This is a genomic window from Sphingobium sp., assembly GCF_049304695.1.
Classification (GTDB): domain Bacteria; phylum Pseudomonadota; class Alphaproteobacteria; order Sphingomonadales; family Sphingomonadaceae; genus Sphingobium.
Map to the genome: position 1 here is coordinate 115,344 of NZ_JBAQOK010000081.1, position 56,899 is coordinate 172,242.

General features: G+C 60.5%; 57 protein-coding genes and 1 tRNA gene (1 of these 58 running past the window's edge). 39 read left to right on the plus strand and 19 right to left on the minus strand.

The window, feature by feature from the left end; genetic code table 11:
- From WA070_RS15360 to WA070_RS15375, 4 genes are all read left to right on the plus strand, one after another.
- On the plus strand, nt 1-759 hold the 3' portion of the coding sequence (locus WA070_RS15360) for an ornithine cyclodeaminase family protein (RefSeq protein WP_422634790.1). 216 nt of this gene lie to the left of the window's left edge; 759 of the gene's 975 nt are visible here — the last part of the coding sequence; its start codon lies beyond the left edge, outside the window; the stop codon is at nt 757-759.
- A 24-nt stretch (nt 760-783) separates the two neighbouring features.
- Nucleotides 784-1,794, plus strand: a complete 1,011-nt coding sequence (locus WA070_RS15365) for a dihydrodipicolinate synthase family protein (RefSeq protein WP_422634791.1) — start codon at nt 784-786, stop codon at nt 1,792-1,794.
- A gap of 13 nt (nt 1,795-1,807) precedes the next feature.
- Nucleotides 1,808-3,277 carry an NAD-dependent succinate-semialdehyde dehydrogenase gene (locus WA070_RS15370; RefSeq protein ID WP_422634792.1) on the plus strand — a complete coding sequence of 490 codons (1,470 nt, stop codon included), beginning with the start codon at nt 1,808-1,810 and terminating at the stop codon, nt 3,275-3,277.
- A 151-nt stretch (nt 3,278-3,428) separates the two neighbouring features.
- On the plus strand, nt 3,429-4,637 hold the full coding sequence (locus WA070_RS15375) for an MFS transporter (protein ID WP_422634793.1): 1,209 nt from the start codon (nt 3,429-3,431) through the stop codon (nt 4,635-4,637).
- Between the two features lie 168 nt (nt 4,638-4,805).
- On the opposite strand, the gene WA070_RS15380 is transcribed toward WA070_RS15375, so the two are convergent.
- Entirely contained in the window at nt 4,806-5,945 is a 1,140-nt protein-coding gene (locus WA070_RS15380) for an FAD-dependent monooxygenase (protein WP_422634794.1), read from the minus strand.
- Between the two features lie 149 nt (nt 5,946-6,094).
- On the opposite strand from WA070_RS15380, the gene WA070_RS15385 reads away from it, so the two are divergent.
- The 3 genes from WA070_RS15385 to WA070_RS15395 are packed head-to-tail and all read left to right on the plus strand — an operon-like array spanning nt 6,095 to nt 10,509.
- Nucleotides 6,095-8,542, plus strand: coding sequence for a TonB-dependent receptor (locus WA070_RS15385; protein ID WP_422634795.1), 2,448 nt, complete (start codon nt 6,095-6,097; stop codon nt 8,540-8,542).
- Between the two features lie 13 nt (nt 8,543-8,555).
- Nucleotides 8,556-9,488 carry an NAD-dependent epimerase/dehydratase family protein gene (locus tag WA070_RS15390; protein WP_422634796.1) on the plus strand — a complete coding sequence of 311 codons (933 nt, stop codon included), beginning with the start codon at nt 8,556-8,558 and terminating at the stop codon, nt 9,486-9,488.
- Nucleotides 9,489-9,501: 13 nt separating this feature from the next.
- On the plus strand, nt 9,502-10,509 hold the full coding sequence (locus WA070_RS15395; RefSeq protein WP_422634797.1) for a LysR family transcriptional regulator: 1,008 nt from the start codon (nt 9,502-9,504) through the stop codon (nt 10,507-10,509).
- 5 nt (nt 10,510-10,514) lie between these two features.
- Here WA070_RS15395 and WA070_RS15400 read toward each other — a convergent pair whose 3' ends face one another.
- On the minus strand, nt 10,515-11,078 hold the full coding sequence (locus tag WA070_RS15400) for a winged helix-turn-helix transcriptional regulator (RefSeq protein ID WP_422634798.1): 564 nt from the start codon (nt 11,076-11,078) through the stop codon (nt 10,515-10,517).
- Nucleotides 11,079-11,110: 32 nt separating this feature from the next.
- Between WA070_RS15400 and WA070_RS15405 the strand changes: the two genes are divergently transcribed.
- From WA070_RS15405 to WA070_RS15425, 5 genes are all read left to right on the plus strand, one after another.
- Nucleotides 11,111-12,133 (plus strand): Rieske 2Fe-2S domain-containing protein, encoded by a 1,023-nt coding sequence (locus tag WA070_RS15405; RefSeq protein WP_422634799.1) that lies wholly within the window; start codon nt 11,111-11,113, stop codon nt 12,131-12,133.
- Complete coding sequence (locus WA070_RS15410; protein ID WP_422634800.1) at nt 12,130-12,942, plus strand: SDR family NAD(P)-dependent oxidoreductase; 813 nt, start codon at nt 12,130-12,132, stop codon at nt 12,940-12,942. Before WA070_RS15405 ends, WA070_RS15410 begins: the two co-directional genes overlap by 4 nt.
- A complete protein-coding gene (locus WA070_RS15415) occupies nt 12,939-14,525 on the plus strand; it encodes a phytoene desaturase family protein (RefSeq protein ID WP_422634801.1) in 1,587 nt (528 codons plus the stop codon). The genes WA070_RS15410 and WA070_RS15415 overlap by 4 nt, the downstream gene beginning before the upstream one ends.
- Complete coding sequence (locus tag WA070_RS15420; protein WP_422634802.1) at nt 14,525-14,758, plus strand: hypothetical protein; 234 nt, start codon at nt 14,525-14,527, stop codon at nt 14,756-14,758. The genes WA070_RS15415 and WA070_RS15420 overlap by 1 nt, the downstream gene beginning before the upstream one ends.
- A 136-nt stretch (nt 14,759-14,894) precedes the next feature.
- Nucleotides 14,895-15,983 (plus strand): VOC family protein, encoded by a 1,089-nt coding sequence (locus tag WA070_RS15425; protein WP_422634803.1) that lies wholly within the window; start codon nt 14,895-14,897, stop codon nt 15,981-15,983.
- Nucleotide 15,984: 1 nt separating this feature from the next.
- On the opposite strand, the gene WA070_RS15430 is transcribed toward WA070_RS15425, so the two are convergent.
- Nucleotides 15,985-16,989: a helix-turn-helix domain-containing protein gene (locus WA070_RS15430; protein WP_422634804.1), complete on the minus strand. Its 1,005-nt coding sequence runs from the start codon at nt 16,987-16,989 to the stop codon at nt 15,985-15,987.
- 92 nt (nt 16,990-17,081) lie between these two features.
- Here WA070_RS15430 and WA070_RS15435 point away from each other — a divergent pair, with 92 nt between their 5' ends.
- The gene (locus WA070_RS15435; protein WP_422634805.1) at nt 17,082-18,101 is read left to right on the plus strand and encodes a Rieske 2Fe-2S domain-containing protein; all 1,020 of its coding nucleotides are present in this window, start codon (nt 17,082-17,084) and stop codon (nt 18,099-18,101) included.
- 13 nt (nt 18,102-18,114) lie between these two features.
- Here WA070_RS15435 and WA070_RS15440 read toward each other — a convergent pair whose 3' ends face one another.
- Genes WA070_RS15440 through hisD form a run of 5 tightly spaced genes read right to left on the minus strand, consistent with a single transcriptional unit; the run spans nt 18,115 to nt 22,984 of the window.
- The gene (locus WA070_RS15440; protein ID WP_422634806.1) at nt 18,115-18,516 is read right to left on the minus strand and encodes a VOC family protein; all 402 of its coding nucleotides are present in this window, start codon (nt 18,514-18,516) and stop codon (nt 18,115-18,117) included.
- Nucleotides 18,516-19,667, minus strand: a complete 1,152-nt coding sequence (locus WA070_RS15445; protein ID WP_422634807.1) for an alpha/beta hydrolase — start codon at nt 19,665-19,667, stop codon at nt 18,516-18,518. The genes WA070_RS15440 and WA070_RS15445 overlap by 1 nt, the downstream gene beginning before the upstream one ends.
- A gap of 14 nt (nt 19,668-19,681) precedes the next feature.
- Nucleotides 19,682-20,578: a cytochrome P450 gene (locus tag WA070_RS15450; protein ID WP_422634919.1), complete on the minus strand. Its 897-nt coding sequence runs from the start codon at nt 20,576-20,578 to the stop codon at nt 19,682-19,684.
- 37 nt (nt 20,579-20,615) lie between these two features.
- The gene (locus WA070_RS15455) at nt 20,616-21,656 is read right to left on the minus strand and encodes an SDR family NAD(P)-dependent oxidoreductase (protein ID WP_422634808.1); all 1,041 of its coding nucleotides are present in this window, start codon (nt 21,654-21,656) and stop codon (nt 20,616-20,618) included.
- Nucleotides 21,653-22,984 carry a histidinol dehydrogenase gene (gene hisD, locus WA070_RS15460; protein ID WP_422634809.1) on the minus strand — a complete coding sequence of 444 codons (1,332 nt, stop codon included), beginning with the start codon at nt 22,982-22,984 and terminating at the stop codon, nt 21,653-21,655. The genes WA070_RS15455 and hisD overlap by 4 nt, the downstream gene beginning before the upstream one ends.
- A gap of 165 nt (nt 22,985-23,149) precedes the next feature.
- On the opposite strand from hisD, the gene WA070_RS15465 reads away from it, so the two are divergent.
- From WA070_RS15465 to WA070_RS15515, 11 genes are all read left to right on the plus strand, one after another.
- A complete protein-coding gene (locus tag WA070_RS15465; RefSeq protein WP_422634810.1) occupies nt 23,150-24,094 on the plus strand; it encodes a fumarylacetoacetate hydrolase family protein in 945 nt (314 codons plus the stop codon).
- Entirely contained in the window at nt 24,091-24,594 is a 504-nt protein-coding gene (locus WA070_RS15470) for a cupin domain-containing protein (RefSeq protein ID WP_422634811.1), read from the plus strand. Before WA070_RS15465 ends, WA070_RS15470 begins: the two co-directional genes overlap by 4 nt.
- A 54-nt stretch (nt 24,595-24,648) precedes the next feature.
- Complete coding sequence (gene purU, locus WA070_RS15475) at nt 24,649-25,518, plus strand: formyltetrahydrofolate deformylase (protein WP_422634812.1); 870 nt, start codon at nt 24,649-24,651, stop codon at nt 25,516-25,518.
- A gap of 21 nt (nt 25,519-25,539) precedes the next feature.
- On the plus strand, nt 25,540-26,814 hold the full coding sequence (locus WA070_RS15480; RefSeq protein ID WP_422634813.1) for a hypothetical protein: 1,275 nt from the start codon (nt 25,540-25,542) through the stop codon (nt 26,812-26,814).
- A gap of 56 nt (nt 26,815-26,870) precedes the next feature.
- The gene (locus WA070_RS15485) at nt 26,871-28,259 is read left to right on the plus strand and encodes a sulfatase (RefSeq protein ID WP_422634920.1); all 1,389 of its coding nucleotides are present in this window, start codon (nt 26,871-26,873) and stop codon (nt 28,257-28,259) included.
- Nucleotides 28,260-28,346: 87 nt separating this feature from the next.
- Entirely contained in the window at nt 28,347-28,646 is a 300-nt protein-coding gene (locus WA070_RS15490; protein ID WP_422634814.1) for an antibiotic biosynthesis monooxygenase family protein, read from the plus strand.
- Between the two features lie 136 nt (nt 28,647-28,782).
- Nucleotides 28,783-29,643 carry a bifunctional methylenetetrahydrofolate dehydrogenase/methenyltetrahydrofolate cyclohydrolase FolD gene (folD, locus tag WA070_RS15495; protein ID WP_422634815.1) on the plus strand — a complete coding sequence of 287 codons (861 nt, stop codon included), beginning with the start codon at nt 28,783-28,785 and terminating at the stop codon, nt 29,641-29,643.
- 337 nt (nt 29,644-29,980) lie between these two features.
- Entirely contained in the window at nt 29,981-31,408 is a 1,428-nt protein-coding gene (locus tag WA070_RS15500; RefSeq protein ID WP_422634816.1) for an AAA family ATPase, read from the plus strand.
- Entirely contained in the window at nt 31,408-31,566 is a 159-nt protein-coding gene (locus tag WA070_RS15505) for a hypothetical protein (protein ID WP_422634817.1), read from the plus strand. The genes WA070_RS15500 and WA070_RS15505 overlap by 1 nt, the downstream gene beginning before the upstream one ends.
- Nucleotides 31,559-31,957 carry an HNH endonuclease gene (locus WA070_RS15510; protein WP_422634818.1) on the plus strand — a complete coding sequence of 133 codons (399 nt, stop codon included), beginning with the start codon at nt 31,559-31,561 and terminating at the stop codon, nt 31,955-31,957. Before WA070_RS15505 ends, WA070_RS15510 begins: the two co-directional genes overlap by 8 nt.
- Nucleotides 31,957-33,618, plus strand: a complete 1,662-nt coding sequence (locus WA070_RS15515) for a terminase large subunit (protein ID WP_422634819.1) — start codon at nt 31,957-31,959, stop codon at nt 33,616-33,618. The genes WA070_RS15510 and WA070_RS15515 overlap by 1 nt, the downstream gene beginning before the upstream one ends.
- Here WA070_RS15515 and WA070_RS15520 read toward each other — a convergent pair.
- Both WA070_RS15520 and WA070_RS15525 read right to left on the minus strand, forming a co-directional pair.
- The gene (locus WA070_RS15520) at nt 33,615-33,821 is read right to left on the minus strand and encodes a hypothetical protein (RefSeq protein ID WP_422634820.1); all 207 of its coding nucleotides are present in this window, start codon (nt 33,819-33,821) and stop codon (nt 33,615-33,617) included. The two genes, WA070_RS15515 and WA070_RS15520, sit on opposite strands and share 4 nt — an antisense overlap.
- 4 nt (nt 33,822-33,825) lie before the next feature.
- Nucleotides 33,826-34,032, minus strand: coding sequence for a hypothetical protein (locus WA070_RS15525; RefSeq protein ID WP_422634821.1), 207 nt, complete (start codon nt 34,030-34,032; stop codon nt 33,826-33,828).
- 124 nt (nt 34,033-34,156) lie between these two features.
- Between WA070_RS15525 and WA070_RS15530 the strand changes: the two genes are divergently transcribed.
- The 9 genes from WA070_RS15530 to WA070_RS15570 all read left to right on the plus strand — a co-directional run bounded on the left by WA070_RS15530 (nt 34,157) and on the right by WA070_RS15570 (nt 40,183).
- Nucleotides 34,157-34,501 carry a hypothetical protein gene (locus WA070_RS15530; protein WP_422634822.1) on the plus strand — a complete coding sequence of 115 codons (345 nt, stop codon included), beginning with the start codon at nt 34,157-34,159 and terminating at the stop codon, nt 34,499-34,501.
- Nucleotides 34,498-34,824 carry a hypothetical protein gene (locus WA070_RS15535; protein ID WP_422634823.1) on the plus strand — a complete coding sequence of 109 codons (327 nt, stop codon included), beginning with the start codon at nt 34,498-34,500 and terminating at the stop codon, nt 34,822-34,824. Before WA070_RS15530 ends, WA070_RS15535 begins: the two co-directional genes overlap by 4 nt.
- A gap of 70 nt (nt 34,825-34,894) precedes the next feature.
- On the plus strand, nt 34,895-35,344 hold the full coding sequence (locus WA070_RS15540) for a hypothetical protein (RefSeq protein WP_422634824.1): 450 nt from the start codon (nt 34,895-34,897) through the stop codon (nt 35,342-35,344).
- 199 nt (nt 35,345-35,543) lie between these two features.
- Nucleotides 35,544-36,761 (plus strand): phage major capsid protein, encoded by a 1,218-nt coding sequence (locus WA070_RS15545; protein ID WP_422634825.1) that lies wholly within the window; start codon nt 35,544-35,546, stop codon nt 36,759-36,761.
- Nucleotides 36,761-37,297 (plus strand): HK97 family phage prohead protease, encoded by a 537-nt coding sequence (locus WA070_RS15550; protein WP_422634826.1) that lies wholly within the window; start codon nt 36,761-36,763, stop codon nt 37,295-37,297. The genes WA070_RS15545 and WA070_RS15550 overlap by 1 nt, the downstream gene beginning before the upstream one ends.
- Nucleotides 37,294-38,502 (plus strand): phage portal protein, encoded by a 1,209-nt coding sequence (locus WA070_RS15555; RefSeq protein ID WP_422634827.1) that lies wholly within the window; start codon nt 37,294-37,296, stop codon nt 38,500-38,502. The genes WA070_RS15550 and WA070_RS15555 overlap by 4 nt, the downstream gene beginning before the upstream one ends.
- Nucleotides 38,495-38,764, plus strand: a complete 270-nt coding sequence (locus WA070_RS15560) for a head-tail connector protein (protein ID WP_422634828.1) — start codon at nt 38,495-38,497, stop codon at nt 38,762-38,764. Before WA070_RS15555 ends, WA070_RS15560 begins: the two co-directional genes overlap by 8 nt.
- 88 nt (nt 38,765-38,852) lie before the next feature.
- Complete coding sequence (locus WA070_RS15565; RefSeq protein ID WP_422634829.1) at nt 38,853-39,041, plus strand: hypothetical protein; 189 nt, start codon at nt 38,853-38,855, stop codon at nt 39,039-39,041.
- Nucleotides 39,038-40,183, plus strand: a complete 1,146-nt coding sequence (locus WA070_RS15570; RefSeq protein WP_422634830.1) for a tyrosine-type recombinase/integrase — start codon at nt 39,038-39,040, stop codon at nt 40,181-40,183. The genes WA070_RS15565 and WA070_RS15570 overlap by 4 nt, the downstream gene beginning before the upstream one ends.
- 32 nt (nt 40,184-40,215) lie before the next feature.
- Here the strand turns inward: WA070_RS15570 and WA070_RS15575 are convergent.
- Nucleotides 40,216-40,289, minus strand: a tRNA-Cys gene (locus tag WA070_RS15575).
- A gap of 204 nt (nt 40,290-40,493) precedes the next feature.
- On the opposite strand from WA070_RS15575, the gene WA070_RS15580 reads away from it, so the two are divergent.
- The 5 genes from WA070_RS15580 to WA070_RS15600 all read left to right on the plus strand — a co-directional run bounded on the left by WA070_RS15580 (nt 40,494) and on the right by WA070_RS15600 (nt 47,528).
- A complete protein-coding gene (locus WA070_RS15580) occupies nt 40,494-41,120 on the plus strand; it encodes a protein-L-isoaspartate O-methyltransferase family protein (protein ID WP_422634831.1) in 627 nt (208 codons plus the stop codon).
- A 10-nt stretch (nt 41,121-41,130) separates the two neighbouring features.
- A complete protein-coding gene (locus tag WA070_RS15585) occupies nt 41,131-42,636 on the plus strand; it encodes a TolC family outer membrane protein (protein ID WP_422634832.1) in 1,506 nt (501 codons plus the stop codon).
- A 45-nt stretch (nt 42,637-42,681) separates the two neighbouring features.
- Complete coding sequence (locus WA070_RS15590) at nt 42,682-43,206, plus strand: DUF2497 domain-containing protein (protein ID WP_422634833.1); 525 nt, start codon at nt 42,682-42,684, stop codon at nt 43,204-43,206.
- A gap of 69 nt (nt 43,207-43,275) precedes the next feature.
- Nucleotides 43,276-45,999, plus strand: a complete 2,724-nt coding sequence (locus WA070_RS15595) for a valine--tRNA ligase (protein WP_422634834.1) — start codon at nt 43,276-43,278, stop codon at nt 45,997-45,999.
- Between the two features lie 77 nt (nt 46,000-46,076).
- Nucleotides 46,077-47,528: an MATE family efflux transporter gene (locus tag WA070_RS15600; protein ID WP_422634835.1), complete on the plus strand. Its 1,452-nt coding sequence runs from the start codon at nt 46,077-46,079 to the stop codon at nt 47,526-47,528.
- 62 nt (nt 47,529-47,590) lie between these two features.
- On the opposite strand, the gene WA070_RS15605 is transcribed toward WA070_RS15600, so the two are convergent.
- Nucleotides 47,591-49,246, minus strand: a complete 1,656-nt coding sequence (locus tag WA070_RS15605) for an ATP-binding protein (RefSeq protein ID WP_422634836.1) — start codon at nt 49,244-49,246, stop codon at nt 47,591-47,593.
- A 278-nt stretch (nt 49,247-49,524) separates the two neighbouring features.
- Between WA070_RS15605 and WA070_RS15610 the strand changes: the two genes are divergently transcribed.
- Entirely contained in the window at nt 49,525-50,598 is a 1,074-nt protein-coding gene (locus WA070_RS15610) for an acyltransferase family protein (RefSeq protein WP_422634837.1), read from the plus strand.
- On the opposite strand, the gene WA070_RS15615 is transcribed toward WA070_RS15610, so the two are convergent.
- From WA070_RS15615 to panB, 7 genes are all read right to left on the minus strand, one after another.
- Entirely contained in the window at nt 50,593-51,600 is a 1,008-nt protein-coding gene (locus tag WA070_RS15615) for an LLM class flavin-dependent oxidoreductase (protein ID WP_422634838.1), read from the minus strand. The two genes, WA070_RS15610 and WA070_RS15615, sit on opposite strands and share 6 nt — an antisense overlap.
- Before the next feature lie 49 nt (nt 51,601-51,649).
- On the minus strand, nt 51,650-52,090 hold the full coding sequence (locus WA070_RS15620) for an Hpt domain-containing protein (RefSeq protein WP_422634839.1): 441 nt from the start codon (nt 52,088-52,090) through the stop codon (nt 51,650-51,652).
- Between the two features lie 71 nt (nt 52,091-52,161).
- Nucleotides 52,162-52,377, minus strand: coding sequence for a sulfurtransferase TusA family protein (locus WA070_RS15625; protein ID WP_422634840.1), 216 nt, complete (start codon nt 52,375-52,377; stop codon nt 52,162-52,164).
- Nucleotides 52,378-52,379: 2 nt separating this feature from the next.
- Nucleotides 52,380-53,744 (minus strand): ribosome biogenesis GTPase Der, encoded by a 1,365-nt coding sequence (gene der / locus WA070_RS15630; RefSeq protein WP_422634841.1) that lies wholly within the window; start codon nt 53,742-53,744, stop codon nt 52,380-52,382.
- 144 nt (nt 53,745-53,888) lie between these two features.
- A complete protein-coding gene (locus WA070_RS15635; RefSeq protein WP_422634921.1) occupies nt 53,889-55,238 on the minus strand; it encodes a PQQ-binding-like beta-propeller repeat protein in 1,350 nt (449 codons plus the stop codon).
- Between the two features lie 13 nt (nt 55,239-55,251).
- Complete coding sequence (locus WA070_RS15640) at nt 55,252-55,950, minus strand: tetratricopeptide repeat protein (RefSeq protein ID WP_422634842.1); 699 nt, start codon at nt 55,948-55,950, stop codon at nt 55,252-55,254.
- Between the two features lie 75 nt (nt 55,951-56,025).
- Nucleotides 56,026-56,898: a 3-methyl-2-oxobutanoate hydroxymethyltransferase gene (gene panB, locus WA070_RS15645; RefSeq protein WP_422634843.1), complete on the minus strand. Its 873-nt coding sequence runs from the start codon at nt 56,896-56,898 to the stop codon at nt 56,026-56,028.
- Between the last annotated feature and the right edge of the window lies 1 nt (nt 56,899).

Sequence of the window (56,899 nt, forward strand, 5' to 3'; positions counted from 1 at the left end):
TCCTACCTCATCCCCATATTCGATGGTGAAACCATGGCGCTGACCGCGCTGATTGATGGGGCATCGGTCACGGGGTTGCGGACGGCGGCGACATCTGCGTTGGCCGCTCGCAAGCTGTGCGTGGAAAAAGCGCCGCGCGTTGCCGTCATCGGCTCGGGCTTTGAAGCCCGCACGCATCTGGAGGCATTGGCCCGGTCGGGCGGGCTGGGCGATGTGCATGTTTTCAGCCCCCGCGAAGCAAGCAGGGCAGCATTTTGCGCCGCCATGGCGGGCAAAAATATTGCCGTAGGCATGGCGGACAGCGCCGAAGCGGCGGTTGCCAACGCCGATCTGGTGATCTGCGCGGCGCGGTCACGCGACGAAACGCCGACGATGCTGGGCAGCTGGCTGCGGCCGGGCATGACGGTGGTGTCGATTGGTTCGACCTTGCCCGAACAGCGCGAACTTGATCCTGAAGCGATTGCACGGGCCGACCTGATCGTGGCGGACATGGTGGAAGAGGTCGCGCACGACACCGGGGATATGATCGCCGCCACTCAGGCGGGCGTGCAGTTTGCCGACAAGATCGTCAGCCTGACCGAAGTCGTTTCGGGCACCCATCCGGGACGCACAGGGGCTGAACAGGTCATGCTCTACAAATCGGTCGGTGGTGCGATCCAGGATCTCGCCGTGGCCGCGATGTGCGTGGAGCGCGCCACCGCGCTGGGGCTTGGCACTACCATTCCCGCGCCGATCCGGCCCGTCGACAAAAGCAAATAAGCGTTTTTCGCGAAAGGACTATAAATGCCCAGCTATATCCGTACTGAAGCCCGCGCCTGGGCACGGGAAAAGATGTTGGGGGTCGCCAATGTCGTGATCCCGACGATGACAGGCGATTTCAAGGCGTTGAATGAGGCCGCGGCCCGCCACGACGTCGAAAAGACCATCGAGCATGGTTTTGTCGGTACGCTGTCCTGTTCGGAAGTGGCGATGACGTTCGACGAATATCGTCGGTTCGTGGAAGTCATGGTGGAGCAGGCCGCCGGTCGCATCTTCGTGGTTCATCATGCGGTGTTCAACACGCTGGAGGATAATATCGAGGCTGCACTGCTGGCGCAAAAGGCGGGCGCCGAACTCGTGTTGCTCGGCTATCCGCCCTATTTCCATCCCAAGTCGCTGGATGAGGTTTACGCCTACACCAAGGCGTTTTGCGACGCGGTCGATATGGCGGTGATGCTGTTCCCGATTCCGACCTGGGGCTTTGGGCGGTTCAGCCCGATCGACATGCCTGTGGACCTGCTGCGTCGCCTGGTCGATGATTGCCCGAACGTGGTGGCGATCAAGGCCGAAGGCGGAATGCCGCACATCATGGGTCCGATCGAGGTGCATCGGGCATTCCATGAAGAGGTGGTGATCTCCTTCCCCATGGAGCATGAATATACGCCTCTGGCGCAGCTGATCGACGTGCCATTTTGCGGCACCAATTTCTCATCCTTCTACGGGCCGGTCCTGCCGCGCGTGTTCGACATGATCCGGGCGGGTCGATTTGACGAAGCGACTGCGGAATTTCATCGCATCGACGCCGCACGCAAGGCCTTTGCCAGCGTGCCGCAGGCAGGCAACGGTTTGATCAACCGCATGATGTGGAAATATGAAGGCTGGTTGCAGGGCTATAATGGCGGCCCGCTGCGCCACCCCACGGCGCGCGTCTATCAACGCGACATGGTCGCGCTGCGTCGCGGTCAGGAGGCTGCAGGCCTCAATCCCACGAGCGACGAGGACGCACTGTTCTTCGTCGGCCGAAACCCTGCCTGAGGTTCGTAGCATCATGGAAACCCCAACATTGTTGCCGCTCAAGGATACCTCGCTGCTGAAGCAGGCGATGCTGATCGATGGTGACTGGATCGATGCCGATGGCGGCGAGACCATCGACGTGCGTAATCCTGCGACGGGCGCACTGATTGCGCGCGTGCCCAAAGGCGGCGCGGATGAAACGCGGCGCGCAATCGATGCCGCCGCCCGCGCTTTGCCGGCCTGGCGGGGTACGCTGGCCAAGGAACGGTCGGTGACGCTGCGCCGGTTCTACGACCTGATGATCGAAAATATCGACGATCTGGCGCTGATCATCACATCGGAACAGGGCAAGCCTCTGGCGGAAGCGCGGGGCGAGATATTATACGCCGCCAGCTTTATCGAATGGTTTTCCGAAGAGGCCAAGCGCGTCAACGGCCAGATCATTCCCGAGAATCTGCACGGTCGCCGTATCCTTGTCCAAAAGGTCGCAATCGGGGTCTTTGCAGCGATCACGCCTTGGAATTTTCCAGCGGCGATGATTACCCGCAAAGCCGGACCGGGCTGGGCGGCGGGTTGTACCGGCGTGATCAAACCGGCCAGCCAGACACCGCTGACCGCATTGGCGCTGGGCGTGCTGGCCGAGCGGGCGGGCCTCCCCGCTGGCGTGTGCAACATCGTCACGGGTGCCGCCAGCGCCATCGGCGGCGAATTGACCGCTAACCCCATCGTGCGGAAGCTGTCTTTCACGGGATCGACCCAGATCGGGGCGATGCTGCTTGAACAATGTGCGCCGACGGTCAAGCGTACCAGCATGGAACTGGGCGGAAACGCGCCATTCATCATCTTTGACGACGCCGATCTCGACGTGGCAGTCAGCGCGGCGTTGATGGCGAAATATCGCAACAGTGGCCAGTCGTGCATCGGTGCCAATCGCTTCCTGGTACAGGCAGGTATCCACGATGCCTTTTCCAAACGTTTTGCCCAGGCAACCAGCGCGCTGAAGGTCGGCGTCGGCACGGAAGCCGGGACCGCCATCGGTCCTTTGATCGATCAGGCAGCGCTGGCCAAGCTCGAAGAGCATATCGCCGATGCGGTGGCCAAGGGCGCGCAAATCGTGGCGGGAGGAAAGCGTCATCCATTGGGCGGCAATTTCTTTGCGCCGACCGTATTGGCGCAGGTACCGCGCGAAGCCATGATCTTTGGCGATGAGACGTTCGGCCCCGTTGCGCCGATCTTTCGTTTCGAAACGGAAGAGGAAGCGATCGAGATGGCGAACGACACGCCCTTTGGCCTTGCGGCCTATGTTTGCGCACGCGACCTGGGACGTGTTTTCCGGGTGGTCGAAGGACTGGAGTTCGGGATGATCGGCGTAAATGAAGGCCTGATTTCGACCGAGGTTGCGCCATTTGGCGGGGTTAAGGCGTCAGGATTGGGCCGTGAGGGCGCGCAAGCTGGTATCGAGGAATATCTCGAAACCAAATATGTCGCACTCGGCGGCATTTGACTGACGCGCACATTACAACCGCGGGCCTCGCCTGTAATCTATCGGACAGATAGGTCCGCGCCTTTGCTATCGATTGGACAGGCATGATGTGACGGAAGATGGTTCCCCGCGCGATAGGGAAGACATATCGCGCGGGGAGAAACAGGTACAGATGACTGCCATGAAACAGCCAGGCGTGATGACCGGCATTGCGCTTCTTCTTCCGATTACGCTGACGACTATGGCGGTCGTTCTGCTCGCACCGGTCCTGCCGCAGCTTATGGCGGAATTTTCCACCGTCAGGGGCCACGAATATCTCGTCCCGATGGTGTTGACGATGCCGTCGCTATGCGTGGCATTATTATGTCCGTTCGCCGGGATGCTGGGCGATCGCTTTGGGCGGCGTCAACTGTTGCTGACCGCTTTGCTGTTATATGCTGCCGTCGGGATGGCGCCCTTGGTGCTGACCGACCTGACCCACATCCTGATTTCCCGCATCGGCGTGGGTGTGGCGGAGGCGCTGATCTACGTATTATCGACCACGATGATCGGCGATTATTTTCGCGGTGCGGCGCGTGATCGCTGGCTGGCCGGACAGACCGCCTTCGCATCGGTTTCTGCCCTCATCTTCTTCAATCTGGGCGGCGTGTTGGGCGAGGCGGGATGGCGGACGCTGTTCTGGGTCTATGGTTCGGCTCTCATCATGTTCGGCTTAGTGGCGAAATATACGTGGGAACCATCGCGCGAAGCGGCACGGGCGGATGCAGCGGAGCCATCCGGGCACCAGGCCGGTGCGGCTTTCCCATGGGTGAAGATGGCGGGGATCGCGGCGGTTACGATCTATGGCTCGGTGTTTTTCTATACTGTACAGATTCAGGCATCGTCCGGGCTTGCCCTGCTGGGCCTGAGCAGCGCGGCGCGGATTGGCTTTCTGACATCGCTGGCCAGCATCGGTGTGCCCTTGGGCACGTTCATCTATTCGCGGATCAGTCGCATCGGCGTCTCGCGCCTGCTACTGATAGAGTTTGGTTTGCTGGCGGTGGGCTTCATGCTGATGGGGCGGACAGGCCATGTCACCGGGTTCCTGGTCGGCTGTTTCATCAACCAGTTGGGGGCCGGCATGTTACTGCCCACATTGCTGGTGTGGGCGATGAATGTCCTGCCGTTCGAAGTGCGTGGGCGCGGCACGGGCCTGTGGCAATCGGCCTTTGCGCTCGGCCAGTGGCTAAGTCCGCTGGTCGTGACGTTCGTAGCGATCCGCATGGGCGGATTAATGCAGAGCTTTGAGACGCTGGCTTACCTGGCAGCTGCCGGTTTCGCCGTGGCCTGTGGCCTTTATTGGACGGCACGCAGCGATAGCGCGCAGCGGCACCATCGCTGATCGACTGACCGCAACTGCGGACATCATTGCAGGGGGAGCGGCGCGCTGAATTCGCCCATGCCAAAGATCGAAAAAGGGGACTGCTGGCGCAATGCCAACAGTCCCCTTTTTACGCTGGGCAGGCGGAGGCCTGCATAGGAATGAACACGTTCCTTCTCAGGACTGATTTCAATAGGGTTCGTTGAGCCGCTTGAGGGCGTCCTGAAGCATATGGGCGTGAATATTCGGGTCGCCATGCTCCAGTTGCAGCTTGCCCACGGCGACACTGGTTTCGATGACGTCGCGGCACCGTTCAAAGCGACGCTCCTGATAGGATTTGAGCGCAATGGCCACGTCATCTGCGCGGGCCAGTTCCTCTGCCAGCACGATCCCGCTTTCCACCGCCATGCCAGCGCCCGACGCCAGATGAGGGGTCGTCGCATGGACCGAATCGCCTACCAGCACGATCTGCCCATTGAACCAGTCTTTGGGTTGCAAAGCTGCATTCAACGGACGGTAGTTGACCCAATCGTCGCGGGTCATGTTGTCGCGAATCCAGCCGATATGGCCTCCATAGTCCGCCAGCAAACCCTTCAAAGTGGCAAATAGCTCCTCGTCGGACATGAAAGATTCGCGCTCAATATGCGGTGTGAGCAACCACATATAGACCATGTCCGGCGCACAGATCGTGATGCCGCACGGATTGGCATGACCCAGATAAAATTCGGTCATGTTGAGCGTGGGAGGCTTGCGGATCGAAACGCGCCAGCAGCCCTGACCTGTAGATTGTGCCGGGGCCATGTGCGGAAACGCAATCTCGCGGACGCCCGAATAAACGCTGTCAGCACCGACGACTAGATCGTAGCGGTTCGTGCTGTCGTCGGAGAAGCGGACATCAACCCCACCGTCCCGGTTCACCAGAGAGGTTACGGTAAGCCCCAGGCGGACATCAACAGGCAGCGTGCGCAGGCGGGCCTGCATGATACGGTGAAGGACAGGCCGCATGATACCGCCATTGCCAGGTACGCCTTCTTCAAGCGGCGGTTCCTCCAGGTCGAGCATATGCGTGCCATCATAGCGAAACAGCCGGGTCTTGATGGTAATCGCGCCCTGGCGCTTGATGTCTTCCAGTAGGCCAAGATGCTTGTATGCGCGCAATGTTGGGCCGGTGATCGTGATCCCGGCACCATAGACCCTCCATTCAGGATCGAGGTCAATCAGGTCAACCGATACCCCACGCTCGGCCAGGCTGATCGCCGTTGCCATGCCGCCAATGCCCCCCCCTACGATGAGAGCGGTGCCGATGCTGCTTATATGTGCCTTGTTCATGGCACCCCGGTCTAACGACAAAGGGGACGCGCACAAATCCAAATGGTGGATAGGAACCAATCCATACAAAAGACGAGATGTTTGGCGTGGGGAGGCCTATCTGCGCTCTCATCTCATCAAGAAAAACGACAAATCGGGGAGGACACTATATGTATCTCAAACTTTTGGGCGCAACTTCGCTTCTCGCTGTGGCCTTTTCGGCCCCTGCCCATGCGCAGGAGGCGCAGGCGGATGCTGCCAGCGGTGACGGGATCGCCGAAATCGTCGTAACCGCGCAGCGAAAGTCGGAATCGCTCCAGAAGGCGGGTATCGCGATCGACGCCGTTTCGGGCGATAATCTGCTTCAGCGCGGCATCACCAACGCCGTCGATATCACCAAGACTGTGCCAGCACTGTCTGTCCCCTCGAACGGCGGTGCCAACGCATCGGTCTTCATTCGCGGGGTGGGTAACGTCACCAACAACAGCTATAATGATCCAGCCGTCACGCTCAGCTACGACGGGGTCGTTCTTGGCCGCGCCGGCGGCGTCTTTGGCGCAGCTTTCTACGATCTTGAGCGTGTCGAAGTGCTCAAGGGGCCGCAAGGCATTCTTTATGGTCGAAATGCCACCGGCGGCGCGATCAATATCATTCCGGCACGCCCGGTCATCGGTCGCGATTCGATGGGCTTCAATCTGTCGTACGGCAACTACAATGCGATTAGTGCCGACACGCACGTAAACCTGAGCGTCAGCGAAAACAGCGCTTTGCGCCTGGGCGCTGCCTATGCCGTCCGTGACGGGTTCAACCGCGACGGCACGGACGATGCCAAGCGCGGTTCGCTGCGTGCGCAATATCTTTTCGAGCCGACAAGCGACCTGTCGCTGCGCATTGGCGCCGATTATACGCATGTTGGAGGCAAGGGCGTTGGCGGCAATTATGTCGGTAGCTACGCCCCCGACGGCGCAGGCGGTTATGTGTTCGTCCCATCGGGCCTCAACAACAGCGAAGGCTTCAACACACCTGCATCGAATGCCTTCCGGACGCAAAATATCGGCGCCCCCGCATTTGGTTTCCTCAGCCCCATGAATGCCGAGCAGAAGCAGGACAGCACCTATTGGGGTGTGAATGCCGAGCTGAACTGGACAACCGGAATCGGCAAGCTGACGGTGATCCCGTCCTACCGCCGGAGCAAGGATGACACCTTGTTCTACGGTCCGGCGTTCAACACGGCACATACCAAGGAAAAGGTGAGCCAGAAAAGCCTTGAAGCCCGCCTGTCAGGCAATGTCGGCATGATCGATTATGTTGTGGGTGGCTTTTATCTGAATGAGAAGATCAGGGCGAATACGGAGTATAATCAGGAATTCGTTCTGCCGATTTCCAATTATGTTCAGAAGACCGATAGCTATGCCGGGTTCGGGCAACTGACTGCCAACGTATCGGACCGATTCCGCCTGATCGGCGGCGCGCGCTATACCCATGACAAGAAGGCGATGAACGGCGGCATCAACAACTTCATCACTTTCTGTGGCGGACTGCCACCAGCGAACCTGACCCCGCCGGCGTCTTTCGGGGCCGGTTGCGCCACGCCTGGTAACGTGCCCTACTATCCCAATTTCCTGAACACGACCGACACGATCAATTGGCTCAAATCCAATGGCTGGATTTCTCCAGCGAGCAGCGACCAGGCCGGCTATCAAGTCTTTCCGCTTCTCAACGGCGTGGGCACGATCCTCAAGACGGACAATCCCGTGGTCGATTCCCGAACCTATTCACGGGTGACGTGGAAAGCGTCTGCCGAGTTCGACGTGTCGCCGCAGAACCTGCTTTATGCCACGGTTGAAAGTGGCTATCGGGCAGGCGGACTCCAGTTGACCGAGAGCAAGACGAGCTACAAGCCCGAGTTCATCACCGCCTATACCATCGGTTCGAAAAACCGTTTCTTCAACAACCATGTCCAGTTGAACCTTGAAGGCTTCATCTGGAAATATCGTGACCAGCAGATCACCTATTTCACGGTGGACACATCCGGTACGCTTATCAATTCCAGCGAAAATGCAGGCAAATCGACCATCAAGGGTTTTGATGCTGATCTGGTGGTCAATCCGATGCGCGGGACGACGTTGACTGCGAAGGTCCAGTATCTCGACACGAAATATAATGACCTGCACCTTTTCACCGCCGCACCCCGCGACAATATCGGATGTCCTTTCACCTTTACGGGGGGAACTGCCGGGGGAGCACCGGTCAAGGATTTCAACTGCTCGGGTAATCCGCTGCTGTTCAGTCCGAAGTGGACGGTGAACCTGGGCGCCGAGCAGGTCGTGCCAATGGGCAATGGTCTTGAACTGGTGGGGAACATCGATACCGCCTGGCGCGACAGCCAGTGGGGGGCATTCGAATATCTCGATTTCGAACATATCCCGGCTTATTGGACCAGCGACGCGTCGCTGACGATCCGTGACGCGGAAGGCGGCTGGGCGCTGACTGGCTTTGTCCGCAATATCGAGGACAAACGCCGGAACCTCGCACCGCAATCTTCGCCCATCGGGCTTGCGGTTGGCCATTATTCGGCACCGCGCACCTACGGCCTGCGCTTTTCCGGCAACTTCTGAAGGACTGATGACAATGAACATAGTGGTCACCGGCGCTGGCGGATTTGTCGGACGTGAACTCGTCAGGCAACTGCTTGAATCTGGCCACCATGTCATTGGCATCGACACGATAGCGGGCGGCATTCCTGAGGGCGCGCAGGTTATTACCGGCGACCTCAGCGATGCCTCCGTGCGGGCTGGCGCATTAGCTAAGGGCTGCGATGCGCTGATCCATCTGGCAACAGTGCCGGGCGGGGCGGCGGAAGCCGATCCGGATGCATCGCGCCGGATCAACATCGACGCCATGTACGATCTTCTATTGGAAGCATCGGCCATCACGCCGGGCTTGCGGGTCGTCTACGCCAGTTCCATCGCCGTGTTCGGCGATCCATTTCCCACGCATGTCGATGATGCGACGCCATTGTCCCCCAAGATGATCTATGGTGGACATAAGGCTATGATGGAACATGCGGTGGCGATGTTCTCTAACCGTGGCATGATTGACGGCGTGACGTTGCGCCTGCCGGGGATTGTCGCCCGGCCCAAGGGACCGTCCGGCATGAAGTCTGCTTTCATGTCGGACCTTTTTCATGCGCTCAAGGCAGGCCAACCGTTTACTTGTCCCGTTTCTCCGGCAGGGACGATATGGGTGCAGTCGGTTCAGCGCTGTGCAGCCAACTTCGCGCATGCTTTGACGATGGACAGCAGGCTTCTGCCACCCACGCGCGCGGTGACGCTTCCAGCACAGCGGATCGCCATGGGCGACCTGGTGGGTGAGATTGCGCGCGCATGCTCGGTTCCTGCGGAACTCGTGACTTATGTGCCGGATCAGGCATTGGAAGCGGCCTTTGCCTCCCAGCCGCCCCTGGAAACTCCCGCAGCAGAGCGCGCGGGTTTTGCACATGACGGCAATCTTGCTACACTAGTCGCCAGCGCTCTCGATACGATGGCACAGGCCACGATTTAGCGGAGCGGGGGGGATGGCAATGCGCTTCGGGCGACTCGATCTCAACCTGTTGGTGGCGCTGGACGCGCTGCTGACGGAACGTAGCGTCAGCCTTGCCGCCGACCGGCTCTGTCTGTCACAATCGGCCACGTCGAGTGCGCTGGGCCGTCTACGCGATTATTTCGGCGACGAACTGCTGGTGGTAAAGGGCAGGGCGATGATCCTGACCGCGCGGGCGGAAGAATTGATCGAGCCGGTGCGCGCCGTTCTGGAGCAGATACGCACGACTGTTTCGGTAGCGCCGCCATTCGATCCGGCTACGGCCGACCGCGTCATACGGATGATGGCGTCGGACTATTCCACCGAAGTGTTGCTAGCGGGCGTATTGGTGGATCTTGAAAAAGACGCGCCCCATATGCGCTTTGAAATCCAGCCGATGCACGACAACCCGGTCGAGGCGATCGAGCGCGGTTATATCGACCTCCTATTGACCATCGATTATGCTATCTCCCCCGATCATCCGAGTCAGGTATTGTTCGAGGATGATTATGTAGTGGTCGGTGACAGTCGCAATCCCGCGCTCGCCGGGGCGATGACGCGTCAACTCTATTTCGAACTGGGGCATGTTTCACCGCGTTTCGGAAAGGCGCGGGTGCCTGCGTTCGAAGACTGGTTCGTGCGCCGCCAGAAGCAGCAGCGCCGCGTTGAAATCGTGGCGCCGACGTTCCTCTCCTTGCCAGGCCTGGTGGTCGGCACCAAGCGCGTGGCGACGATGCATCGTCGCATGGCCGAGATGGTGGTTCGAAAATTTCCGTTGGTCATCCGCGAAATTCCGTTCGACATTCCGCCCATTCGCGAAACCGTTCAGTGGAACATTACCAATAATCACGACCGCGCGCTCCGCTGGGTGGTCGAACGGATGGCTGCCGCCGCCAATGTCGTGATCGCCAACACCGGAAATGTGGTTCCGCTCGATTCGGTGGAAGGGGTATACCGGCATCAGATCGAGGCGGAATATCGCATGAATCAATTCAAGGTCTGACGGCGTCAGTCTGTAATTTGGTCGAACTTGGCGCGCGCCAGCCTGATGGCACTCTCGCGCGCATTGACCCATTTGATGAGTAGGTCCGCTTCCGAATGAAGTTCTCGACCCAGAGGGGACAGCGCATAGTTGACCTTGGGCGGTATGCTGTCAATCACCTGTCGGGTGACCATGCCTTCGCGTTCGAGCGTCCGCAATTTGAGCGTCAGCACGCGCTGCGAAATCCTTTCCTCCGCACCTAAACGGCCCAGCACACGGCGCAATTCGGCATGGCGCCATGTGCCAAGTGACAGGACCAGCAAGATCAGCGTCGACCATCGATCGCCCAAAAGACCAAAAACGCTCCTGACAGGATCGTCACGCTGTACGCCGTGGTCGCTCATATTCCGGTGAAGCGCGGCGACATCGGCGTGGAAACAGGCATCGATGCCGGATAGATCGATTGTGCGGTCCTCTCCCATATCGACGCCGCTTTCCGCTCCTGCACCAGGCACTAAAAAGTGCCGTCTTACCGTGGTTGGCCAATGCTCTAAACCGGCATGGAGCAAAGGATCAAGCAGCGTCCTCAATAAAAGAATGTGGGTTTTTGCAGGAGATGGACATGTTTTTGCGCAATTGCTGGTATCTGGCCGGATGGGCCGATGAAGTGCGCCCCGAAGCCATGATAGGACGTCAGATCGCGGGGCAGCATGTCCTGTTGGCGCGCGCGCGTGATGGCATGATCCACGCGATGGCCGATACCTGTCCCCACCGGCTGGTGCCGCTCTCCATGGGGCAGTGCGCCGATGATTCCATCAGATGTGCCTATCATGGATTGCGCTTCGCCCTGAACGGCGTGTGCGTGGAAAACCCGCACGGTCCGGTGTCTCGGGCGCTTTCGGTAGGGACGTTCGCGTGCGAGGAGCGCCATGCCGCCATCTGGCTCTGGCTGGGGGATGAAACGGCGGACCCTGCGCTGATACCGGACTATGGCTTTATCGATCGGACCCCGGTTGAAGCGCGGGTGAAGGGCTATCTTCATTCCAACGCCGACTATCGATTGATGGTCGACAATATCATGGATCTGACGCACGCGGATTATCTCCATGCCACACTGTTGGGCGGGGGTATCAATACCCGCGCGCGTGCGTCCGTGCAGCAGGATGGCGACGCGATCACGATCAGCTGGACCGCAAACGACGATAAGCTGGCACCCTTACATGCTCAGGCGCTGGGCGTGGCGGATGGGAAGGGTGATTTCTACAATAATATACTCTGGCAGGCACCTGGGAACATGGTGCAACGGATCATGCTCGCCCGACCCGGTGAAATGGCCACTGCGCCGATGGACAGCATGACATGTCATGTGATGACGCCGGAAACCGCGACGACGACACATTATTTCTTCTGCCACACCAGCGACGCCGTTTCTGCTGATCCAGCGATCGCGCCCGTTGTGTTGCAGGGTCTCAACCAGGCTTTCGCCTTTGAAGATAAACCGATGCTGGAGGCGCAGAGCCGCCGGATCGGGGGCAGGGATTTTTGGGAGCAGGGGCCAGCAATGCTGCCATCCGACAAGGGTGCGGTGATGGTGCGCCGCGCGCTGGACCGAATGATCGAACAGGAAAGGACCGTTAAGCCATGACAGGTGACGCAATTCGCATGGATGGGAAGGTCGCCATCATAACCGGCGGCGCGGGTGGCATCGGCGCTGCGACGGCACGGTTGATGACGGCGCGCGGCGCGCGCGTCGTGATTGCCGACATCGCCGCAGACCGGGCTGCCTCGCTCGCGGCAGAGCTTCCGGGGGCAGTGGCGATCGCGCTCGATCTGGAACAGGAAGCCTCGATAGAGGCGCTGATCGCCCAGACCGTAGCACAATTGGGCAGGTTGGACGTCCTGCACAATAATGCCGCGCTGCTGGAACTGGAGGTCGCCCGGCATGACGGCGATATCGAACATATGACGACGGCGCTATGGGACCGTACATATGCGGTGAACGTCCGCGGCACGATGATAGCCTGCCGCGCGGCACTGCCCCATATGGTCCAGACGAGAGGCTGTATCGTCAACACCGTGAGCAATCTCGCCCTGCAGGGGCACGTCATTCAGTCCGCTTATTCCAGCAGCAAGGCGGCCGTCATCCAAATGACGCGCGCGATTGCGGCCAGCCATGGACATCTGGGCGTGCGTTGTAATGCGGTGGCACCGGGCATGACGATGACGCCGGCCTTGCGCGCAGCCTTCCCGCCGGCGTTGCGCAAGGTTGTGGAAGACGAAACGCTGCGCGATCAACTGGGCGATCCAGAGGATATTGCGGAGGCGGTAGCGTTCCTTGCCAGTGATGCTGCGCGTAACATGACTGGCCAGGTGTTGGTCTGCGATGGCGGCGCAGCGAGCCATGTGCCCGGCATTTCCGGCTTCCGCAGCTTTTTTTCCGGAGATCAGGCATGAGCCAGTATGACATCGTGGTGATGGGGGCGGGGCATAATGGCCTGACCGCTGCAGCCTATATGGCGAAGGCGGGCAAGAAGGTGCTTGTGCTCGAACGCAAACCGCACCTTGGCGGCGGCGTTTCGACGCGGGAATTGCTGCAACCGGGCTATTGGCATGACGAACATTCCGCCGTCCACATCATGATCCAGGGCAACCCCATGCTCCGCGATGACGAGTTGGGGCTGCTATCCAAGTTCGGCCTGGAATATATCTATCCCGATCTCGTCCATGTGAGCATCTGGGACGATGGCACAGTCATCCGCAGCTACAAGGATCTGGACCGGACGTGCGAGGAAATCGCACGGGTGGCCAGCCCGAAGGACGCTGAAAGCTATCGCAAATTTGTCAACATGAGCCAGATGGCGCTGCCAATGCTGGTGAGCGGCCTCTACAGCCCGCCGTTCCCGCTCGGCGCTTTTGTGGCGATGATGGATCAGTCAGACGAAGGGCGCTTTCTCCTCGACCTGATGCAACGCTCTGCGCTGGACATCGTGGACGCCTATTTCGACAGCGAATTGCTCAAGCTGCACATCGTACGCATGGTGACGGAAAACCTGCAAATGCCCGATGAATTGGGTACTGGCATGGGCGCTTTCGTGATGCCGGGGATCGTTCACACCTATGGCTGTTCTACCCCCAAGGGCGGCTCCGGCCAGCTTACCAAGGCACTGATACGCGCGATCGAGCATTTCGGCGGTGAAGTCCGTTGCAACGCCGAAGTATCGCGCGTGCTGGTTTCCGGCGGGAAGGCCGTAGGGCTTGAACTGACCGATGGGGAGACGTTCATGGCAAAGGATGGCGTGATCGGCGCTATCCATCCCCATGTTTTGCGCAAGTTCGTGCGTGAGACGCCTGAACCGGTCCTCGACAGGGCCGAGCGGGTCACCCAATCCACTTTCTCCATTAATCTGACGCATTTGACGCTGAAGGAGCAACTGCGGCTGAAGGTCGGCAACGATGCCAACGCCCTGATGACGGAGCTGATGGATTTCTACACCGTCCGCGACATGTCTCTGGAATATGACAAGTTGCGGCGTGGCGAGGTGAGCGACCGGCTGATTGCGGGCGGCGACCCGTCCATTTTCGATCCCAGCCGCGCACCTGCGGGCGCAGGCCTGTTCTACGGTGTGAACTTTGGGCCTTACAATCTTTACCCCGGTGGCCCCCCTACCTGGGATGAGCGCAAGGACGAGATCGCCGAGAAGGCATTGGCGCAATATCGCAAATTCTACGCGAACCTTGATGACGACAATATCACAGGGCGGCTGATCCGTTCACCTCTGGACCATGAGCGCGACAGTCCCGCCAGCTTCATTCGCGGCGATGTTCATGGCTGCGCGCCGTTCTTCTATCAATCGGCGGGCCATCGGCCGACGGCCGATCTGGGGTCGTTCCGTGTGCCTGGGGTGGAAGGCCTCTATCTTGTTGGACCATTCATGCATCCAGGTGGCGGCGTTTTCGGAGCAGGGCGCGCCACGGCGATCCAGATGATGGACGATATGGGCATCGACTATGACAAGATATGCGGGAGGGCCTTTTGATGAACAACACGAAAAAAGTGCCGGTTGCCAAGATCCTCGATGCCCAGGATAAGGAATTGATGGCGATCCGCAAACTGGAGCGTGATGGCAATGCTCTGGTGATCCGAGGGAAGATATTCGGAGCGATGCCGATGGTTGCCAAGCTCACCCCCGCCGAAGCGCGGGCTGCGTTGAAACTGATCGATTTCAAGACCTTCCTGTTCTTGCTGACAATCCTGTTTCGGAAAGCCTGACGGGCGCATCAGGAACTGGAAACCCTATCGGTCGACCATCCATCGGTAGCGTCGATAGCATGGCATCGGAAACTTATGTTTCTGTATGGGCGCAACGGGAGGCAAAAAGGATGCCTGACAGATTCCAGGAGATCCTATGCCCCCCATTTCGTCAACGGCCGTGCTTGGCGTTGAAAGCGTTGTTTTCGGCGTCACCGACATTGCCGAACATATGCGCTTCTGGGCTGATTTTGGACTGCCGCTGGATAGTGCGAGCGATGACAAGGTGGTTTTCCGCCTCCAGTCCGGCAGCCGCGTCATCCTGTTGCGGCACGGTGATGCGCGATTGCCATCACCCGACCCATTTGAAGGCGACGGGCTCAAGGAAACCGTCTGGGGCGTGAATACTGCGGAAAATCTGGAGCGGATCGCCAGCAGCCTTGCCGGGGAAGTTCCCGTGACGCGCGATGATGACGGCACTGTGCGTTGCGTGTGTCCCGATGGGCAGCCGATCGCCCTGCGTGTGTGGGCGAAGCAGGCGGTGGTGTCGGAAACCAGCCCGGTCAATACCCCATCGCACTGGCCACGCTTCAACCAGCATCGCATCTGGCGCAAGCGGGCTATCCCCAAGACGATCAATCATGTGGTGTTCTTCAGTCCCGATTATGTGGGGAGCTTTGAATTTTACGAGCGCCACATGGGCTTCCGTTATGTCGATCACAGCAAGGGCACCGGCATCTTTTCCCGCGCCCCTGGCACGTTTGAACATCATTCGATCTTCTGGGTGAACTGTGACCTGCCGATCGCGCCCGACCATTTCAAATTCATGCACATCGCCTTTGGCTGCGATGACATTGACGAGGTGATGCTGGGCGCCAACATCATGGACAATAAGGGGTGGAAGAATACATCGATGAACACCAGCGGCGGCATTTCACGCCATCGCGTGTCCAGTGCCATCTATTATTATTGCGAAATGCCCGGCCATGCGGGCGAAGCGGAATATCATGCCGATACCGATTATCTGGACGATCATTGGGTGCCGCGTGCGTGGGACTTCAAGTTCGGCTCGCTGCTGTGGTCGGCCAATGCGCCCGCGATTTTCCGGGGCGATAATATACCGTGGGACATGGCATTCGATGCCGATCGCAAGAGCTTTGACGCTTTTCGGCGCTCAAAGCCCGGCAAGCAGCCGATCGGCGGCGACCTGGCGAATCTGACCCAGGACGATGAGCACGCCATTTGAATCAGCCAGATTGCGCCCGCCGCGCTTTTCTGAAAGCCAGCGGGCGCATCTGATGCGCCTGGACGAACGCCTCACGAAAGGCCCGCTCGGATCGGTAGCCGCATTGTAGTGCGATGTCCGCTATGGGCAGGTCGGTTTCGTGCAACAGTTCATCGGCCCGGTCGATGCGACAGGCCGCAAGGTAGCGAAATGGCGTCGTGCCTGTCACATGGCCAAAATATTCGGCGAAGCGCGTACGCGACATGCCTGCTTCGCGCGCCATGCCGATCAGGGTCCATCGCCGTTCCGGGTGCCGCTGCAACCTGCGCATCAACCCGGCCAGTGCGCGGGACTGGCCCTTGTCCAATATGTCGGTCAACGCGGGCGCATGACTGGCAAGATGCGCGCGCAGGATCTGCGCCAGTATCAACTGGGCGATGACCGCACTGATCGCAGCAAATCCGTCGGATGGTTGCTTGCCTTCTGCAGCCAGCGTCTGGAGCAGGGCATCGGTCCAGAGAGTCAGTCCGCTTTCGTCCCCCCGCATCAGCAGGACGGGCGGCAACGCTGCCACGATCGGTAAACTCGTGGCCAGATGCGATAGCACCATCACGCTGCCCAGTAGGACGCAGCCGGGCGGGCCGTCGCCCCAATCGATATCCACCGGACGTTCATAACCCTCGATCGAAGCCGGGGGGGCGGCATTGGCCCGCCACACCTCACCCATGTCGGCGCAGTGGGCAAAGCCATCGCTCGCAGCGAGACGCGCAACAGCGCCGCCCAACGCCAGCATTGCGTCGCCAGGCTCCATCTTGACCTGCCGTCCATCCGGCAGGTCTGCGTGGCAGGAGCCTTGAAGCGCGACGAAGAGATAGGGCATCCCATGCATGGCCAGACTGCCCGTTTCGCGCAGTGTGAAGCGGGCGATTGACGCACCCGCCAGCCGGACATCGGCCACCAGACCGCTGATCATGCCGGGGGCTGAAAAATCCGGACGGAAAAGCCGTTTTTGTGAACTGATCGCCATGCCGTTCAGCATTCGCACCGGTTAAGAACAAAGCAATGGAAAAAGCGTGGCCCTGCCGATGTTGGTGGAGCGCACGGCGAGAGGATAGATATATGCCCTTCATCCGCGAAAGCTGGTATCCCGCGACCTGGTCGTCTCTGCTGGGTGCAGAGCCGATGGCCCGGACATTTCTGGGTGAAGAGGTGGTGCTGTATCGCACTGAAGGACAGGTTGCCGTGGCGTTGGCGAACAGCTGTCCGCACCGCTTTGCTGCCCTGGCCAATGGCAAACTGCATGGCGATTCCATCGCCTGCCCCTATCACGGGCTGCGCTTTGGACCCGACGGACGATGCAGCCACAACCCGCACGGCCCCGTTACCGGCGCGATCCGCGTGCGGGCCTATCCGCTGGTGGAACGATATGGCATGCTGTGGATATGGATGGGCGATCCGGCCAACGCAGACCCCGCAACCATAACGGCGCTGAGCGCACGGGAAGACGCCCGGTTCGACTGGGTAACGGGCTATCTGCACGTCGAGGGCAATTACCAGCTGGTCATCGACAATCTGCTGGACCTTACCCATGTCGAATTTCTGCATCCCTTCCTGGTCGATCCGACCGATACCTTTCCGACCAAGGTCATATGCTTTGAAGAAGGGGATGAGGTCGTATCGCGCTATACCCGCCCGCAATGTAACCGCACCCAATTGGTGATCGCGCTGTGGGATGATGTGCCGCCTGTCATGAGCCTTATGGCTGAAATGCGCTGGAGCGCGCCGTCCAACCTGATTCAGCGCAACGGCTTCGACGTGGCGCATCACGCGGATATGGACGATACATATGTGCAGGTGCCCTTCTGCCATTTGCTGACGCCGGAAACCGAACGGACCACGCATTATTTCTGGGCCGGCGGGCGCAATCTCAAGCAGGGTGACGAGCAGGTGTCGCAGGCCTTCACCTTTGGGGTAGAAGGCGCATTCAAGAATGAAGACGAGCCGATGATCGCCGATATTCAAAAGCGAATGGGTTTGCGCGATCTGCTTGAGATGAAGCCGCTTTTACTGCCGATCGACAAATCGGCGGTGCTCGCACGTCGCCGTGTGGCGGATGTGTTGAAACGGGAACAGGTTTAGCACCGGCACGGCCTTACGGCTCTTCGACGAATTCGATCAGATTGCCCGCGCAGTCGCGAATGAAGCAGCCCTTGCCGAACGCTTCGCGCACGACAAGGGCGATGTCTGCCTGCTTATCGGCCATTTCGACAAGGAATGCATCCAGATCCCCCACGCGAAAGGCGACATGCTTATTGCCGTGGGTCTGTACGTCGCGCGGGGGATGGCGGCGGTCTTCGGGCAGCGGTGCAGCCCCTTCCACCTCGAATATCTCGAACCGCAGCGCGCCTTTGCGTATCATGGCGGTGTGACTTTTCGCCGCTTCGATGTAGAACCGCTTTTCCAGCTCGAAGCCGAGAACGCGGCCATACCAGTCGATCGCTTCGTCAAGGCTGGGGACGGAGACCCCGCCATGGTGAAAGGCGAATTGCGCCATCAGTCCATCTCGGCGAAGGTTTGGGCGCACCAGTCCGCGATATAATCGCGCATGCCAGTACCATTGTCGGCGCCGCAATGCTCGACCTCGAAATCCGCTTTGGTGAACATGCGTAAAGTGCGCTTTGAACTGTTTACGGCCTGATCATAGGACATCAGGGCGTTATAGGCGGGGATCTGCCGATCATTCTCGCCATGCGTGATCAGGAACGGCACCTTGATCTTTTCCACTTGGCCATCCAGCGTAATCTGATCGGCATAGTCCAGAAACGCTTGCCTGTCATTGATGCCGAACACCCACATGACATGATCCCAATAGTGGGGCACGGGATTCTCGCCCTCGTTCGACACGCGTTCGCGCTGACGCTGGCCCCAGACATGGTTCGCGCCCATGACCGCGCAGAGCGCATAGCGTGGATCGTTCGCCGCGATGCGCGGGGCGTGGTATCCGCCAAAGGACAGGCCGAATATACCGATCCTGTCATGGATCACGTCGCTGCGTGTCAACAGATAATCGAAGGCCGGGCTGCCCCAGCGTTCGGCGTCATAGACAGCGGGCAGATTGCGCTTGCGGATCGCTTCCCCTGTGCCCGGCTGATCGACGAACAGGGTGTTCATGCCGCGCTCCAGGTTCGATGCGCCGTGACCGCCCATATCGACCTGTTCCTTCATCGAATCGAGGCCGTTGACCGAAACCAGCGTCGGCCGGGGGGTGCCGCTGCCATCATGGATGAAGATCGCAGGATAGGCGCTGCCTTCATACGCTATCTCGACCTTGTCGACATGCAGGCCGCGCATCGCGGCCCCCTTGTGATACAAGGTGAGGCCCATCTCATACGCCGCCCAGCGCGGGGCATAGTCCCGGCTCTGCATGCGTTCGGCGGCTAGATAATAGCCCGAGGCGCGCAGATATTTGGTGCCAGCCGACAGGATGAAACCTTCCGCCTCGTCGCGCTCGGCATTGCGCCTGACCTGATCGGCGACGCGTATCCAGCTGTCGAACAACGCCGCCGAACCCGCGTCCGCGCCCGATTTGGCAGCATCCATCAGCGGGCGGTTGGCTTCATCAATCTCGCCATGATTGCCACCGCAAACCAGCGCCAGGTTGGTGGCCAGGTTCCAAACATAGTTTCCGGGGAAAGGCTCGAACATGAAGGATCTTTCTATCAGGCGGGAATGAGATCAATCGGCAGCGCGCCAACGGCGTGCAGGGTGTTATTGAGGCGATGCCTGACCGGCCCTGCGCTGCGGATTTCCGAAACGCGGGGCAGCATCGCGTTGATCACGGCCTCGGTTTCCATGCGGGCAACCATCTGGCCAAGGCACTGGTGGATGCCAAAACCAAAGCCGACATGGCCGCTGGCCTGCCGACCGATGTCGAACCGGTCTGGATCGTCCCACCGGCGCGGATCGCGATTGGCAGCGGCGAGGAAAAGCAGTATTTTCGCGCCTTCCGGTATCGTTGAACCCGCGACATCCACATCGCGCGCGGTGGTGCGGAAAAAGGTCTGGACGGTGCTGCCCCACCGCAACGATTCTTCGACCGCTTTCTTCGTTAATCCTGGCTCCGCGCGCAGGCGCTGCCACTGATCGGGGAAGGCGGCAAAGGCCTTGATCATGGTCGCAATGCCATTGACGGTCGTATCGACTCCAGCAGTGAGGAACGAGCGCACCAGCCGCTCCGCTTCGTCATGGCTGCACTCGCCACGGTCTGCCGCCTCATAGACCTGCATGCCCCAACCGTCCGGTTCCAGCCTGTCGCGATGGCAGCTTTCCGCGACCCAGACGGTTGCATCGCGCGCATCATCCATCGCCTCTGCAAGCAAGGCATTGCGTGGACCGAAGGCGTTGAATGCGACGGTGGCGTAAGGGATCAGATTCTCGCGCCCTTCTTTGCGCAGGCCGATCAGGTCGGGGAAAACGGAAAGCGGAAAGGCCTCGGCCAGGGCAGGCACCGCGTCGAACGGGCCGGTTCCTGCCAGGCTCTCGATGAGCATATCGGCTTTCGCCTGCCATTGCGGCATGACCTTGCGCAAATTGGCCAACGACGCGATCCGGTTCATCAACCCGCGCGTGCGATCATGCAAAGGCGGATCGGCTTCAAGCAGCAGGGAAGGCGCGCGCCAGGGTTCTTCGCGGGCAAAATCGGCAAGGCCCACGCCGCGCCCGGACACGAACGTGCCATGGTCCTTGAGCGCGGCCGTTACTTCGGCATGTCGGGCCATCGCATAGCAGCCGGTGGAAGGCAGCCAAAGCAGGGGGGCCGTGTCGCGCAGGAGCGGGTGGTAGGCGAATGGATCGGACAGGAAGGCCGTGTCGAACGGGTCGATGTCCAGTTCGGGGATGGTGTCCAATTCTGTCATCGCGTTGCCCTATTCTGCTTCGTTCCGCCGTCCATCCCCCGTCGATCACGAGGCTCGATCCGGTCATCATCGCTGAGGCGTTGGAGGCGAGAAACAGAATCGCTCCCATGAGGTCTTCCACCTGACCGATCCGACCCAGTTTGATCTTGGAGAGAACCTCCGCCCTGAAGGCCGTATCGGCGAACATCGGCTGCGTCAGCGGCGTTTCGATAAAGGTGGGGGCAATGGTGTTCGAACGGATGTTGTGGACGGCCAGATCGAGTGCGAAACTCTTGTTCATGCCTTCCATTGCCCATTTGCTGGCGCAATAGAGGCTACGGTTTGGCCCACCAACATGGCCCATCTGGCTCCCGATGTGGATCAAAGACCCCGGCGTGGCAGTGTCGATCATCCGCCGCGCGCAGGCTTGCGCTACGAAAAACGCCGCTTTTAGGTTGAGGCCCAGCACAGCGTCATAGTCCGCTGGCGTCACGTCCCACATTGGCTTGGGACGATTGGTGCCCGCATTGTTGACAAGGATGTGGAATGGGTCTCGCGCAGCGAAGAATGCAGCGATCCCCTCTATATCGGTAACGTCGAGCGTTTCGGCTACCGCTCCGTTTCCGATCGCCTGCGCAGCGTCCTCTATTTCCTGTGCTGAACGCGCTAGCAGCGTCACCGTCGCGCCAGCATCGGCCAGTGCGGCGGCAGCCGCGAGACCGATGCCGCGCCCCGCGCCGGTCACCAATGCGCGTTTGCCGTCAAGGCGAAACGATGGCGTGCGGGGCAGGGCTGTCATGCGCGGGTCAGTTCAGATGCTTCGGCCTGACCAGCATATGGAACATTGCGACCTCCAAACCGGCGCAGGCGAATATTAGCCTGTTCGCCGTGCCCGGAGAAGCCCTCCATCGCGCACAAACGACTGCAATATTCGCCGACAAGCGCCGATGCCTCGTCGGTCAGAACCTTCTGATAGGTGCAGGTCTTGAGGAACTTGCCTACCCACAGACCACCGGTGTAGCGCGCCGCCTTCCGGGTCGGGAGGGTATGGTTGGTGCCAATCACCTTGTCACCGAACGAAACATTGGTACGCGCGCCCAGGAACAGCGCACCATAGTTGGTCATATTCATCAGGAAATAGTCGGGATCGCGGGTCATCACCTGGACGTGTTCGCTCGCGATTTCGTCGGCGATCGTGACCATCTCTTCATAGGATTCGGCAACGATCACCTCACCAAAGGTCTCCCAGGCCTTGCGGGCATAATCGGCGGTCGGCAGTATCTGGAGCAGGCGGTCGATTTCAGCCATTGTTTCACGGGCGAATTTTTCGCTGTTGGTGAGCAACACGCCGGGGCTGTCGGGGCCATGTTCGACTTGGCCAAGGATATCGGTCGCTGCCATTTCGGGGTCACAGCCGATTTCATCGGCAATGATCAGGGTTTCGGTGGGGCCAGCAAATAAATCGATGCCGACGCGACCAAATAGCTGGCGCTTCGCTTCCGCGACAAAGGCATTGCCGGGACCGACGAGAATGTCGACCGGACGGATGCTTTCCGTGCCGAGGGCCATCGCACCGATAGCCTGGATGCCGCCAAGGGCGTAGATCGCATCGGCTCCCGCCATGGCTTGGGCGGCAACGATCGCGCGGGCAATTTTCCCCTGAAAGGGCGGAGCGCATGTAATTACCCTCGGAACGCCGGCCACCTTGGCGGTGATGACCGACATGTGAGCGCTCGCGAGCAGGGGATATTTACCTCCCGGCACATAGCAGCCTGCGGCGTTGACTGGCAGATTCTTATGCCCAAGCACGACGCCAGGCATGGTTTCTACCTCGACATCCAGCATTGATGCGCGTTGGATCTGAGCGAAGTTCTTGACCTGCGCCTGTGCGAACTCGATGTCCTTTCGCTCCTGCGGGGTCAGGCTGTCGACCGCCCGGTCGATCTCTGCCTGGGTCAGGCGATAATCTTCCCGATCCCAGCCATCGAACTTGATGCTCATTTCCCGAATGGCGGCGTCACCACGTTTTTCGATATCGGCCAGCGCCGCTTCCACTGTATCGCGAACCTTCCGATCCGCCTCTGCCTTGACATCTGTGGTGGCGCCGCGCTTGAGCCAATTAGCCATGTTTCGATCCGCACATTCGGTTGCAATTGCGACCTTAAATGCATGACTGTAGGAAAGCCGACCATCGCATTATATCGATGCGAGCCTATCGACCGAATGCCTTTGCCCCTGCCCGTCGTGCTGCTTATCGCCAGAATCTGATAAGAAATCGGGAGAATATGCGGCATGCGTCTGGCGACTTTGCGCGATGGTACGAAAGATGGGAAACTGGTGGCGATATCGCCTGACGGCAAGCGCTATGCCGTGCCCCCGTTGCAAACCATGCAGGAAGCCTTGGAGCGTTGGAGCGAGACGATGGCGCAATTGGCCGCAATCGATGAATTTCCCGAGGCGCTAGATCAGGTAGAGCTTGCAGCGCCCCTCCCGCGTGCCTGGCAGTGGCTCGATGGCTCTGCGTTTCAGAGCCATGGCGACCTCATGTCCGCTGTTTTAGGTGTCGAGGAGTCAACGTCCCAGGCGCCGCTAATGTATCAGGGTACGTCCGACAAATTCTACGGTCCCCGCGACGATGTGAAATTTCCCGATGAGGCATTGGGTATCGATTTCGAAGGTGAATTCGGGGTCATCGTGGATGCAGTGCCTATGGGGACAAGCGCAGAGGACGCGATGGGCCACATCCGTTTGGTGGTTCAGATCAATGACTGGTCCTTGCGTGCGCTGGCGGGGCCGGAAATGAAGACTGGCTTTGGCTGGATACAGGCCAAGCCGCCGTGCGGGATGGCGCCCTTTGCGATCACGCCGGACGAACTGGGCGGCAATTGGCGCAATGGCCGGGTCTGCCTGAACCTGAACGTCGACTGGAATGGCCAGCGTTTTGGCGCTGCCAATGGCGAACCGATGGGCCACGGCTTTCACGAACTGGTGGCCCATGCCGCGCGCACGCGGGATCTGGTGCCCGGCACGGTGATCGGTTCGGGCACTGTATCGAACGCGAATTTCCGGGAGATCGGCTCTTCCTGCATTGCCGAACGGCGGGGCATCGAATTGATCGACGAAGGGGCGGCGCGCACGGCATTCATGAAGTTTGGCGACACCGTGCGGATGCAGGCGGTGGATGAGCATGGGCATGCGCCATTTGGTGCAATCGAGCAGAAGGTGGTAAAAGCATGAGCGTGACTTCCGATTCCGGACTTCCACCGGTCCAGCGTGTCGTGACCGGTCATGACGATCACGGACGTGCGGTCTTCAAATCGGAAGACGTCACGCCGACGAAGATGATCCCGAGCGGGGATGCCTCATTCCTGCTGATCTGGACCACGCCAACCGTTCCAGCCGACAATAATGACGAAACCGACGGCCGCCTTCGTGATGCGGGACTGACCCTGGACGGCGGATCGGTGATCCGTGTGGTCGACATGATGCCTGGGCGGGCAAGCCCCATGCATCGCACCAACTCCATCGATTACGGTATCGTGCTGGAGGGTGAAATCGAACTGGAGTTGGACGACGGTGCCAGGAAAACGGTGGGGCAGGGCGGTATCATTATCCAGCGCGGCACCAATCATCTGTGGCGCAATACGACTGACAGGGTCTGCCGCATCGCGTTCATCCTGATCGAGGCGCCAGCCTATCTCCATGATGGCGAGCCACTTCCCGAAGACAAACCATAGCGGGCATTCGCACTGATCGAGCCTGCCTTCGAAAGCCGAAAAGACGGAAAATCTATGAATTCGATTCTATCTTTACCGCGTTATGTCCTGACGCTGGCGTGCCGGGATGTTCCAGGAATCGTCGCCAGCGTCGCGACGAATTTGTTCGAGGCAGGCGCCAACATTCTCGAAGCTCGTCAATTTGACGACGTTGATAGCGGACGCTTCTTCATGCGCATGGAGTTTACCGCGGAGGCTGATGCTGGCACGCGCCTTTCCTATCACTTCGCGTCGGTAGCAGAGCGCTTCGATATGGAATGGTCCCTGCGCGATCTTTCCCGCAAGAAGCGCGTACTGCTTCTCGTATCGAAATTCGACCACTGCCTTGGCGATCTCCTCTACCGCTATCGCCTCGGAGAGTTGCCGATGGATATCGTTGGAATAGTATCCAACCACCCGCGCGAGGCGCTGTCGGTCAGCAATGTGGGCGACATTCCCTATCATCATCTGCCAGTCACCAAAGACACCAAGTCGGAGCAGGAAGCCCAGATTAAGGCGATTGTTCAGGACACTGGTGCGGATCTGATCGTCCTCGCGCGGTACATGCAGATATTGTCTGATGATCTGGCCGGATTTCTGTCGGGGCGCTGCATCAACATCCATCACAGCTTCTTGCCGGGCTTCAAGGGCGCCAAGCCCTATCATCAGGCGCACGAGCGAGGGGTCAAGCTGATCGGCGCGACCGCCCACTTCGTGACAGCTGACCTGGATGAAGGTCCGATCATCGAACAGGACGTCGAACGGGTGAGCCATAGCGACAGCGCTGACGATCTTGTGCGCAAGGGGCGGGACATCGAACGGCGCGTCCTGTCTCGCGCAGTTCTCCTTTTCCTGGAGGACCGGGCAATCATCAATGGCCATCGTACCGTCGTGTTCGCCGGTTAATCCTTGTCGCGGAGAGAGATTATGAAACCCATCGAAATGCGTAAGACGCCCGAAGGCTATTTCACGACCCGTTGGGGCCTGGCCGAATATACGGACTGGATCGATGAAAGCATGTCGTGGAAGGACAATTGCTATATCGGCGATTGGTCCTTCCTGTGGCAGCGCCGCTACAAGGGCACCGACGTGCTGAAGCTCTTCTCGGATTTTTCCGTGAACAGTTTTGCCAAATTCGACATCAATCAATCAAAGCATGTCACCCACACGAATCGCCGTGGCAAGGTCATTGCCGAAGGCATTCTCACCCGTCTGGCCGATGACGAAGTGCGATTGTTCGGTCGCGGGACGTTTTGGATCGACTATCAGCTCAAACATGGCGCCTATCAGGTCGAGTCGATCGCAGAGGAGGGCTATAATTTCCAGGTCGCCGGTCCCAAGGCCGCCGCTGTCATGGAAAAGCTCGTTGGCGAGGCCATTCGGGACATCAAGTTCATGCGCAATGGCGACTGCGTCATCGCCGGTCGCCCCGTTGTGGCCTTGCGACAGGGCATGTCAGGCGAGCCTGGCTGGGAACTACAGGGGCCATCGGACGATGCCCAGGCCGTCTATGACGCTGTGGTAGAAGCAGGCGCCGAATTTGGCATCCGAAAGCTCGGAGGGCGTGCGGCGTTCATCAATCATCTCGAAGCCTGCTTTCCGACCATCGTCACGGACTATCTGCCCGCCATATTTGACGAAGAACTCAAGGATTATCTTGCCGATTTCAAGGCAGGCCTCCCTGCCTTCGCGTCCACGTTCAATATCGCCGGCAGTTTCGAATCCGACAGTGTCGCAGATTGGTATCGAAGTCCGGTGGAGTTGGGCTGGGGGAAAAATATCAAGTTCGACCATGATTTTCTGGGCCGCAAAGCACTCGAAACGGAAGTCGCGCAGCCGACGCGCGTCATTCGGACTCTTGTGTGGAATGCCGACGACGTCGTCGATATCTATGCCTCGCTTTTCCGTTCCGGAGAACCCTACCACTTTATCGAAATGCCGCGCGATCAGCGCGGCTTCATGTACGCCGACAGTGTCAGGATTGGTGACAAGGAAGTCGGCGTTTCGACATCGAGAGGGTACAGCTATTATTTCCGGCAGATGCTTTCGCTATGTGTGATCGACGTCGATCACGCCGAGATAGGGTCGCAAGTGACCGTCATCTGGGGCGAGCCGGGGCATGCGCAAAAGACCGTCCGTGCAACCGTTGCGGCCGCTCCCTACAAGACCGACAATCGTCGCGTTGACATGCACGCCGTTTAACTCGCCGGTATCATTAGCTGACTGAAGGCGGAGCCGTGACCAAAGAGAGGAAAGCTATGCAAGTCGATCGACGGTCGTTCCTGGGAGGTGCTGGCGCAATCTGCGCGGCGGCCGTCGCTAGTGAAACGCATGCAGCGACCGCAAAGGCAAAGCGCCCCAACATCATCTTCATCATGGCCGATGACCTGGGCTATGCTGACCTGTCTTGCACCGGGTCTCATCATATCAGGACGCCGGCGATCGACAGCATCGGTGCCCAGGGCGTTCAGCTGCGGCAAGGCTATGCCAACAGCTCGATCTGTTCGCCGACGCGCACCGCTCTCTTGACGGGTTGTTATCAGTATCGCTTTGCCTTGGGGCTGGAGGAGCCTCTCAGTCCGACCGCGCCGGAAGGCGTTGGTGTACCGCTCGCGCAGCCGACCATTGCTTCGGTACTGAGAGATATCGGGTATCGCACCAAGCTCGTGGGTAAATGGCATCTGGGAGACCCGCCAAAACATAGTCCACTACACCACGGCTATGACGAGTTTTTCGGCATCGTAGAAGGCGCTGCCGATTATTTTCGCCATCATATGGTAATTGGGGGCAAGGATGTCGGGATCGGCCTCGCTAAGGGAGATACGCCTTTAGAACGCAATGGTTACCTGACCGATCTGTTCGGGGACGAGGCGGTGAAAACGATCCAGGCGCCCCACGATAAGCCCTTTTTCCTTAGCCTTCATTTTAATGCGCCACACTGGCCGTGGGAAGGGCGGGAGGACGCCGCAGTGGCGCAGACCTTGGGGTCCTCCTATCATTTCAATGGAGGCAACCTGGCCAAATACAAAGAAATGGTCGAGGCTATGGACCAGAATGTCGCCAAAATTCTGGCGGCGCTGGATGAGGCGGGTAAAGCTGACAATACCATCATTGTCTTCACCAGCGACAATGGCGGAGAGCGTTTTTCTGAAACATGGCCGTTCATCGGGGTAAAAGGTGAGTTGCTGGAGGGTGGCATCCGCGTTCCGCTGCTGGTGCGCTGGCCCGGCAGAATTGCGGCAGGGTCTAAATCCGAACAAGTAATGATCTCGATGGATTTCCTGCCGACGTTGCTGGCAATGGCGGGCGGGGATGTGACCAGAGCCGGCACATTCGATGGAATGGACCTGTCAGCGCACCTCACCGGCAAGGCCGCTCCGGCATCCAGGACGCTCTACTGGCGCTTCAAAAGCAATGCGCAAGCGGCACTGCGCGACGGCGACTGGAAATATCTGATGCTGGGCGGCAAGGAGCATCTGTTCAATCTGGCTGAAGACGAGCGGGAGCGTGCGGATCATGCATCTGACGCCCCTGCGCGGGTCAAGGCGATGCGGCTGCAATGGGATTCCTGGAATGCACAAATGCTTTCCTATCCGCTCGGAAGCCTGAGCGAGGACGTGAGAGAACATTACGCTGATCGTTATTAAGTTCGCAAGACCATCATAAAGCACGGCGGCGCTCTTATGTGACAGCGAAATGCCCAGCGACCGGCTAGCAAAAACAAGGGGAAAGACATGATTTACGAAGTCGCCGATCTGGAAGTCGCGCCGGATGCCGCACAGGAATTCGAAGCGGCCGTGGCGCTGGCAGTTCCGCACTTTCGCAATGCCAATGGGTGCCACAGCTTCAGGCTGGAACGATCGGTTGATCGACCGGGCCGATATCGGCTCGTTGTGAAATGGGATAGCGTAGACGCGCATATGATCGATTTTCGCGGTTCGCCCGGTTTTGCAGCCTGGCGCGCCTTAACCTCACGGTTTTTTGCCTCACCACCCATGGTCGACCATGTGGAAGTGGCGATAGAGGGGTTTTGATGCTTTTCGCGCGACTTGAAGGTCGATCTGGTATCGTGACACGTCGCGGGCAGAGTGACTCGGCTTTTGGCGGCGTCAGCGCTCGATACTCGATGGTGGGACCGTTTGCGCCTGCATTTGGAGCGGAGTTACGCGCGTGCCGGCACGTATCATAGACGGTCGCGCGATCGCAGAAGACATTCGCGGGCTTTGCGCCACGCGCGTCGCCGATCTCGTGAATCGCACCGGCGTGACGCCCGGCTTGGCGGTCATTCTGGTAGGGGAGGATCCCGCGTCGCAGGTCTATGTCGCGAACAAGATCAAGGCTTGTGATAAGGCTGGAATACGCTCGTTCAGCCACCGGCTCGATGCCGCAGTCAGCAACAAGGTGCTTATCGATCTCATTAACCGGCTGAACGATGATGATGAGGTTCATGGCATTCTGGTGCAACTACCGTTGCCCCCGCATATCGACATGCGCGCAGTGCTGGAGACCATCTCGATCCAGAAGGATGTGGACGGGTTTCACTTGTATAATGTCGGCGCGCTCGTCACCGGGACTACCATTTTTTCTCCATGCACACCCTATGGCGTGGTCAAACTTCTTGAGCATGAGAAGATTGAAATCGAGGGAAAAAATGTCGTTGTCGTCGGGGCCAGCAATATCGTTGGCAAGCCTCTCGCGCTCATGTTGATGGCTCGGGAAGCAACGGTTGCCATCTGTCACGCAAAAACACGGGACCTGGCCCAGTTCACGATCCTTGCGGACATCCTCGTCGTGGCTGCGGGCAGACCTAACCTCATCCTGCCGCAGATGGTCAAAACCGGCGCGGTCGTGATCGACGTCGGTATCAACCGCCTTCCCTCAGGCAGGATCGTAGGGGACGTGGATTTTGACGGCGTTCGCGCAAAAGCATCATTCATCACCCCCGTGCCGGGTGGGGTGGGTCCGATGACGGTGACGATGCTGATCGAGAACACACTGCAATCGGCTGAGCGCTTGGCAAATGCGCAATGAATAAATTCTCAGAGAATTTGCCTGGTACGGTCTGTCCAACGTAAAGCTGGCCGAGCCGCCTGATGATCGCGCTTCCTGCCGCCGTTTTTTGCGGTTTTCCGGATACGTAAGCGACGCCTGAGCGGACAGCGTTCATGTGCTGGCCGCCCATAAACTACCGGAAATCAGGGATTTTCAACTGTTGGCAGACGTCGCCAGACAGGATTTTTGGAGGCCCGAGCCGGGTTTCATGAACCACGGTGTCCTGCGGCATGCGCCTGTCTAACCAATAAGGTTTCCCCCACGCAGTATCTAGGCGTTCGGTTATCAGTGTCTAACCGCGTGAAGGCAATTCACCGTGGATAGCGGCGAGCGCTGGAGTGGCGGCAACGTCACCATGCTTCACCCCGGCAACACCCCGCTGCCAATAACATCAACAGGCATTTGGGACGGCAAGACGGCGAACGCTCGCCTATGGGTCGTGGAGGAATGGATACCGCTTCGCCGGGCAACTTTGCTCACCGGCGAAGGTGGGTCGGGCAAATCCTTGGTGTCCCAACAAATCGCAACATGCGTGGCGCTGGGCTTGCCTTTCATGGGCCTGAAAACGAGGCAACTCAAAGCGCTCTATATCACTTGCGAGGACGATATTGGCGAACTGCAACGCCGCCAGGAAGGGATTTGCCGTGCAGTCGGCACGAGCATGGCAGAGCTGGATGGCAACCTGTTCTTCCTGTCGCGGTGCGGCGACCTGAACAACTCCCTACTGCATTTTCACAATGACGGTGTTGAGCAGTCGCAATTCTATCATGACATCGCAAACTTCGTGTGGACCAACCAGATCGGCTTTTTGGTGCTGGATAACATTGCGCACCTATTCGAGGGCAATGAGAATATTCGCAATCACGTTGCCATCTTCTGCAATGCGATGGAGGCGCTGGCGAAGGAGGCCGGTGCAACGGTCGTGTTCCTTGGCCATCCTGCCAAAGCTGCTGGATCGCAGTTTAGCGGTTCGACGGCTTGGGAAAATCAGGTTCGTTCGCGTCTCTATCTGTCGCGCCCCGATGGCAATGAAGGCGCATATGACGATGATGCGCGCGTCCTGACCAGAGCAAAGTCCAACTATGCCAAGACCGGTGACGCCATCAAATTCCGATGGAAGGATTGGGCCTTTGTGGAGGCGATCGACACTGGCGAAAGCTGGCACGAGCAAGTGGGCAACACCAGCAAGGCGACGGGCGAGAACAAGCTATTCCTTGCCTGCCTTGCCAAGGCCACTCAGGAACGCCGCGCCCTCAGCCACAGCCCCCACGCGGGCAATTATGCGCCCAAGGTCATGGAGGGGATGCCCAGCGCCAAGGGGCTGAAAAAGGAAGCCCTGCGGATGGCGATGGAGCGACTGCTCCACCTTGGCGAGATCATGGCCGATCAACCCCTTTGGGCGGGACAGTACCGCAAGTGGATGAAGGGTATCGCAGTGGCAAATCAGGACTGCGGGACGGTTGCGGGACGGTCCCGGAACCATCCCGCAAATGGGGGGCAACCCTTTGAAAACACTTGCGGGACGGTTGTGCGGGACGGTGTGCGGGAAGGTTCATCCATTTTGCGGGACGGTTCCAGCCAAGTGACTGATTTCATTAGCGGGACGGTTGCGGGAAGGTTGCGGGGTGGTTCTGGTGCTTCGGGTGGGCAGGGGAGCCCCCCTATAGGGGGGCTTCCCCAGCCCCCCATTCCCGAAGCGGGGGACATCATCTGGGACAGTGCCGATGACGAGGAAGGCCAGTGATGGGGAACACCACATCGGCACGGGTGCGGGCGCTGGCAAGGGAGGTAGGCAGGCTGCATCCCGACTGGCGCAACCCTGAACGCTATTTCGAACGACGGGACGAATTGAGGCGCGAGCTTCACCAACTGGCAAATGCGATGGAGCAACGGCATGGCTGACTGGCCCTACAACACCGCGACGTGGAAGCGTCTGCGCGAGGCTCACCTGTCGCTGCACCCGATGTGCGAAGGATGCGAGGCAATGGGGAGCATGGCGATGGCGAACACCGTGGATCATCGGGTGCCGATCAAAGCGGGCGGCGATCCCTTCCCCTCACATGATGGACTGGCGAGCTATTGCCCTAGCTGCCACAGCGCCAAGACAGCGCGCGGCATCGAGGCAGGCGCGGTGCGGACGAAGAAGCCCCGGCGTGGGTGCAACCCGGATGGGTCGCCACTCGACACGGCTCACCCGTGGCATGAAAAATCTCTCAGGGCTGAGCGGGTAGGACCGAGCCACGTCCTCTCTTTAGAGTTAGTTTCCAAACGGTTAGGCGAGGATTTCGGCTGATGGGAAGGCGCGGCCCCGGCGCATCGCGGATGAAGGCGGCGGCGGCGTCGGCGCCGGTGGGCCAGTCGGGCAGCTATGGGCTGTTTGCCGAGTGGGAACCGCCCAAGCCTGAGCCGCACCCGTGGGAGGACGCAGGATATTCTCGCGCCGAGCGGGTGATCGCCTTTGTCGAGTCGCTGCCTATCACCAAGGGCTTTGGCGCTGGCGAGCGGGTGCAACTCCTGCCGTTTCAAATCGACTGGATAGCTGCGATCTACGGCACAGATGCGGACGATCGCCGCCGTGTCCGCACGGGCCTGTTGAGCGTGGCGCGCGGACAGGGCAAGACGGTGCTGGCCGCGATGCTCTGCCTGGCGCACTTGGTAGGACTGGAGGAGGAACCGCGCGGCGAGTGCTACAGCGCCGCCGCCACGCGCGACCAGTCGGCGCTGATCTTTGCCGAGATGGAAGCCATCATCCTGCAAACCCCATGGATCGCCGCCCGCGTCAACGTGCAGCGGTTTCACAAGCAGATCGAGGACATGGCAACCGGATCAAAATTTCGTGCGCTGGCGAGCGATGGTGCGTCGGTCCACGGCCTCGCATCGTCCTTCGTCGTCTGCGATGAGCTGGCGCAGTGGAAGAAGCGTGAGCTGTTCGACGTGCTGCGGACCTCCATGGGCAAGCGCCGCGAGCCGTTGATGTTGGTCATCGGCACGCAAAGCCCGCACCCCGAAAACCTCATGTCGGAGCTGGTCGATTATACCGATCGGATCGCCAGTGGTGAGATTGACGATCCCAGCTTTCACGGCGTGGTCTATGCCGTGCCGGAGGATGCCGACCCATATGATCCTGAAAACTGGCGGCTCGCTAATCCAGCCATGGGCGTGTTCGTGTCCCAGGAGCAGCTTGCCGATGAGGCGGCGCGGGCGAAGCGGATGCCGACATTCGAACCGGCGTTCCTCAACCTCCATTGCAACATGCGCGTGGACGCGGAGCCGAAGGCGATCAACCCTGCTGAGTGGCAGGCGTGTGGCGGGGCCGTCGATCCCGACACGCTGCGCGGGCGTCCCTGTTTCGGCGGCCTCGACTTGTCCAGCGTGCGCGACCTGTCATCGCTGGTCCTGTATTTCCCGGAGGACGGCGGCGCGGTGCTGGCGTGGTTCTGGTGTCCCAAGGCGGGGCTGACGGCCAAAGAGGAACTGGATCGCGTGCCGTATCGCACATGGGCCAATCAGGGCCATATCGAGCCGACACCGGGCAGCGCGATCGACAAGGGTTTCATTGCTCAGCGCATGGCCCAGGTCGCCAGCATGTTCGATGTGAAGGGCATCGCCTTCGATCGCTACGGTTTTCAGGATTTGAAGAATATCCTCGATCGCGAGGGCGTCGATTTGCCGTTGACGGAATGGGGGCAGGGCTTCCTGTCCATGGGGCCAGCGGTTAATGCGTTCGAGGTAGCGCTGTTGGCGGGCGAGTTGCGCCACGGGATGCACCCGGTGCTGCGCTGGAACGCGGGTAATTTGATTTTCGACACCGACCCGGCAGGCAACCGGAAGCCGAATAAGAGCCGCTCAATCGACCGTATCGACGGGATGGCGGCTCTCATAATGGCTTGTGGACTTGCGGCTAAGGATGAAGGACCGGAAGTCTACAAGGGGGCTGGCCTGTCGTGGATTTAAGTCACTCCGAATGCACGCTTAAGGAACTCAGCAACGCCGTCGCCACCGGGTTCTTTGTGCATTTTGCCGATGAGATCAGCGACCATGTGTTGAATTTCACCTTCGCTAACCAGTCCTTTGGCAACAAGAAGAGTGAAAAGGTGCTGCTGCAACTTCACAGAAGCCATCGCAATATCACCTGCGGTCCAAGGATTTTCTGCCATTACGTCACTCTCCTTCAAGTAAAAATTGCTCAACTTCATCGAGAGACTTTGTGAATGGGGTTGTCTCTTGATGGCTGTCAAGGTCTCTGTGATTGACCAGCAGGCGATATTTCCCAAAGTCTTTTGCTTTAGGATCGCGTCGGCGTGATTTCTCTAACAGCCAACCTTGACGTTCGGCCATGCGCCGCAACTTGTTTTCCCGAACCTTCATCTGTTTGCCTATGCTGGAAGATGTGCTTGACGGTATGCCAGAAGGTATGCCAGAAGGCAAGCGGAACGGAGCTGCGCGCCAACGCTGCCCCGTTCCTGACCAACAACGTCCTACGGAGACGATCATGGCTTACACCCCTCTACGGGCGGACTCCGCTCACTGCAATGTCGTGCGGCTTTCGACCGCCGCCCGTCGCAAAATCAATAACCCTGTCCGCGCGGCCCGCGAATATCGCCGGTCACAGCCGGAGTTTCCGCGTTTTCCGATGACGCCAGCGCGATCGGACGCCAAAGCCATCACGGCGCAGAAATCCCCGGAGCTGCTTATTGCGCTCTGCATCCTTAAAGCCCTGCCGCCAGAACAGCGCCGCGCCGCCCAAGATGCCGTGCATTGGATGGCATTCCATGCCGACGATGACATCTCGCAGCTCGCGTCAATGCTCGTTTTCCGGATCGGAGGTGCAGCATGAGCTATCATTTCGCACTGCCCGTTCCTGTCTCCCGCTCTGCCGTCGAAAACCAGATCGAGGCACTGATTGCGGTGTTGGACGCTCTGGATGGCGACGCCGATGATACGGATTGTTCAGATGCAGAGGATGATTTTGCGGACTGGAGCTGGATGCCCGGCGTCGGTTGCCCCGTGGCCGATCCCGGCGGCGGCAATGTCGAAGACGAACGGCAAGCCGGTGAGGGGCAGGACTTCTACAGTCTTCTGCCCGAATATCGCATTGATCAATCATTGGGGCCGATCAACGAACACGCGGCTTTTCGCGCCCATCAGCGTGAAATCTAACGCTTTCGCCAACCTATTGACAATGACAATAGGTTGGCCTAGCTATTGCGTATTCCCATAGGAGTCTAGAATGGTTCTCCAGCTTACGACAATGGCTGCATGTCGCGTGGCTCGCCTCAACCGGCAGCGGTTCAACGAATATGTTGCGGGTGGCGATTATGCTTGCGCGCCCAAGACAATTCCTGGTCGATCTCGCCTGTTCGGCGAAGCCGATATGATCGCGCTTTGCATCTTCGCTCAAGAGATCGAAGATCAAATGACAAAGCCGTTCATGGCCGGTCTTAATGCGCATGCCGTTTTAGAGGCTTTGCGCCAGCATCCTGATGCTGACCAGCTAACCTTCGCACATATCTGGCAAGAGCCAATGCTGCGAGTGTTGGTAGATCAGCCTTTGAGGGCTGGGGAAAAAATCGCCGGTAAATCGGTGATGCGCTATTCTCTCTACGACATTGAGACGGTGCGAGCATTCGTGCGCAAAAGTGTCGAAGAAGAACGGTCGACCATCGGACAAGAAGACTGATGTTCGCAAGGCTCCCCTCCTTATGCGGCCGCAGCGGCGCGGCCAAAAGCGAAAAGCCCGATGCCCGGGGAGCGGCGCGCTTGCGCGCTACACGCATGGGTTCAATCGGACGCCGCCGCAACCAGTTCCCATCGTCGCGAGACAGACGGCAATCACAGTGCGGGGGGCTTCGGTCCCCCGCCAGTTTGAAGGACATGACATGAAATTGGGTGAACTCCTCGAAAAGCGGGCGGCGGCGTTCGCTCGTATGAAATCGGCGCAGGGTGAAGGCGGCGAAGCCTTCGACCAAGCCGAAACCGAAGTCCGCGACCTTGACGGCCAGATCAAGCGGTTGCGTTCGATTGACGACATGGAGCGCCGCGAAGCTGGCACTCCGCTGCATGGCGACCGCCAGCTTGATACCGAAATCCGTTCGCGTTTCAGCCTTGCCCGCGCCATCGCCGGTGCCGCTGGTCTGTCGGTCGATTGGGGTTTCGAGCGCGAAGTGCAGCAGGAATTGCAGCAGCGTTCGGGCCGTGCGCCCAAGGGCGTCCTGATCCCGACCGAGATTTTCGAACGCCGGGTGCTGACTTCGACCGGCGACGGTGGGGCGATTGTGCCGACCGACCATCGCCCCGAACTCTACATTTCCGCCCTGACCGCTGCCAGCGTCGTGCGCGGCCTTGGGGCTACCGTGCTGACCGGCCTCACTGGCAACCTCGACATTCCGCGCGAAGCTGCTTCGCCTGCCATTGGCTGGGTTGCGGAAAATGCCGCTCTGCCCACGGGCGATCCCGACTTCGATAGCGTCACGCTGTCGCCCAAACATGCCGGTGCCATTTCCGAATGGTCGCGCAACATGGTTATGCAGTCGTCGCCCCAGGTGGAGCAACTGCTCCGCAACATGCTGGCGCGTGACCTTGCGCTGGCGATCGACCGCGCCGCGATCAAGGGTGGTGGTGCCAATGAGCCTGTCGGCATCCTCTCCACCGCTGGCATCCAGACGGTGGCTTACGACGATGGCCCCTTTGGCCTAACGAACACGTCGGCGGATATGATTGCGAAGGCAGACATCGCTAATGTCGATGCGCGTCGGTCGTTCCTGACCACCAACGGGGTGAAGAAATCGGTACTGAAAACGAGGGACGCTGACGGTCTACCGATCCCCACTTCAACCATTTTCCACAATGAGCCGGTGACGTTCAGTAACCAGGTGCCGACCAACCTCAATCCGACCGCCAACAAGCATGGCTTGATCTATGGAGACTGGAGCGAGTTGCTCATCGGCATCTGGTCCGAACTCGACATTCTCGTAAACCCCTACGAGACCAACGCATACGCCAAGGGCAATATCAGCATCCGTGCCATGGCGACGGTCGATTGCGCTGTCCGTCACCCTGCCGCCTTCGTGTCGGCTACTGGCGTCGTGGTGGCATAATGACGGGGGCGGCAAGCATCGAGCGGCGGGCGTTCACCGAGCTTCGCGCAAGCGGGCGTCGGCTCGAAGGCTATGCCGCCACCTTCGGCAGCGAGGCGCGTATCGGCTCGATCGTGGAGACGATCGAGCGGGGCGCGTTTCGCACGTCATTGGGGGAGGATATTCTTGCCCTCATGGACCATGACCCGGCCCGCGTGCTGGGTCGCACCCGTTCCGGCACCCTGCGGCTCAGTGAGGACACGCGCGGCCTGTCCTTCTCGCTCGACCTGCCCGATACGCAGCCGGGGCGCGATGTGCTGGAGCTGGCGCAGCGCAATGATCTTGGCGGCATGTCGTTTGGCTTCATCGTTCCCAAGGGCGGAGATAGCTGGAACGGCGAGCGTCGATCCCTCCGAACGGTAACGCTGCGAGAAATTTCCGTTGTGTCGTCGTTCCCGGCCTATCCCGATACCAGCCTTGCCTTGCGCTCCAGGCCGTTCCCAGCGGTGAATGAGGCGCGCCGTCGCAGGCTCATCATTGCGGAGTTGGGCGTATGAGCATCATGAACCGCATGGCTTCCCTGTTCGGCTATGAAAAGCGCGCAGATGATCCGTCTTGGGCTGCGCTTGCGCCCAATATCGGCGCATCGTCTGCCATGTCGGTGCGGGCTGCGGAAAACCTCTCCACAGTGCTGGCGTGCTCGACTGTCATTGCCAACTCGCTGGGCTGCATCCCGGCGCTTGTCTATCGTCGGGAAGGTGAAAACCGTGTTGAGGCTGCCAATCACCCGTTGCTGCGCCTGACGCGCCTTGGCGTGACAGACGAAATGACATGGCCGGACTTTGTGGAGCATCTTGTCGCGTCGGCGCTGCTGACTGGTAATGGGCTTGCCGAGATCCTGCGTAACGCGAATGGCAGCTTGTCAGGGCTGCGCTTCATCCCGTGGAGCTGGGTGACGGTAGCGCAGCTTGCATCGGGCAGGCTGGCCTATGACGTGTCGGACGGACGCGGCAAGAGCTGGCGGTTGCTGAGTGGCGAGGTCATCCATCTTCGCGACCGCACCGATGATGGCAGGATAGGGCGTTCGCGCCTGAGCCGCGCCGCTGACGCGGTGGCGGCGGTTTCGGTGAGCAACGCCTTTGCGCGCACGTTCCTTGATCGAGGAGCGTCTCCCAGCGGCGTGATTGAGGTTCCAGGGACGTTGACGCAACCCCTGCGCGACTCGATGCGCCAGCAAATGAAGGACCGGCATAGCGGCGCGGCCAACGCCGGTTCGACGTTAATCCTTGATGGTGGGATGCAGTGGAAGGCATCGCAGATCAGCCCGGAGGATGCGGAGCTGCTGGAAACGCGGAAATTCGGCGTCGAGGAAATCTGTCGGCTGTTCCAGGTGCCGCCGCCGCTGGTGCAGGATTACAGCCATAACACCTTTACCAACTCCGAAACTGCTGGCCGGTGGTTCGCTATGTTCACGCTGGCCCCGTGGGCGCGGAAGATCGAGGCCGAGTTTGCGCGCAGCGTGTTCCCCAGTGGCGGTCCTTTCGAACTGGAGCTGGACCTGTCCGGCTTCCTGCGTGGCGATCCCGCAACCCGTTGGCAGGCCCATGCCGTCGCCCTCCAACACAAGGTTCTGGATACCAACGAAGTGCGCCAAATTGAGGGCTGGAACCCGCGCAAGCAAGAGCCCGCGCCCGATCCTGCGCCAATCGCCGCGCCGCAGCCGTCCCTGCCTGAGCCGATGCAGGAGGCTGAAAATGCCTGACATCGTAGCTTTGGATGAAACTAAGCTGTTTTTGCGGGTGGATCATGACGAGGAAGATACGATCATCGCCACCATGATTGCGGCGGCAACCGACGCTGTTCGGGACGTTGCCGAATCATGGATTGGCACGGGCGACGCGCCGGCACGCCTTAAAATGGCCGTTCTGACCCGCGTGGCGATCATGTTCGACGATCGGGCGAGTGTTGCGCCAAGCGCGGGCGAGGATCGCCTGTTGCTTCCCCTGCGAACGCTGGAGCTATGACAATGCTCCCCGATACCATGTATCGCCAGGAAGTCCTCGAGATCGGCCGCTGCGATGACATAGGGCTGCATACCAAGGTCTATGGCGTGTGACCGCGCGCCGCGCGATCTTTAAGCAGGCAGATGCCACACGCGCCTTGCGTGCGGCCAAAGCTGCAGGCTTCCGGCCTACAGGCTACAAGATAGACCCGACAGGCGCGATCGTCGTGATGCTTGCGGATGGAGCGAGCGCGAAGTCGGCCAGCGCCAACCCTTGGGATGAGGAGCTATTGCGATGAGCAATCGCCGTTTGCGATCCAATCGGTTCCTGCCGGAATATGTATCACGGTTCAAAGACCGGCATGGCAAGGAGCGCCTGCGCTTTCGTCGCAAGGGCTATCCATCGCAATATTTCACAGCGGCACTAGGGACTGAGGGTTTCCGAGAGGAATACCATCGCTTCAATAGTTCCGACGCGATAGCGCAGGCGATAGAGGACGCGCATTTGGCGCGGACGATACCTGGCAGCATCGGTGATTTGCTGCGTCGTTATTTGTCGGTCCCTGAGAGGTTAGGGCCGAGCGAGGTAACGCAAACTAAAGTGCGACATATCCTCGAACGCTTTGCCGAGGGGCGCGAAGATCGGCCCGTCAAGGGCGTAGGCTTCGAGCATATCGACGCGATCATTGCCAAAGCGCGTATCAAGTCGGTCGATGCCAAGGGCAGAAAGGTGGGCGGCCATGAAGCTGCACGCAAACTGCGTAAGGAGCTGCGCCGGTTCTTCGCGTTCTCACGCAAGTTGGGCTGGATCACTGCAAACCCGGTGGATGATTCGCAACCCATAAAGGTTGCGCCCAATGAGCGATCGACCGGCTTCTACACATGGACCGAAGATGACATCGCGGCTTATCGAGCGCACTGGCCGCTAGGCACAAAGCAACGCCTCTGCATGGAGTTGATGCTGTGGACAGACCAGCGCAAGGTTGATGCAATTCATCTTGGCCGCCAGCACATTCGCAATGGCAAGTTTGCTATCCGTCAAACCAAGACGGGTAAATTGCTCACTCTGCCGATCGCCCCGCCTCTTGCTGCTGCTATAGCGGCGATGCCCGCTTCGAACGCTTTTTGCTTCATCGTCACGGAGTGGGGCAAGCCGTTCTCCGTAAAGGGATTCGGCGGGTGGTTCCGCCAACAGTGCGACGCGGCAGGTTTGCCGAAATGCACCGCCCATGGCCTGCGCAAAGCGACCATGCGGCGCATGGCCGAGCTGGAAATGCCGAACAAGACGATGAAGTCTGTAAGCGGCCATACCAAGGATGATGAAGTCGCTCGCTATACCGAAGCGGCCAATCAGGAGCGCCTAGCGGACAGTGCAATTCGGCAATTGGTAGAGTGGGAAAAGTCTAACCCGTTGCCGGGGTTAGACGCCAATTCAGCGTAAGGGATTGAAAATGGGAGATTTTCCCAAAGTGTTGGAGGCCCGAGCCGGAATCGAACCGGCGTGCGAGGATTTGCAGTCCTCTACGTCACCACTCCGCCATCGGGCCATCCATGCGGTGGACGCCGCAAATGTGCGGGTTCGGCGGCAAAGTCAAGCGGCAGTACACGGCTCCATCGCAAGAATCTGTCATCATATCATGCAAAGCCGCTTGGCGTGGGCCGTGCGCTGATTTAGAGGTTCGGCTATTCCCTTGCTGTATTGCATTACCAATACAGTTGTGCCAAGTCCCGACGACGAGCGAGGAACTATCGTGACCGAGCAGAATTTTTCATCGATGCGGGCCGCCATGGTCGAAAGCCAGTTGCGCACCAGCGACGTTAGCGATCCACGCGCCATCGCTGCTATGTCGCGTGTCCCGCGTGAGGACTTCGTGCCTGCTCAACGCCGCGCGATGACCTATATCGATCGCCCCATTCCGCTCAGCAGCACCCGCGCGCTCAATCCCCCGCTGGTCACTGGCCGCCTGTTGAGCGAAGCGCAGGTCGCGCCGGGAGACAAGGTGCTGCTGATCGGCGCGGCGACCGGCTACAGCGCCGCGCTGTTGATCGACATGGGCGCGGATGTGACGGCGATCGATGAAGTGGACGGGCCGCATGCGGCTGCGACGTCTGTGATACGCGGTCCGCTGGCGGTCGGGCATTCCGACGGCGCGCCCTACGACCTGCTGTTCATCGATGGCGCAGTGGAGGAAGTTCCTGCCGCGCTCGTTCAGCAGATTGTCGATGGTGGCCGGGTCGTAACGGGCATCGTCGAACGGGGCGTGACGCGACTGTGCAGCGGTCGCGTGGTCGATGGCGTGCTGGGCCTGTCCAGCCTCATCGATATGGAAATGGTAGTGCTGCCCGGATTTTCCGCACCGGAACAATTCGTATTTTGAGACGGGGTTCATGACAGCAAAGCGACTTTTCCTTCGGCGGTCCGCCGCAACAGCCTTGCTGTCGGTATCCACCTGTCTTGCGATGCCAGCTTTTGCCGAAACGCTGCAAGGCGCGCTGGCCAAGGCTTATGCTTCCAACCCGACGCTGACTGGCGCGCGGGCGGGGCAGCGCGCGACGGATGAAAACGTCGCCATTCAAAAGGCGGGCGGTCGTCCGGCACTGGACGTGCAGGGAAGCTATACCGAAAGCATCCTCAAGCCCACGATCAGCTTCACCTCTCCGCAGCGCACGCTGAATGCGCAGACGCAACTGACTGTACCCATCTATCAGGGCGGGGCGGTGCGTAACGGCGTCAAAGCCGCAAGGACCCGCGTTGAGGCGGGGCAGGCGCAGTTGCGCGGCACGGAGATGAGCATCTTCTCGCAAACGGTTGCGGCCTACATGGACGTGATCCGCGATTCCGCGATCGTATCGTTGAATCAGGCCAATGTGCGGGTGCTGGAGGTTAATCTTCAGGCGACGAACGACCGGTTCGAGGTCGGCGACCTGACCCGCACCGACGTGGCCCAGTCGCAATCGCGCCTCGCCCTTGCGCGGTCGGACCTGCAGACGTCGCAGGCAAATCTCATCACCAGCCGGGAAAATTATATCGCGCTGGTCGGGGAGGCGCCCGACAATCTGCAAGCACCGCCGCAACTGCCGGGTCTGCCTGCCGAGCCGGAGTCTGCCGTTCAGGTCGCGCTGCGCGACAATCCCGACATCCTCGCGGCGAACAAGATTCGTGAAGCCAGAGCCTATGAGGTCAGGACGGCGAAGGCGTCGGTTCGGCCGACCCTGTCCGCCTTCACCTCGGCGGGCTACACCAACTATCTTCACTCGCTCAACGGTTCGGCGCAGGACGCGAACGGCAACGTCGTGGAGGGGCCGCAGATCAACAAGCAGGCAGCGGCCGGCGTGCAACTGAACATCCCGCTCTATCAGGGCGGGCGTCCAGCAGCGCAGGTGCGTCAGAGTCAGGCGCTCGAATCGCAGTCGATCGAACAGGCGATCGAGACGGAACGCAGTGTCATCGCGCAGACACGCGCATCCTACGCCAGCTGGCAGGCGTCGCTGGAAACCATCAAGTCCAGCGAAAATGCGGTCTCCGCTTCATCCCTGTCGCTGGAAGGCGTCCGGGCGGAAAATTCCGTTGGCAGCCGCACGATCCTGGACATTCTGGACGCCGAACAGGAAGCCTTGCGGGCGCGGGTGCAACTCGTCTCTGCGCAGCGCAACGCTTATGTCGCGGGCTTTTCCCTGCTGGCTTCCATGGGCCATGCCGAAGCGGACGATCTTGGCCTGAATGGCGGCACGCTCTACGACCCGATGGTCAATTATAAGCGGGTGAAGGGCAAATGGTTCGATTGGGACTTCGACCGCGCGCCAAAGCCGGTCGCCACGCGCACCGTTGACACTCTGCCACAAAACGCCAATGTGAGTCCTGAAATGGCACAGCCGCAGATAACAAAGCCCTGATCGGCGGTGTTGGCGGCACGGACCGGCGCGACAAGCAGGGGACATATGGGCGATATGAGCAAGGAACCGTCGATGGAGGAGATACTCTCGTCCATCAAGCGGATCATCGCCGAAGAGGGTGAGGAAGCCGTTCAGGCGGGGCCGCGTCGCGGTCGCGCCGACGCTGCGCCCAAAGCTACGATCGAACCGAGCACTGCGGCTGCGCCCTCCGGCTTTGTGCCCCTCGTTACGCCGGGGGTTGATGAAGTGCTGGAACTGACCGACGAAGCGGAGGTTGAGGACGCCATGCCTGCTGCCAAGCCCACGCCGGAAAAAGGCGCGCCTGCCGCTCCCGCTGAAACGGCGGAGGGTGAAACCATCCTGTCGGTGGAAAGCGAAGTCGCCGCCCGCCATTCGCTGTCGGCGCTGTCATCCATGCTGGTCACGCCGAGCGCGGGCGGGGACAATACGCTCGACGGACTGGTCCGCTCGATGCTCAAGCCCATGCTCAAGGAATGGCTGGACGCGCGCCTGCCAGCGCTGGTCGAAGATATGGTGGCAAAGGAAATCGCGCGCATTACCGCGCGCTGACGGTCCGATCGCGCCTTCACCCTGCGCTCGATACTTGCGCCACCGTATGAAGCGGTTAAAGCGCGTGCCATGACCGATCTGCCCAAAACATTCGACCCCGCCGAAATCGAAGCCCGCTGGTACGCCCATTGGGAAAGCAACGGCCTGTTCCGGCCCGAACGCCCCGATGCGCAGCCTTTCACGATCGTGAACCCGCCGCCCAACGTCACGGGCAGCCTGCATATCGGCCATGCGCTCGACAATACATTGCAGGACATCGTGATCCGCTACGAACGGCTGCGCGGCAAGGATGCGCTGTGGGTCGTGGGCACCGACCATGCGGGCATCGCGACACAGATGGTGGTCGAACGGCAATTGAACGCACGGCAGCAGAAGCGCACTGACTTCACCCGCGAAGAGTTCATCGCAAAGGTGTGGGGGTGGAAAGAAGAGAGCGGCGGCACGATCACCGGCCAGCTGCGTCGTCTCGGTTGCTCGATGGACTGGGCCAATGAACGTTTCACCATGGACGAGGGCTTTTCGAAGGCCGTCGTGAAGGTGTTCGTGGAACTGCACAAACGCGGCCTGCTTTACCGCGACAAGCGCCTCGTCAACTGGGATCCGCATTTCCGCTCCGCCATTTCCGATCTGGAAGTGGAGACGAAGGAGACCAAGGGCGGCTTCTGGCACTTCCGCTATCCGCTGGCCGATGGCGTGCGCCTGCCCGATGGCGCGGATCATATCGTCGTCGCCACCACGCGCCCCGAAACGATGCTGGCCGACATGGCCGTCGCGGTGAACGCCGCCGACCCGCGTTACAGCGCCGTCATCGGTAAGGATATTCTCCAGCCGATCACCGGCCGCCGCTTCAAAATCGTCGCCGACGACCATGCCGACCCGGAACTGGGTTCTGGCGCGGTCAAGATCACGCCGGGCCACGATTTCAACGATTTCGAAGTCGGCAAGCGCGCCGGGCTGAAAGCCACCGACATGCTCAACATGTTCGACGCCGACGCCAATGTCGTCCAGACCGCCGACGGCCTGATCCCCGACCGGTTCATCGGCCTCCACCGCTTCCGCCGCGACGGCGTCGATGGCGCGCGCGAACTGGTCGTGGCGGAGATGAAGGGGCTCGGTCTGCTTGTCCCCCACATCACCAAGGACAAGGATGGCGAACCGCAGGAAGCCGACTTCGAACCACGCACCATCCAGACGCCCTTCGGCGACAGGTCCGGCGTGGTCATCGAACCCTGGCTGACCGACCAATGGTATGTCGACGCCGCGAAGCTGGCCGTTGCGCCGACCCAGGCCGTGCGCGACGGCCGCATCGAAATCATCCCCAAAACATGGGAAAAGACCTTCTTCAACTGGATGGACAATATCCAGCCATGGTGCGTCTCACGGCAACTCTGGTGGGGGCATCAGATACCGGCGTGGTTCGATGAAGACGGCATCCCCTATGTCGCCGAAACCGAAGCGGAAGCGCAGGCGCTTGCCGGGAACAAGCCGTTGACCCGCGATCCCGACGTCCTCGACACATGGTTCTCCTCCGCTCTCTGGCCTTTCGGCACGCTGGGCTGGCCGGATCAGACCGATGCGCTCGCTCGCCACTACCCCGGCGACCTGCTGATCTCTGGCTTCGACATCCTGTTCTTCTGGAACGCACGCATGGCGATGATGGGGATGGAGTTCATGGGTCCCGAGCGGAGCGACCTGCAAGACAAAGTCCCGTGGAAGAAACTCTACCTCCACGGTCTCGTCCGCGCAGCCGACGGACAGAAAATGTCCAAGTCCAAGGGCAATGTGGTCGATCCACTCGGCCTGATCGACAAGTTCGGCGCGGATGCGCTGCGGTTCTTCATGAGCGCCATGGAAAGCCAGGGCCGCGACGTGAAGATGGATGAAAAGCGGGTCGAGGGCTACCGCAACTTCGCGACGAAGCTGTGGAACGCCGCGCGCTTCCTGCAATCCAACGGCGTCACCGCATCGACCAGCGTCGAAGCGCCCGCCGCGCAACTGCCCGTCAACCGCTGGATCATCGCCGAAACCGTGGGATGCGTGCAGGCGATCGACACCGCCATGGCCGAACTGCGTTTCGACGCGGCGGCCAACGCTATCTATCATTTCGTGTGGGACCAGTTTTGCGACTGGTATATCGAACTGACGAAAGGCGCGATGGATGAGGAAACCCGTGCCGTTGCGGGTTGGACCTTCGACCAGATCCTCGTCATGCTCCACCCCTTCATGCCCTTCATCACTGAAGAATTGTGGCATCTGACGGGCGAGCGAGCCAACGCCCTGATCGTCGCGCAATGGCCACATGCGCTGGCCGCGATCGACACGGATGCGCAGGCGGAAATCGACTGGTTGATCCGTCTGGTCAGTGCGATCCGCACTGCGCGCACCGAACTCAACGTGCCCCCCGGCGCGAAACTGCCGATGGTGGTTTGTGACGGTGCGGACGAAACGCATCGCCGTCTCGATCGGCAGGGTGCAGCGTTGGCGCGACTGGGTCGGATCGAAAGCCTGACTTTCGGCGATGCGCCCGACGGCGGCGCAGCGCAGATCGTTGTCGATGAAGCGACCTTCATCCTGCCGCTCGAAGGCGTCATCGACATCGCCTCTGAAAAGGCCCGCCTCGCCAAGGCGCTGGCCGCCGCTGAAAAGGAGCGCGACGCGCTGGGCGGACGCCTGTCCAACCCCAGTTTCGTGGAAAAGGCCAAGCCCGAAGCCGTCGCCAAGGCGCGCGAGGATCATGGCGAAAAGACAGCCGAAGCCGAAAGGCTGAAGGCCGCGCTGGACCGGCTGGGCTGAGCAGGTAAGAGAGGGGTGCTCCCGCGCAGGCGGGCGTCCAGTTGCAAGGCTGGCAATATAGTGGAAGGGGCAGGCTGATGGCGGCAAGCAGACCGGGCGCGAAAGACCTGACGCAGGGGCCAATCGCATCGACCCTGCTTATGTTTGCCGTCCCCACGCTGGCGTCGAACATCCTCCAGTCGCTCAACGGGTCGATCAACGCCATCTGGGTCGGGCGCTTTCTGGGCGCACAGGCACTGGCCGCGACTGCCAATGCCAATATCATCATGTTCCTGATGTTCTCGATCGTTTTCGGTTTCGGCATGGCATCGACCGTCCTGATCGGTCAGGCGATGGGACGGCGCGACATCGACGCGGCCCGGCGCGCCTTCGGGTCAGCCGTGGGCTTCTGCCTCGTACTGGCGGTCATCGTGGCCACGGCGGGATGGATCGGCGCGCCCGCGCTGCTGCGTCTGCTCGCCACTCCGGCCGAAGCGTTCGACATGGCACTCACCTATCTGCGCGTCATTTTCATCGCCATGCCCGCTACCTTGTTGTCAGTCATGATGATGATGGGCCTGCGCGGCGTGGGTGATGCGCGCACGCCGCTTATCTTCATGATCGTGTCCGTCGTCATCGACCTCGTCCTCAATCCGGTCCTCATCCTGGGTCTGGGACCGGCACCCGCCATGGGCATTGCCGGATCAGCGACGGCAACGGCAGCGGCGGGCATTATCAGCCTGATCGGCCTGGTCGCCTACACCTATGCCAAGGATCTGCCGCTGCGGCTGCGCGGTGCGGAACTGAACTATCTGCTTCCTGCCGCCGACCAGATGCGCGTGCTCCTGAGCAAGGGGCTGCCCATGGGCATGCAGATGATCGTGATGTCGGCATCCGGTCTGGTCATGATCGGCTTCGTCAATCGCGAGGGTCTGCTGGTGACCGCGGCCTATGGCGCGTCGCAGCAGCTATGGACCTATCTTCAGATGCCCGCGATGGCGATGGGTGCGGCGGTCAGCGCCATGGCGGCGCAGAATATCGGTGCCGGACGATGGGACCGGATCAGCCGCATCACCGCCTACGGCATCGGCTATCAGCTACTGATCACCGGCGCGATGGTTACGGTAATGCTGGTCTTCCACGAAGCGTTGCTGGCGCTCTTCTTGGGCGATAATGTTTCGGCGATCGCGGCGGCATGGCACATGCAGTTGCGCGTCAGCTGGAGCTTCCTGGCCTTTGGCTGCACCATGATCCTGTTCGGGGTCATGCGGGCGAACGGCGTAGTGGTAAAGCCGCTGCTCATTCTGGCCTTCACCCTGTTCGTGGTGCGGATCGGCTTTTACCATGTGGGCTTTCCGCTGATCGGCGTCGATGCCCTGTGGTTCAGCTATCCGGTTAGCTCGTTCACCGCAATGCTGCTGGCGGTCCTGGTCTATGCGCAGGGCGGATGGCGCAAGGCCAAGCTGCTGGTGCCGGTGCATGAAGAGGAATGTCGCGAGACCGTGAACAGTGACGCGGAACCGGCAGGGCGTTTGAACCCGACGGGCTAGGGCGATTTCCAGTCAGATGGAATAATCGGACGATTCGGAAATCGCGGTAAGCATAAGGCGACTTATCGCCCCTGATTGCGCCAGCGGGTGATGGTGCGGTCGAGGATGTCGGCCTCGCCCCCCGACTGCCGCCATAGTTCGGTAAAACTGGGGTCGCCCGACGCGGGGCGGCGATGTTCTTCCAGATTGTCGAGCGCCACGCGGATCGGCACTGCGACGCCCTCACCACAGATGATCGCCTCGCGATTGCGCAGCGCCGGAATCGAATCGAGGAAACCGCGCGCGCCCTCTGGCATGGCGGCCTTCACAAAGGCCTGATCGCGATCATTGTTCAAACGCATGGAAATGATCGTGCCGCACTGCGACAGAACGCCTTCGGCCAGATCCGACGGACGCTGCGTGATCAGGCCCAGTGATATGCCATATTTGCGGCCTTCCTTGGCGATCCGCTCCAATATCTTGCGCACGGCCTGCCCGCCGCCGCTGGTGCTGCTGGGGATGTAGCGATGCGCTTCCTCACACACCAGCAGGATGGGGCGCTGCGGTTCGTCGCGCGCCCAGATGGCGTAATCGAACACCAGCCGCGACAGCACCGACACCACGGTCGACGTGATGTCCGACGGCATGGCCGACACGTCGATGATCGAAATGGGCTTGCCGTCCGATGGCAGGCGGAAAATCTTGGCGATGAACGCCTGCATCGTATCGGCGACCAGCATCCCTGAAAACATGAAGCCGTAGCGGGGATCGGCCTTGATCTCGTCGATCTTGGTTTTGAGCCGCATGTAGGGCAGCGAGTTGGTGCCCTTGTCCAGCTTGCCCATCTCGTTTTGCAGGATGTTGGTCAGGTCCGACAACAGATAGGGGATCGGCGAATCCACCGTCAGCCGCCCGATCTGCTCGGCCAGCCGGTTCTTCGTGCGCGCCGCCAGCAGGCATTTGGCCAATATGTCGCAATCGACCGTGCGTTCCGAACCCGACGATGTGACGAACACTTCACAATGTTCTTCGAAATTCATCAGCCAATAGGGCAGGGCCAGATTGTTGACGTCATAGACTGCGCCATTGGTGGCGAAGGCCGCGCCATATTCGCCATGGGGGTCGATCATCACGATATGCCCCTGCGGCGACAGGTCGCATATGCGGTGCAGGATCAGTGCGGCGCTGGTCGATTTGCCCGTGCCGGTCGATCCCAGCAGGGCGAAATGCTTGCCCAGCATCGAATCGACATAGAGCGCGGCGCGCGTGTCGCTGGTGGGATAGACGGTGCCGATCTCGACATGGGGCCGGTCGTCGGCGGCGTATATCTGCTGCATGTCCGCACCGGACACCGGGAAAATATCGGTGCCGGGCGTGGGATAGCGAGTAACGCCGCGCCGGAAACGGAAAATCCGGCCGCTCGGCTGCTCCTCATCGCCTTCGCCCAGAAAATCGATGTCGGCGATGATGCTCTTGGTCGCATGATCCAGCGTCATCGTCCTGACGCTGGCGATCAGCCAGCTTGCACCCACGCGCATCTTTACCTGGCTGCCGACCTGCCCCGCCATGGCGATGCACGGATCCAGATCCTGCCCCAATATGGCCAGCCGTTCCGTGTCGATCAATATCTTGGAACTGGATCCGGCGATCTGGAATACCATGCCCATAGCCTCGCGGACGCCGACATGCGCGGATGCCGCTGCGGCCGTGAAATGTTGCGCTCCAGGCATATGGGTCATGAGCCTTATCGTCCCTCCCGCCGGAAAGGCTTCCGGTTAACAGGAACTGATTAAGGCATAGAGGTAAATATTGGCTTATCCTTGCCCGGACCCAGCGCTTGCCGCGATCATGATGCGATAGGAGATGTTAAGGCGCAGTAAGCACCGGTCCAAAACGGATCGACATCATCCTCCCGGAACGGGTAGGACTTTGAGGGATTATACAGGCGAAACGATCAACGCTTTGGCTTGTCCTGTAGGTTTGCCTTTCGATCCGTCAACAACAACAGGACGTCTGCTTGCCCGAAACAATATACGCCGCCCGCCCGCGCCGATCCGATGCGATCGCCATCGCGCGGGTCGTTTGCATATTAGGCGTCGTCTATGTCCATGCCTGGACTGGTCGCAGTGGCGAAGCCCTCGCCGAACTGCGTGGAACGGGGCAGGATGCGCTACGCTGGGGCTTGATGGAAATTTTCGGACGCAGCGCCGTGCCATTGCTGGGCCTGATTTCCGGCTGGCTTGTCGCGGGATCGAACCGAACGCGTGACTTTTCCAGCCATATCCGGCGCAAAGCGCGCACGATCGCCCTGCCGATGATCCTGTGGAACATCATCGCCATCATTCTGGTCGGCGGTGCTGCGCTCTGTCTGGATTTGACCGCGCCCATACCCAAATCGTTTGAGTGGGCGATGCAGGAAATCTTCATCCTGACCCGCAATCCCGACATCAATGTGCAGATGCCGTTCCTGCGCGACCTGTTCCTGTGCATGGTCGCAGCGCCCTTGCTGGTCAGGATGCCGACATGGGGGCTGGCGCTTGTCGCGCTTGCCGCCGCTGTCGCCCATATTGCTGGCATTGGGCCACCATTGCTGATGCGGGCGTCCATCCTGTTCTTCTTTACCGGCGGTATGATCGCCCGTCGCAACGACTGGGCGGAGCGGGCGGTCGCCATTCCGGCGATAGCGGCAATCGCGCCTTTTGCCCTGCTCATTTCAGCGCAACTTTACGTCGCGATCATGGTCGGCGACGCGATGCCACGTAACGCTGCTCTCGCGCTTGATCTGGCCGTGCGGGTTACAGCGGCGCTGGCCTTCTGGCGTCTGGCATGGGCGCTGGCAGGCAGCCGCATGCGCAACGCGTTGCTGCGGATCGAACCGTTCGTTTTCTTCCTGTTCTGCGCGCACCTGATCCTGATCTGGCTGGGCGGGCCATTTCTGGGCAAGCTGTTCGGGCGCATGGGGTCGCCGCTCTATCCGCTCTACCTGCTGCTCCAGCCGCTGATGGTGCTGGCTGTCGTCATCGCGATCGCCACTGTCCTGCGCAGGATTGCGCCACGCTCCGCCGCGATCCTCAGCGGCGGACGTCTATAGCGCGGGTTCGGCCATTGTGATGGCCTGCGCCGCCGCCATGGCGATGGCAAAGCTCCGCTTGCGCGCCACAGGATCAAATATCTGGCCCGTTACGATAATCTCATCCGCCTGCGTACGCCGCAGGAAGGCCGCCATGTCCCGCTCGACATCCACCTGCGTGCCGATGCTCGATACGCTCAGCACATCGGACAGCATCGCCTGCGCTTGGCCAGGCAGCGACTCATAATAGCCCGCCACCGGCGGCTGGAGCTTGCCGGGCTGCCCGGTGCGCAGCCGCACGAACGCCTGTTGCATCGAACTGGCAATCAGCTTCGCCTCATCCGCGTCATCGGCGGCAAAGACATTATAAGCGGCCATGACATAGGGATCTTGCAGCTGCGCCGAAGGACGGAAGTCGCGCCGGTAAATCGCAATCGCCTCGTCCAGCGCGGCAGGCGCGAAATGCGATGCAAAGGCATAAGGCAGGCCCAATGCCGCAGCCAGTTGCGCACCATACAGGCTCGATCCCAATATCCACAATGGCACGTCCGCGCCCGCGCCCGGCGTCGCCTTTATGCCGACCCGATCGTCGCCAGCAAAATAGGCCTGCAATTCCATCACGTCGCGCGGAAACTGGTCCGCTCCGCCACTCAGGTTCCGGCGGATTGCCTGTGCCACGCGCTGATCGGAACCGGGCGCTCGGCCCAGGCCTAGATCGACGCGACCGGGGAACAGCGCGTCCAGCGTGCCGAACTGTTCGGCAATCACCAACGGCGCATGATTGGGCAGCATGATGCCGCCTGCGCCGATGCGAATGGTGGATGTCGCATGGCCGATATGGGCCAGCACCACGGCGGTAGCGGCTGACGCAATGCCTGCCATGCCATGATGTTCGGCCACCCAATAGCGATGATAGCCCAGCGCCTCTGCATGCGCAGCCAGATCGGCGGCATTGGCAAAGGCGGTGGAAATGTCGTCGCCTTCACGGACGGGGACAAGGTCGAGCAGGGAAAAGCGGGTCATGGCCCTCATATGGGGTCATAAACCGTTGCATTTCAATACGTGTTTTATCTTAAAGCGCGCGGCCGAAACTGCTGACGGTGGTATCGGCCCGACGACCAAAGGTCGCAGGCCGCCGCGCGACCACCGGGCTGGCGTCGCGGTCGAGCAGCGCCATCGTCTGCGCAAAACAGGGTTTCAGCGCAACGACGATTTCGATCAGTTCCTCCGGCCCTTCATGCGTTTCCACACACCGGCGGGCGACCATTTCTATCTCTTCGGCCATGCCGCTCAGGCGATAGGCGCCGAACTGGGCGGCTTCGCCCTTCAGAGTATGGGCCGGCGTCACTAGCGCAGCGGCGTTGCGCGCGCGAAACGCATCCTCGATCGCCCGAATCGACTTGGCCCCGTCTTCTCGAAAATAGCCCAATATGCGCGCGAATGCGGCGCCCAACTCGGCGCGGGTCTTGGCAAACTCAGTTTCGTTTACGAAGTCTGCGTCTTGATGAACCACGCGCACCGCTCCTTGATAGACCGATCATTTCATAGCGACCGGACGTAAACAGCCGGTTAAAAGTCCAGCCTTCACCCCTTGTGGATCAGGGCAAAGCGATGCGGGGCAATGACGATGAATTGCCAGCCATGCTGGACAGCCAGCGCCTCCAGTTCACGCCCCGCGATCGGATCGTCAGCCTCGATCTCAATAGCATCGGCCTCCCGCATCGCACGCGCCGCGCGCAGGGCGGGCCAGGGACATTTCATGCCCCTGGCGTTGACGACGACCGGATCGGCGGCAGCCATCCTTATTTGGTAGCGAACGGGTTCTTCTGGCTGCGCAGCGTCATGCGCACCGGCACCGCGCCAAAACCCAGTTCCCGCCGAATGCCGTTCACCAGATAGCGGCGATAGCTTTCCGGCAGATCGTCCAGTCGCGTGCCGAACAGCACGAACGTCGGCGGGCGAGTCTTGTTCTGCGTGATGTAGCGCAACTTGATCCGTTTGCCGCCCGGAGCAGGCGGTGGATTGGCCTCCAGCGCGGTTTCGAACCAGCGGTTGAGTATGCCGGTGGACACGCGCTGCGACCATGCCGTGCGGGTTTCGAACGCGACATGGATCAGGTCGTCCAGACCCTTGCCGGTCGATGCCGATACGGTCATGATCGGCACGCCGCGCACCTGTGCCAGCCCGTCGTCCAGCGCTTTCTTGATGCCCTGATACAGGGCCGAACCATGTTCGACCGTATCCCATTTGTTGAGCGCGATGACGAGCGCGCGCCCTTCTTCCAGCACCTTGTCGGCAATGCGCAGATCCTGCGCTTCCAGCCCACGGGTCGAATCGAGCAACAGCACGACGACTTCGGCGAAGTTCACAGCGTTCAGGCCGTCGGATACCGCCAGCTTTTCCAGCTTGTCCTGCACCTTGGCATGTTTGCGCATCCCCGCCGTGTCGATCAGGCGGACAGGGCGATCCAGCCCGTCGCGACTGGTCCACATCCAGTCGACGGCGATACTGTCGCGAGTGATGCCCGCTTCCGGTCCTGTCAGCAGCCGGTTTTCGCCCAGCAGCCGGTTAATCAGCGTGGACTTGCCCGCGTTGGGACGGCCGACGATCGCCAGCTTCAGCGGCGCGCTTTCGTCGTCCTCGTAAAATTCCTTCTCATGCGCGAACTCTTCGCGTTCCAGATGCGGCAGCAGCGCCTGGAACAGGTCGCCCATCCCCTGACCATGTTCGGCGGAAAAGGGGATCGGCTCGCCCAGCCCCAGGCTGAAGGATTCCATCACGCCATCGTCGGCCGCTTTGCCTTCGGCCTTGTTCGCGACCAATATCACCGGCGCATCATTGGCGCGCAGCCAGCGGGCGATTTCTTCGTCCAATGGCGTGATGCCCGCGCGCGCGTCGATCATGAACAGGGCGACGTCGCAATTCTCCACCGCCGCTTCGGTCTGCATCCGCATCCGGCCGGGCAGAGTGTTGGCGTCCTCATCTTCATAACCGGCGGTGTCGATGATGGTGAAGTCGAGGCCGATCAGATGCGCCTCTCCCTCACGCCGATCGCGCGTCACGCCGGGCTGGTCATCGACCAGCGCCAGCTTCTTGCCGACCAGACGGTTGAACAGGGTGGACTTGCCCACATTGGGCCGCCCGACAATGGCTACTGTGGGCAGCATGGAGGCCCGTTCCTTCAATAAATGATCCTCCCCTGGCAGGGGAGGTGGCTGGCGAAGCCAGACGGAGGGGTGGCACGCTCTCGATAGCATGACACCCCTCCACTGCTTCGCGGTTCCCCTCCCCTTGCAGGGGAGGATGTTTTATCAACGCAGCGCCGTCAATTTTCCATCGTCGGCGAGTACGTAAAGCATATTATTGGCAACAACCGGCGACAGCGACATGGACCGATCCATGTCCACCTCCGTCTGCACAGTGCCGTTAGTCGGATCGACATAGACCATCTGGCCGCGCGTCGAAACCACGATCAGGCGACCACCGGCCAGGATCGGCCCGGTCCAGCGGATCGCCTTGTCCTTTTTCTTTTCCTTCTGCCAGCGGCGCAACTGGCTGATCCAGCGGATCTTGCCGGTAGCACGCGCCACGCAGAGCAGGCGGGCGTCGCTGGTGACGACGAACACCCACTCGCCGATGACCGTCGGGGTGGAAATGCCTGCGATGTTGATTTCCCACAGGCGCTGCCCGCTGGTCAGTTCATAAGATGCCATGCGGCCGCCCTGACCAATCGCAAATACGCGACCCCGATCGATAACCGGATCGGCATCGATGTCCGTCAACGACGCGACGGCGGTAGAAATGCTGGTACGCGAAAGAGCGTCACCCCACAGCGTCCGGCCATTTTCGTAGCGATAGGCATTGAGTTCGCCCGAGCTATAGCCCGCGATCACCGTACCCTGCGCAGCGGCGGGGGCAGCGACGCCGAATACGCCCGTCACCTGCAACGTACCGCTGTCGGTCCACTGGGTCGCGCCATCGGACTGGTTCAGCGCGAAAATCTGGTTGTCCTGCCCCATTAGATAGACATGGCCGTTTTCCAGCGTCGGCGCGCCGCGCAACGGCCCCGACAGATGCTTTTTCCAGATCACTGCCCCGTCGGCGACATTAAGCGCAAACACGTCGCCCATGCCGGTGCTGGCGAACACGCGATCACCAATCACGCTGACGCCACCGCCAAACAGGGCGCGGCCATTGCCCTTGCCTTCGGATGGAAGGGGGGTCTGCCACAGCTTGCTGCCGCTGGTCGCGTCGAACGCCATGACATGCGCACCCGCATCGGTGACGAACAGCTTGCCGCCCGATATGACGGGCGATGCGGCCAGCCGCGCCTGCGGCGAACTGCCCTCGATCGATGCGGTCCAGACGCTGACAGGCGAAGCGCCCAGCGCGACGTTGCCCATCGCCTTGGACGGATTGCCGCCGGGCTGTGCCCAGTCCTGATTGACATAGGGGGCAGGCAGGGAGACGGGCACGTCGGCCAGCGCCGGTTCGATCTCGACACCCTGTTCGTTGTTCAGGATGGACGTGCGATTGCCGACTACGGGCGTTTTCGGCCCGCCCTTCTTACCGCCCACGATGCCGCATCCCGCCAGCAGCGCAATCATGGCGGTTAGGGTTATGGCGCGGCCGATGGGCGCGATCCTGTTCATGCTGTGCATCGCCATCCGCTGTTTATCCCTGTACCTGTTCGGCGGGCAATTCGACCGCATCGATTCCCAATAGTCCGGCCATCTGTCGCGCACGTGAACGGATCGACTGCGGCACGTTCGGATCTTTGGCAATGCCCGCAAAAAGCGGCCCGGCCAGATCGGGCTTGTCCATCTTCATATAGGCGATGGCGACCAGTTCGCCTGCGCTGCCGAACCACGGCGCACCCTCAATCGCGAGGGGCTTTAAGCGATCGACGATCTGCTGGGGCTTGAGCGTTTCATATTCCAGCGCGGTCTGGCGGATCAGCGCCAGATCGCGATAGGGCTGGTTCAGCCCCGTGTCGGCGGCCATCGCGCTGTACATCGCGATCGCGGCCTTTGCGTCGCCCTTGCGCGACGCCACGCCAGCCTTCACCAATTGCGCGGATGCGCGATAGCCCGGCTGGCTGGCCTGCGTCAGCGCGTCGAGCTGCTTGGGGTCGGGTGTCCCTCCACCGGTCGCGGTCGCCAGCACGGCATCCATCTGCTCGGACACCGCTTCGGACTGCGTCTTGCTGTGATGCTGCCAATAAAGCCAGCCACCAAAGCCAGCCAGAGCAACGACAATAGCGACCAGGATCCAGCGACCATAGCGCTGCCAAACGGTCAGCAACTGGTCCTGCCGGACGGCTTCGTCGACCTCCCGCATGAAGGCTTCACTATTTTGCGGCGTGAGGGCCACGGGATTCTCCAAGAAATGGATCAGACATGTTTGCCGGAACCGGCGACCAATAGCGGTGCTTATGCGACAGGCAAATCACTTTTTCGGGCGATACACCTGTTCTTCGGTCGGAAAGCTGCGGTTGCGCACATCGGTGGCATAGCGTTCCGCTGCCGAAGCGATCGTTTCGGCGATGTTGTCGAAGCGTTTGACGAAGCGGGGCACACGCTCGAACATGCCCAGCATGTCCTCCGTCACCAGCACCTGCCCGTCGCAATGGGCCGACGCGCCGATGCCGATCACGGGAATATCCACGCTGTCGGTGATGGCGACGGCCAGTTCCTCCATCACGCCCTCCAGCACCAGCGCAAACGCGCCTGCACCTGCCACGGCGCTGGCGTCGGCCATGATCTTGGCATGTTCCTGCTGGCTCTTGCCCCGCGCGCCATAGCCGCCCAGCGCGTTCACCGCCTGCGGCGTCAGGCCGATATGCGCCATCACCGGGATACCCCGCTGGCTCAGAAAGGCGATGGTGTCGGCCATGGCCTGCCCACCCTCCAGCTTGACCGCCGCCGCACCGGTTTCCGCCATGATGCGGCTGGCGCTGGCAAAGGCCTGCTGGGGCGATGCTTCATAGCTACCGAACGGCATGTCGACGATCACGAGGCTGTGATAGCTGCCCCGCACCACCGCCGCGCCATGGGCGCACATCATGTCGAGCGTGACGGCCAGTGTGGAGGGCAGGCCGTAAATCACCTGACCCAGCGAATCGCCGACCAGCAGCATGTCGCAATGGGGGTCGAGCAACTGCGCCTGCCGCGCGGTGTAGGCGGTCAGCATCACCAGCGGCTCGGCCGTCGCCCCTTCGAACTTGCGCCGCTGGATCGCGGGCACGGTCAGGCGCTTCATCGGCGCAGGGGTGGGATTGGCGCGGCTGGTCGACGTGTCGATCGTAAAGGTCGTGGACATC

Bases quoted from the DNA above. Each gene is read 5' to 3' on its own strand.
- WA070_RS15365 (WP_422634791.1), top strand. From the start codon at position 784: ATGCCCAGCTATATCCGTACTGAAGCCCGCGCCTGGGCACGGGAAAAG.
- WA070_RS15370 (WP_422634792.1), top strand. From the start codon at position 1,808: ATGGAAACCCCAACATTGTTGCCGCTCAAGGATACCTCGCTGCTGAAG.
- WA070_RS15375 (WP_422634793.1), top strand. From the start codon at position 3,429: ATGACTGCCATGAAACAGCCAGGCGTGATGACCGGCATTGCGCTTCTT.
- WA070_RS15380 (WP_422634794.1), bottom strand. From the start codon at position 5,945: ATGAACAAGGCACATATAAGCAGCATCGGCACCGCTCTCATCGTAGGG.
- WA070_RS15385 (WP_422634795.1), top strand. From the start codon at position 6,095: ATGTATCTCAAACTTTTGGGCGCAACTTCGCTTCTCGCTGTGGCCTTT.
- WA070_RS15390 (WP_422634796.1), top strand. From the start codon at position 8,556: ATGAACATAGTGGTCACCGGCGCTGGCGGATTTGTCGGACGTGAACTC.
- WA070_RS15395 (WP_422634797.1), top strand. From the start codon at position 9,502: ATGGCAATGCGCTTCGGGCGACTCGATCTCAACCTGTTGGTGGCGCTG.
- WA070_RS15405 (WP_422634799.1), top strand. From the start codon at position 11,111: ATGTTTTTGCGCAATTGCTGGTATCTGGCCGGATGGGCCGATGAAGTG.
- WA070_RS15410 (WP_422634800.1), top strand. From the start codon at position 12,130: ATGACAGGTGACGCAATTCGCATGGATGGGAAGGTCGCCATCATAACC.
- WA070_RS15415 (WP_422634801.1), top strand. From the start codon at position 12,939: ATGAGCCAGTATGACATCGTGGTGATGGGGGCGGGGCATAATGGCCTG.
- WA070_RS15420 (WP_422634802.1), top strand. From the start codon at position 14,525: ATGAACAACACGAAAAAAGTGCCGGTTGCCAAGATCCTCGATGCCCAG.
- WA070_RS15425 (WP_422634803.1), top strand. From the start codon at position 14,895: ATGCCCCCCATTTCGTCAACGGCCGTGCTTGGCGTTGAAAGCGTTGTT.
- WA070_RS15430 (WP_422634804.1), bottom strand. From the start codon at position 16,989: ATGGCGATCAGTTCACAAAAACGGCTTTTCCGTCCGGATTTTTCAGCC.
- WA070_RS15435 (WP_422634805.1), top strand. From the start codon at position 17,082: ATGCCCTTCATCCGCGAAAGCTGGTATCCCGCGACCTGGTCGTCTCTG.
- WA070_RS15440 (WP_422634806.1), bottom strand. From the start codon at position 18,516: ATGGCGCAATTCGCCTTTCACCATGGCGGGGTCTCCGTCCCCAGCCTT.
- WA070_RS15445 (WP_422634807.1), bottom strand. From the start codon at position 19,667: ATGTTCGAGCCTTTCCCCGGAAACTATGTTTGGAACCTGGCCACCAAC.
- WA070_RS15450 (WP_422634919.1), bottom strand. From the start codon at position 20,578: ATGAACCGGATCGCGTCGTTGGCCAATTTGCGCAAGGTCATGCCGCAA.
- WA070_RS15455 (WP_422634808.1), bottom strand. From the start codon at position 21,656: ATGACAGCCCTGCCCCGCACGCCATCGTTTCGCCTTGACGGCAAACGC.
- hisD (WP_422634809.1), bottom strand. From the start codon at position 22,984: ATGGCTAATTGGCTCAAGCGCGGCGCCACCACAGATGTCAAGGCAGAG.
- WA070_RS15465 (WP_422634810.1), top strand. From the start codon at position 23,150: ATGCGTCTGGCGACTTTGCGCGATGGTACGAAAGATGGGAAACTGGTG.
- WA070_RS15470 (WP_422634811.1), top strand. From the start codon at position 24,091: ATGAGCGTGACTTCCGATTCCGGACTTCCACCGGTCCAGCGTGTCGTG.
- purU (WP_422634812.1), top strand. From the start codon at position 24,649: ATGAATTCGATTCTATCTTTACCGCGTTATGTCCTGACGCTGGCGTGC.
- WA070_RS15480 (WP_422634813.1), top strand. From the start codon at position 25,540: ATGAAACCCATCGAAATGCGTAAGACGCCCGAAGGCTATTTCACGACC.
- WA070_RS15485 (WP_422634920.1), top strand. From the start codon at position 26,871: ATGCAAGTCGATCGACGGTCGTTCCTGGGAGGTGCTGGCGCAATCTGC.
- WA070_RS15490 (WP_422634814.1), top strand. From the start codon at position 28,347: ATGATTTACGAAGTCGCCGATCTGGAAGTCGCGCCGGATGCCGCACAG.
- WA070_RS15505 (WP_422634817.1), top strand. From the start codon at position 31,408: ATGGGGAACACCACATCGGCACGGGTGCGGGCGCTGGCAAGGGAGGTA.
- WA070_RS15510 (WP_422634818.1), top strand. From the start codon at position 31,559: ATGGCTGACTGGCCCTACAACACCGCGACGTGGAAGCGTCTGCGCGAG.
- WA070_RS15515 (WP_422634819.1), top strand. From the start codon at position 31,957: ATGGGAAGGCGCGGCCCCGGCGCATCGCGGATGAAGGCGGCGGCGGCG.
- WA070_RS15520 (WP_422634820.1), bottom strand. From the start codon at position 33,821: ATGGCAGAAAATCCTTGGACCGCAGGTGATATTGCGATGGCTTCTGTG.
- WA070_RS15525 (WP_422634821.1), bottom strand. From the start codon at position 34,032: ATGAAGGTTCGGGAAAACAAGTTGCGGCGCATGGCCGAACGTCAAGGT.
- WA070_RS15530 (WP_422634822.1), top strand. From the start codon at position 34,157: ATGGCTTACACCCCTCTACGGGCGGACTCCGCTCACTGCAATGTCGTG.
- WA070_RS15535 (WP_422634823.1), top strand. From the start codon at position 34,498: ATGAGCTATCATTTCGCACTGCCCGTTCCTGTCTCCCGCTCTGCCGTC.
- WA070_RS15540 (WP_422634824.1), top strand. From the start codon at position 34,895: ATGGTTCTCCAGCTTACGACAATGGCTGCATGTCGCGTGGCTCGCCTC.
- WA070_RS15545 (WP_422634825.1), top strand. From the start codon at position 35,544: ATGAAATTGGGTGAACTCCTCGAAAAGCGGGCGGCGGCGTTCGCTCGT.
- WA070_RS15550 (WP_422634826.1), top strand. From the start codon at position 36,761: ATGACGGGGGCGGCAAGCATCGAGCGGCGGGCGTTCACCGAGCTTCGC.
- WA070_RS15555 (WP_422634827.1), top strand. From the start codon at position 37,294: ATGAGCATCATGAACCGCATGGCTTCCCTGTTCGGCTATGAAAAGCGC.
- WA070_RS15560 (WP_422634828.1), top strand. From the start codon at position 38,495: ATGCCTGACATCGTAGCTTTGGATGAAACTAAGCTGTTTTTGCGGGTG.
- WA070_RS15570 (WP_422634830.1), top strand. From the start codon at position 39,038: ATGAGCAATCGCCGTTTGCGATCCAATCGGTTCCTGCCGGAATATGTA.
- WA070_RS15585 (WP_422634832.1), top strand. From the start codon at position 41,131: ATGACAGCAAAGCGACTTTTCCTTCGGCGGTCCGCCGCAACAGCCTTG.
- WA070_RS15590 (WP_422634833.1), top strand. From the start codon at position 42,682: ATGGGCGATATGAGCAAGGAACCGTCGATGGAGGAGATACTCTCGTCC.
- WA070_RS15595 (WP_422634834.1), top strand. From the start codon at position 43,276: ATGACCGATCTGCCCAAAACATTCGACCCCGCCGAAATCGAAGCCCGC.
- WA070_RS15600 (WP_422634835.1), top strand. From the start codon at position 46,077: ATGGCGGCAAGCAGACCGGGCGCGAAAGACCTGACGCAGGGGCCAATC.
- WA070_RS15605 (WP_422634836.1), bottom strand. From the start codon at position 49,246: ATGACCCATATGCCTGGAGCGCAACATTTCACGGCCGCAGCGGCATCC.
- WA070_RS15615 (WP_422634838.1), bottom strand. From the start codon at position 51,600: ATGACCCGCTTTTCCCTGCTCGACCTTGTCCCCGTCCGTGAAGGCGAC.
- WA070_RS15625 (WP_422634840.1), bottom strand. From the start codon at position 52,377: ATGGCTGCCGCCGATCCGGTCGTCGTCAACGCCAGGGGCATGAAATGT.
- der (WP_422634841.1), bottom strand. From the start codon at position 53,744: ATGCTGCCCACAGTAGCCATTGTCGGGCGGCCCAATGTGGGCAAGTCC.
- WA070_RS15635 (WP_422634921.1), bottom strand. From the start codon at position 55,238: ATGCACAGCATGAACAGGATCGCGCCCATCGGCCGCGCCATAACCCTA.
- panB (WP_422634843.1), bottom strand. From the start codon at position 56,898: ATGTCCACGACCTTTACGATCGACACGTCGACCAGCCGCGCCAATCCC.